This is a genomic window from Arsenophonus nasoniae DSM 15247, from assembly GCF_000429565.1.
Lineage (GTDB): Bacteria > Pseudomonadota > Gammaproteobacteria > Enterobacterales > Enterobacteriaceae > Arsenophonus > Arsenophonus nasoniae.
Genome location: NZ_AUCC01000009.1, coordinates 1 through 57,671, shown reverse-complemented (window position 1 = coordinate 57,671; position 57,671 = coordinate 1). Strand labels below are relative to the sequence as shown.

General features: G+C 36.0%; 47 protein-coding genes, 3 pseudogenes and 1 other annotated feature (1 of these 51 running past the window's edge). Of the genes and pseudogenes, 25 read left to right on the top strand and 25 right to left on the bottom strand.

Annotated elements, in window-relative coordinates; translation table 11 throughout:
* Both G468_RS0103885 and osmB read left to right on the top strand, forming a co-directional pair.
* On the top strand, window positions 1-794 hold the final stretch of the coding sequence (locus G468_RS0103885) for an exoribonuclease II (RefSeq protein ID WP_026822002.1). The gene continues 1,153 nt to the left of window position 1, outside the view; 794 of the gene's 1,947 nt are visible here — the last part of the coding sequence; its start codon lies off the left edge, out of view; it ends in the stop codon at window positions 792-794.
* Between the two features lie 159 nt (window positions 795-953).
* Window positions 954-1,172, top strand: coding sequence for an osmotically-inducible lipoprotein OsmB (osmB, locus tag G468_RS0103880; protein ID WP_026822001.1), 219 nt, complete (start codon window positions 954-956; stop codon window positions 1,170-1,172).
* Between the two features lie 62 nt (window positions 1,173-1,234).
* Here the strand turns inward: osmB and yciH are convergent, their stop codons facing one another.
* From yciH to G468_RS0103860, 4 genes are read right to left on the bottom strand one after another with little or no spacing between them, the layout of a single operon-like run.
* Window positions 1,235-1,555, bottom strand: coding sequence for a stress response translation initiation inhibitor YciH (yciH, locus tag G468_RS0103875; protein WP_026822000.1), 321 nt, complete (start codon window positions 1,553-1,555; stop codon window positions 1,235-1,237).
* The gene (gene pyrF / locus G468_RS0103870) at window positions 1,552-2,289 is read right to left on the bottom strand and encodes an orotidine-5'-phosphate decarboxylase (RefSeq protein ID WP_026821999.1); all 738 of its coding nucleotides are present in this window, start codon (window positions 2,287-2,289) and stop codon (window positions 1,552-1,554) included. Before pyrF ends, yciH begins: the two co-directional genes overlap by 4 nt.
* 44 nt (window positions 2,290-2,333) lie before the next feature.
* A complete protein-coding gene (gene lapB, locus G468_RS0103865; RefSeq protein ID WP_026821998.1) occupies window positions 2,334-3,503 on the bottom strand; it encodes a lipopolysaccharide assembly protein LapB in 1,170 nt (389 codons plus the stop codon).
* Between the two features lie 6 nt (window positions 3,504-3,509).
* The gene (locus G468_RS0103860) at window positions 3,510-3,827 is read right to left on the bottom strand and encodes a LapA family protein (RefSeq protein ID WP_026821997.1); all 318 of its coding nucleotides are present in this window, start codon (window positions 3,825-3,827) and stop codon (window positions 3,510-3,512) included.
* Window positions 3,828-4,373: 546 nt separating this feature from the next.
* Here G468_RS0103860 and ribA point away from each other — a divergent pair.
* Window positions 4,374-4,976: a GTP cyclohydrolase II gene (gene ribA / locus G468_RS0103855; protein ID WP_026821996.1), complete on the top strand. Its 603-nt coding sequence runs from the start codon at window positions 4,374-4,376 to the stop codon at window positions 4,974-4,976.
* Between the two features lie 64 nt (window positions 4,977-5,040).
* Here the strand turns inward: ribA and acnA are convergent, their stop codons facing one another.
* From acnA to sohB, 5 genes are all read right to left on the bottom strand, one after another.
* Window positions 5,041-7,713, bottom strand: coding sequence for an aconitate hydratase AcnA (gene acnA / locus G468_RS0103850; protein ID WP_026821995.1), 2,673 nt, complete (start codon window positions 7,711-7,713; stop codon window positions 5,041-5,043).
* Window positions 7,714-7,950: 237 nt separating this feature from the next.
* Window positions 7,951-8,925: an HTH-type transcriptional regulator CysB gene (gene cysB / locus G468_RS0103845; protein WP_026821994.1), complete on the bottom strand. Its 975-nt coding sequence runs from the start codon at window positions 8,923-8,925 to the stop codon at window positions 7,951-7,953.
* A 333-nt stretch (window positions 8,926-9,258) separates the two neighbouring features.
* Complete coding sequence (gene sodC, locus G468_RS0103840; RefSeq protein WP_026821993.1) at window positions 9,259-9,783, bottom strand: superoxide dismutase family protein; 525 nt, start codon at window positions 9,781-9,783, stop codon at window positions 9,259-9,261.
* A gap of 104 nt (window positions 9,784-9,887) precedes the next feature.
* Window positions 9,888-12,488 carry a type I DNA topoisomerase gene (gene topA, locus G468_RS0103835; RefSeq protein WP_026821992.1) on the bottom strand — a complete coding sequence of 867 codons (2,601 nt, stop codon included), beginning with the start codon at window positions 12,486-12,488 and terminating at the stop codon, window positions 9,888-9,890.
* A gap of 566 nt (window positions 12,489-13,054) precedes the next feature.
* The gene (gene sohB, locus G468_RS0103830; RefSeq protein WP_026821991.1) at window positions 13,055-14,101 is read right to left on the bottom strand and encodes a protease SohB; all 1,047 of its coding nucleotides are present in this window, start codon (window positions 14,099-14,101) and stop codon (window positions 13,055-13,057) included.
* A 113-nt stretch (window positions 14,102-14,214) separates the two neighbouring features.
* On the opposite strand from sohB, the gene G468_RS0103825 reads away from it, so the two are divergent.
* Complete coding sequence (locus G468_RS0103825) at window positions 14,215-15,000, top strand: YciK family oxidoreductase (protein ID WP_026821990.1); 786 nt, start codon at window positions 14,215-14,217, stop codon at window positions 14,998-15,000.
* 65 nt (window positions 15,001-15,065) lie between these two features.
* Here G468_RS0103825 and G468_RS0103820 read toward each other — a convergent pair whose 3' ends face one another.
* The 4 genes from G468_RS0103820 to rnm form a co-directional block, all read right to left on the bottom strand.
* A complete protein-coding gene (locus G468_RS0103820) occupies window positions 15,066-15,998 on the bottom strand; it encodes a hypothetical protein (protein ID WP_026821989.1) in 933 nt (310 codons plus the stop codon).
* A 157-nt stretch (window positions 15,999-16,155) separates the two neighbouring features.
* Window positions 16,156-17,082: a 23S rRNA pseudouridine(2605) synthase RluB gene (gene rluB, locus G468_RS0103815; RefSeq protein ID WP_026821988.1), complete on the bottom strand. Its 927-nt coding sequence runs from the start codon at window positions 17,080-17,082 to the stop codon at window positions 16,156-16,158.
* Between the two features lie 112 nt (window positions 17,083-17,194).
* Window positions 17,195-17,815: an L-threonylcarbamoyladenylate synthase gene (locus G468_RS0103810; RefSeq protein WP_026821987.1), complete on the bottom strand. Its 621-nt coding sequence runs from the start codon at window positions 17,813-17,815 to the stop codon at window positions 17,195-17,197.
* Window positions 17,816-17,912: 97 nt separating this feature from the next.
* Window positions 17,913-18,770, bottom strand: coding sequence for an RNase RNM (gene rnm, locus G468_RS0103805; RefSeq protein WP_026821986.1), 858 nt, complete (start codon window positions 18,768-18,770; stop codon window positions 17,913-17,915).
* Window positions 18,771-18,949: 179 nt separating this feature from the next.
* Window positions 18,950-19,051, top strand: a sequence feature (Trp leader region).
* A 33-nt stretch (window positions 19,052-19,084) separates the two neighbouring features.
* Here rnm and G468_RS0103800 point away from each other — a divergent pair.
* The 10 genes and pseudogenes from G468_RS0103800 (at window position 19,085) to yciA (ending at window position 28,644) form a co-directional block, all read left to right on the top strand.
* Window positions 19,085-20,656 (top strand): anthranilate synthase component 1, encoded by a 1,572-nt coding sequence (locus G468_RS0103800; RefSeq protein WP_026821985.1) that lies wholly within the window; start codon window positions 19,085-19,087, stop codon window positions 20,654-20,656.
* Complete coding sequence (locus G468_RS0103795) at window positions 20,656-21,234, top strand: glutamine amidotransferase-related protein (RefSeq protein WP_026821984.1); 579 nt, start codon at window positions 20,656-20,658, stop codon at window positions 21,232-21,234. Before G468_RS0103800 ends, G468_RS0103795 begins: the two co-directional genes overlap by 1 nt.
* 11 nt (window positions 21,235-21,245) lie before the next feature.
* Window positions 21,246-22,253 (top strand): anthranilate phosphoribosyltransferase, encoded by a 1,008-nt coding sequence (trpD, locus tag G468_RS0103790; RefSeq protein ID WP_026821983.1) that lies wholly within the window; start codon window positions 21,246-21,248, stop codon window positions 22,251-22,253.
* A complete protein-coding gene (gene trpCF / locus G468_RS0103785; RefSeq protein WP_026821982.1) occupies window positions 22,253-23,617 on the top strand; it encodes a bifunctional indole-3-glycerol-phosphate synthase TrpC/phosphoribosylanthranilate isomerase TrpF in 1,365 nt (454 codons plus the stop codon). The genes trpD and trpCF overlap by 1 nt, the downstream gene beginning before the upstream one ends.
* A gap of 37 nt (window positions 23,618-23,654) precedes the next feature.
* Entirely contained in the window at window positions 23,655-24,845 is a 1,191-nt protein-coding gene (trpB, locus tag G468_RS0103780) for a tryptophan synthase subunit beta (RefSeq protein WP_026821981.1), read from the top strand.
* Window positions 24,845-25,651, top strand: coding sequence for a tryptophan synthase subunit alpha (gene trpA / locus G468_RS0103775; protein ID WP_026821980.1), 807 nt, complete (start codon window positions 24,845-24,847; stop codon window positions 25,649-25,651). The genes trpB and trpA overlap by 1 nt, the downstream gene beginning before the upstream one ends.
* 231 nt (window positions 25,652-25,882) lie before the next feature.
* Window positions 25,883-26,204: pseudogene (locus tag G468_RS19605) on the top strand (BON domain-containing protein).
* 329 nt (window positions 26,205-26,533) lie between these two features.
* Window positions 26,534-27,289, top strand: coding sequence for a YciC family protein (locus G468_RS0103765; RefSeq protein WP_026821979.1), 756 nt, complete (start codon window positions 26,534-26,536; stop codon window positions 27,287-27,289).
* Between the two features lie 308 nt (window positions 27,290-27,597).
* Window positions 27,598-28,134 (top strand): septation protein A, encoded by a 537-nt coding sequence (locus G468_RS0103760; protein ID WP_026821978.1) that lies wholly within the window; start codon window positions 27,598-27,600, stop codon window positions 28,132-28,134.
* Window positions 28,135-28,203: 69 nt separating this feature from the next.
* Entirely contained in the window at window positions 28,204-28,644 is a 441-nt protein-coding gene (yciA, locus tag G468_RS0103755) for an acyl-CoA thioester hydrolase YciA (RefSeq protein ID WP_026821977.1), read from the top strand.
* Window positions 28,645-28,702: 58 nt separating this feature from the next.
* Here yciA and G468_RS0103750 read toward each other — a convergent pair whose 3' ends face one another.
* Window positions 28,703-29,407: a TonB family protein gene (locus G468_RS0103750; protein ID WP_026821976.1), complete on the bottom strand. Its 705-nt coding sequence runs from the start codon at window positions 29,405-29,407 to the stop codon at window positions 28,703-28,705.
* A gap of 448 nt (window positions 29,408-29,855) precedes the next feature.
* Between G468_RS0103750 and cls the strand changes: the two genes are divergently transcribed.
* A complete protein-coding gene (cls, locus tag G468_RS0103745; protein ID WP_026821975.1) occupies window positions 29,856-31,316 on the top strand; it encodes a cardiolipin synthase in 1,461 nt (486 codons plus the stop codon).
* A gap of 494 nt (window positions 31,317-31,810) precedes the next feature.
* On the opposite strand, the pseudogene G468_RS19600 reads toward cls, so the two are convergent.
* Window positions 31,811-32,445: pseudogene (locus G468_RS19600) on the bottom strand (YchE family NAAT transporter).
* Between the two features lie 483 nt (window positions 32,446-32,928).
* Between G468_RS19600 and adhE the strand changes: the two are divergent.
* A complete protein-coding gene (gene adhE, locus G468_RS0103735) occupies window positions 32,929-35,595 on the top strand; it encodes a bifunctional acetaldehyde-CoA/alcohol dehydrogenase (RefSeq protein ID WP_026821974.1) in 2,667 nt (888 codons plus the stop codon).
* A gap of 176 nt (window positions 35,596-35,771) precedes the next feature.
* On the opposite strand, the gene G468_RS0103730 is transcribed toward adhE, so the two are convergent.
* On the bottom strand, window positions 35,772-36,401 hold the full coding sequence (locus G468_RS0103730) for a thymidine kinase (RefSeq protein WP_034249270.1): 630 nt from the start codon (window positions 36,399-36,401) through the stop codon (window positions 35,772-35,774).
* A 627-nt stretch (window positions 36,402-37,028) separates the two neighbouring features.
* On the opposite strand from G468_RS0103730, the gene G468_RS0103725 reads away from it, so the two are divergent.
* Window positions 37,029-37,445, top strand: a complete 417-nt coding sequence (locus G468_RS0103725; protein ID WP_026821972.1) for an H-NS family histone-like protein — start codon at window positions 37,029-37,031, stop codon at window positions 37,443-37,445.
* An 859-nt stretch (window positions 37,446-38,304) separates the two neighbouring features.
* On the opposite strand, the gene galU is transcribed toward G468_RS0103725, so the two are convergent.
* Together galU and rssB are read right to left on the bottom strand one after the other, a co-directional pair.
* Window positions 38,305-39,213: a UTP--glucose-1-phosphate uridylyltransferase GalU gene (gene galU / locus G468_RS0103720; RefSeq protein WP_034249268.1), complete on the bottom strand. Its 909-nt coding sequence runs from the start codon at window positions 39,211-39,213 to the stop codon at window positions 38,305-38,307.
* A 155-nt stretch (window positions 39,214-39,368) separates the two neighbouring features.
* Window positions 39,369-40,385 carry a two-component system response regulator RssB gene (gene rssB, locus G468_RS0103715; RefSeq protein WP_026821970.1) on the bottom strand — a complete coding sequence of 339 codons (1,017 nt, stop codon included), beginning with the start codon at window positions 40,383-40,385 and terminating at the stop codon, window positions 39,369-39,371.
* Window positions 40,386-41,091: 706 nt separating this feature from the next.
* Here rssB and purU point away from each other — a divergent pair.
* Entirely contained in the window at window positions 41,092-41,937 is an 846-nt protein-coding gene (gene purU, locus G468_RS0103710; protein WP_034249266.1) for a formyltetrahydrofolate deformylase, read from the top strand.
* A gap of 390 nt (window positions 41,938-42,327) precedes the next feature.
* Here the strand turns inward: purU and G468_RS0103705 are convergent, their stop codons facing one another.
* Window positions 42,328-43,191: a helix-turn-helix domain-containing protein gene (locus G468_RS0103705; RefSeq protein ID WP_026821968.1), complete on the bottom strand. Its 864-nt coding sequence runs from the start codon at window positions 43,189-43,191 to the stop codon at window positions 42,328-42,330.
* A 468-nt stretch (window positions 43,192-43,659) separates the two neighbouring features.
* On the opposite strand from G468_RS0103705, the gene xthA reads away from it, so the two are divergent.
* On the top strand, window positions 43,660-44,469 hold the full coding sequence (gene xthA, locus G468_RS0103700; protein WP_026821967.1) for an exodeoxyribonuclease III: 810 nt from the start codon (window positions 43,660-43,662) through the stop codon (window positions 44,467-44,469).
* A 20-nt stretch (window positions 44,470-44,489) separates the two neighbouring features.
* Here xthA and G468_RS0103695 read toward each other — a convergent pair whose 3' ends face one another.
* Genes G468_RS0103695 through G468_RS0103685 form a run of 3 tightly spaced genes read right to left on the bottom strand, consistent with a single transcriptional unit; the run spans window position 44,490 to window position 48,044 of the window.
* Window positions 44,490-46,436 carry a DNA topoisomerase III gene (locus G468_RS0103695; protein ID WP_026821966.1) on the bottom strand — a complete coding sequence of 649 codons (1,947 nt, stop codon included), beginning with the start codon at window positions 46,434-46,436 and terminating at the stop codon, window positions 44,490-44,492.
* 3 nt (window positions 46,437-46,439) lie between these two features.
* Window positions 46,440-47,483, bottom strand: a complete 1,044-nt coding sequence (gene selD / locus G468_RS0103690; RefSeq protein WP_026821965.1) for a selenide, water dikinase SelD — start codon at window positions 47,481-47,483, stop codon at window positions 46,440-46,442.
* A gap of 9 nt (window positions 47,484-47,492) precedes the next feature.
* On the bottom strand, window positions 47,493-48,044 hold the full coding sequence (locus G468_RS0103685; RefSeq protein ID WP_026821964.1) for an NAD(P)H nitroreductase: 552 nt from the start codon (window positions 48,042-48,044) through the stop codon (window positions 47,493-47,495).
* Between the two features lie 249 nt (window positions 48,045-48,293).
* Here G468_RS0103685 and sppA point away from each other — a divergent pair, with 249 nt between their 5' ends.
* From sppA to pncA, 3 genes are all read left to right on the top strand, one after another.
* Complete coding sequence (gene sppA / locus G468_RS0103680; RefSeq protein WP_026821963.1) at window positions 48,294-50,174, top strand: signal peptide peptidase SppA; 1,881 nt, start codon at window positions 48,294-48,296, stop codon at window positions 50,172-50,174.
* 155 nt (window positions 50,175-50,329) lie between these two features.
* Complete coding sequence (gene ansA / locus G468_RS0103675; RefSeq protein WP_026821962.1) at window positions 50,330-51,352, top strand: asparaginase; 1,023 nt, start codon at window positions 50,330-50,332, stop codon at window positions 51,350-51,352.
* Between the two features lie 21 nt (window positions 51,353-51,373).
* Window positions 51,374-52,042, top strand: coding sequence for a bifunctional nicotinamidase/pyrazinamidase (gene pncA / locus G468_RS0103670; RefSeq protein WP_026821961.1), 669 nt, complete (start codon window positions 51,374-51,376; stop codon window positions 52,040-52,042).
* Window positions 52,043-52,071: 29 nt separating this feature from the next.
* Here the strand turns inward: pncA and G468_RS0103665 are convergent, their stop codons facing one another.
* Together G468_RS0103665 and msrB are read right to left on the bottom strand one after the other, a co-directional pair.
* Window positions 52,072-52,326 carry a YeaC family protein gene (locus G468_RS0103665; RefSeq protein ID WP_026821960.1) on the bottom strand — a complete coding sequence of 85 codons (255 nt, stop codon included), beginning with the start codon at window positions 52,324-52,326 and terminating at the stop codon, window positions 52,072-52,074.
* A gap of 57 nt (window positions 52,327-52,383) precedes the next feature.
* Complete coding sequence (gene msrB / locus G468_RS0103660; protein WP_026821959.1) at window positions 52,384-52,797, bottom strand: peptide-methionine (R)-S-oxide reductase MsrB; 414 nt, start codon at window positions 52,795-52,797, stop codon at window positions 52,384-52,386.
* 336 nt (window positions 52,798-53,133) lie between these two features.
* Between msrB and gapA the strand changes: the two genes are divergently transcribed.
* Together gapA and G468_RS0103645 are read left to right on the top strand one after the other, a co-directional pair.
* Complete coding sequence (gene gapA, locus G468_RS0103650; protein WP_026821958.1) at window positions 53,134-54,129, top strand: glyceraldehyde-3-phosphate dehydrogenase; 996 nt, start codon at window positions 53,134-53,136, stop codon at window positions 54,127-54,129.
* A gap of 121 nt (window positions 54,130-54,250) precedes the next feature.
* Window positions 54,251-55,147 carry a D-hexose-6-phosphate mutarotase gene (locus G468_RS0103645; RefSeq protein ID WP_026821957.1) on the top strand — a complete coding sequence of 299 codons (897 nt, stop codon included), beginning with the start codon at window positions 54,251-54,253 and terminating at the stop codon, window positions 55,145-55,147.
* A gap of 156 nt (window positions 55,148-55,303) precedes the next feature.
* Here the strand turns inward: G468_RS0103645 and fadR are convergent, their stop codons facing one another.
* Window positions 55,304-56,026: a fatty acid metabolism transcriptional regulator FadR gene (gene fadR / locus G468_RS0103640; RefSeq protein ID WP_026821956.1), complete on the bottom strand. Its 723-nt coding sequence runs from the start codon at window positions 56,024-56,026 to the stop codon at window positions 55,304-55,306.
* A 227-nt stretch (window positions 56,027-56,253) separates the two neighbouring features.
* Here fadR and nhaB point away from each other — a divergent pair.
* A pseudogene (gene nhaB / locus G468_RS19595) lies at window positions 56,254-57,671 on the top strand (sodium/proton antiporter NhaB); the annotation flags it as partial.

Here is a 57,671-nt window from a genome sequence, read left to right as displayed (position 1 = left end):
GAATTGCTAATCGTATTGTCGAAGAAGCGATGATTGCCGCCAATCTTTGTGCAACAAAAGTATTAAAAGATAAATTAGGGATTGGTATTTTTAATGTTCATAATGGCTTTGACCCCAGCCAAATTGATAACGTTGTTGCCATTTTGCAAGAAAGTGATATCGAACAAAATGCAGAAACACTGTTAACCCTTGACGGATTTTGCCGTTTACGACGTTTATTAGATGACCAACCCACTAAATTTATAGATAGTAGAATACGCCGTTTTCAAGCTTTTGCTGAAATTAAAACCACACCGGCTGCCCATTATGGTTTAGGATTTGATGCCTATGCCACCTGGACATCTCCAATCCGTAAATATACCGATATCATCAACCATCGTTTATTAAAAGCCATAATAAATAATGAGCAGCATAATGTCACAAAACCTGCTGAAACTTTGATGGCAAAAATTACTGAACGTAAGCGTGCTAATCGTTTAGCTGAACGCGATGTGGGTGATTGGTTGTATGCGCGTTTTCTAAAACCTTTTGCTAAAACTAACACCATTTTTGCTGCTGAAATAACCGATATTACTCGAGGTGGGATCCGCATTCGCTTAACCGATAATGGCGCTAGTGCCTTTATTCCGGCACCTTTTATCCATCCCGTGCGAGAAGAAATACAGTGTAGTCAAGAAGCAGGCGCTATACTTATTAAAGGTATTGCTGTTTATAAACTTAACGATGTGATTAACGTTCAACTTGAAGAAGTTCGAATGGAAACCCGCAATATTATTGCACGACTTGTGGCTTAAGGACATTCGTCAGATAGCTTGTTGATAACGAGCTATCTGTACAGAATAGCGACTTTATTAATTTAGCTATTCCATTAATGGTTTGTCGACAATTCTGATTAAAAAAGTCGCTATCTGGGTTAATTTGAATTTAATATATCATATCAATAGGACAGAAGAATGAAGCGTTCAAAAAAACACGTATTGCTAATATTAATATCGGTCTTTTCCCTCATAACTATTACAGCCTGCTCTAATATGTCAACACGCGATAAAAATACCGCTATCGGTGCAGGCATTGGTGCAGTCGGTGGGGCTATTCTGACTGAAGGAAGTGGATTAGGCACGGTAGGTGGTGCGGCTATTGGTGGTGTAATTGGTCACCAAGTCGGTAAATAATTGTCGCGCTCAACAAACAACAATAAAGCCAGTTAATTATCTGGCTTTATTTATCAATAGGATTAACCACCGGCCAGCTTAACTTTCATTTCCTTAGCTTCTAATAATTGCTTGATAAGCTCCCGTTTGTCACCCTGAATCTCAATATTACCCTCTTTAATTGAGCCACCTGAACCACATTTTTTCTTTAACTCAGCAGCAAGCAAGATTAATTCATCTTTATTCAAACCCAAGCCGGTAATAACACAAACCCCTTTACCCTTTCGCCCTGAGCTTTCACGTCTGATGCGAATAATACCATCGCCTTTTGTCGGTGATAATTTTTTTTCTGTTTCGACGATTCTGCCACTTTCTGTCGAATAAACTAAACGCGAGTCACTCATTTTATCCATCCAATAGAACGATTAATTTGGCTCAGAGTTAACGCTGGATCCGCGCTATGAGTAATTGGACGACCAATAACCATATAATCAACACCAACATTAATAGCCTGCTCTGGTGTCATTATTCGCCGCTGATCACTCGCTTGTGCACCAGTAGGACGGATCCCCGGTGTAACTAATAAAAAATCATTACCGCAAGCGGATTTCAGTGTTAAAGCTTCGTGAGCTGAACAGACAACACCATCTACCCCACACTGGTTGACTAATTTTGCTAGCTGCAAAGCGCGATCAGCCGGTGTTTGTTTAATACCAATCTGTTGGAGATCCATTTGTTCCATACTGGTTAATACAGTCACCGCAATCAATAGAGGTGCATCTTTACCATATTCAATTAATGCTTCTTTAGCGGCCATCATCATTCTAGCACCACCACAAGCATGCACATTAACCATCCAAACACCTATTTCTGCAGCAGCTTTAACGGCCTGTGCAACGGTATTCGGAATATCATGAAATTTCAAATCCAAAAAAACTTGAAACCCTCGGCTATGTAGAGTTTGAATAAATTGTGGTCCATATAAAGTAAACATCTGCATACCCACTTTTAGGCGGCAATCCTGCGGGCTAATATTATCAACAAAAGATAATGCCTTGGTTAGATCATGATAATCTAATGCAACAATAACGGGGGAATTAGTAGAGACGGAAAGTTTATTTTGCGTACGGGCGATCATTTTTAACCTTTTTAAATTTAATAAATGCAATATCAGTTACGTTGTCACTGACCATCAAGGCCTTTTATTGGTTTGATCGTATCCCAAGAGCGGCATGAAGGACAATACCAATATAAAGAATGGGTAGTAAAACCACATTTACGACAACGGTAATCAGGTTTTGAACGAATCTGCTCACCAACCATATTGCGCAATAATTCCAAACTCTCTTTTGCTCTACCTTCTTCTGCGTCTGCTAAATGATAATCGATCAATTTATAAAACAATCGCATCGTTGGATGACGTTCTAGCTGCTGTTTAATAAATATTTGTGCTTTTTCCGTCCCTTTTCTTTTTTCAATTATTTCCGCCAGATAAAGCTGTGCAGTTGCCCCACAATCGCCGGCAACACATTGCTGGATATAAGCTTCCCAATCATTCCAAGTCGCTAAATGATAATAACATTCATAAAGCATGGCTAAAGTGTCACTGACTAAATCTCTATCTTGGTCAAAAACTTGCTTAAGTATTGAAATTGCTTTTTCATATTCACCACGAGCGATATGAATGCGTCCTTTCATAATAGAAACTCGCGCACCATTTTTATTTGCTTGGGCAGCTTTATTGAGTAAAAGAAATGCCCCATCTAAATTGTCACTACTCAATTCCATGAGCGCAAGTTCGCAATAAAAATGAGCAATTTCTTCTTTTAGTTGAGGATTGCCCATTTTGACTAATTTTTCAGCAACATCGATTGCTTTATGCCAATCGCTCGTTGCTTGATAAATGGCAAGTAAAGATTGGAGTGCACTAAAGCGAAAATCTTGCTCATCAACAAGCTGTAAGAAAATATTTCTTGCGCGATCATAAACCCCAGCTGCAAAATAATCACGTCCAAGCTGCTGTGTGGCTAGTAGTTTCTGCTCAAATGATAATGAGTTACTTTCAAATAATGATTGATGAATACGAATCGCACGCTCAATCTCACCTCTTGAACGAAAAAGGTTGCCTAATGTTAGATGAGCTTCAAACGCCGAACTATCTTCTTTAAGCATATCTAAAAACAGATCAACGGCTTTATCTTGTTGATTAGATAGTAAAAAATTGACCCCAGCCACATACTCACGGGATAAACGATCAGCACTTTGCTGTTTATCATGTTGAGCACTTCTGCGTCCCATATACCAACCATAGGCAGCGGCAATAGGCAGTAGCAGAAACAGCAGCTCTAACATAAAAAATTACCTTTTTTCATTTGTAACAAGCGCCACTTTAGTGTCATGTTCACTTAGCGGTGATTCAACTAATTGACTTTCTAGTCGTTTAATTTTACGTCTTGCATTCGATAATGAAATTAATGCCTTAGCGTAAAATACCCCGCAAATAAGCCAACCCAATACGAATCCAACCGCAAAAAGGATTGCTAGTAATGTTGATATTGGATAGTCACCTTTGGCAATCAAATAATTAAATGTTATTATCTGATTATTGCTTGAGCCAAGTGTCACGGAAACAATAAAAATGGCTATAGCAAGTAATAAAATTAAAAAATATTTCACATTTTTTCCTATTATTGCTTAATGATAGAAAAGTGGTTAAATCACTTTTCTTTTGTTAACTTAACATTTGATAACCCAATAAAGAAAGAGAATTATATCAACACTCACCTTTTTATTTAAATAAACATTTCAATGGTAGATAACAGAATGCGTTATCACAAAAAATTATCTAAATCATGTTAATAGTACAAAATTATTTTAATGAAAAATCCCTGCTTGGATTTATCCCGTTCAACGAAATACTAGTGTTGCTGGCTATTTTTTTCAATAAGTGAATAAACATTCAGATCATTGATTGAGATTAGTACCCCATTTCAATCACAAAACTTCAATCTAAATTGATAAGCAAAATGTGCTTATAATTAAAATAGTTAATTTTTTAATAATCATATTGTAGTAATATGAACATAATCTTATCTGCTGATGATATCTACTAGCCTAGTAAAATATATAGGTGAAAAATAAATTGATAACTATATTTAACTATTTTTTAACGCATTTTTCCTTAATTTTAAATCCAGAGTTTTATTCATTATGTATAACACTATGCAGCTAAAACGTATAGCTGAAGCCAAGCTACCCACTCCTTTTGGTGAGTTTCTCCTCGTCGGTTTTGAAGAAATTGTTAATGGTAATAATCATATAGCACTTATTTATGGTGATATTACTGATGGAAAACCCGTTCTTTCCCGTATCCACTCGGAATGTCTAACCGGTGATGCCTTATTTAGTTTACGTTGTGATTGTGGGTTTCAGCTAGAAGCAGCACTTAAACAAATTGCACTAGAGGGACGCGGAGTACTACTTTACCATCGTCAAGAAGGGCGTAATATCGGATTATTGAATAAAATACGCGCCTATTCGCTGCAAGATCAAGGTCTGGATACTGTTGAAGCTAATTTAAAACTCGGCTTTAAACCCGATGAACGTGATTTTACTATCTGTGCAGACATGTATAAATTACTTGCCATTAATGAAGTAAAATTACTAACGAATAATCCTAAAAAACTAGAAATTATGAAAGAAGCCGGAATTAATGTCGTAGAACGCGTTCCGCTTATTGTTGGCCGTAATCCTAAAAATAGCGACTATCTCAATGTAAAAGCCAGCAAATTAGGCCATATTCTATCTGATGATGACAAAAAATAATCAACCAATTATTATCAAAAACTGTCTGTTTTTTACAGAGCAGTTTTTGATGGTTTAAATACATTTATTTTACCATTTGACGAATAACATAATGAAGAATACCGCCATGACGAAAGTATTCTAATTCAGTCATCGTATCAATTCGGCAACGCATAGCCATTGTCATTATCTGACCATTTTTATCAGTAATAGTGACTGTAATCATCTCGCCTAGGGTAATTGATTGCAAGCCGGCAATGTCAATTATCTCATCACCAGTCAATTTTAACGTTTTACGATTTACATTAGCCGGAAATTCTAATGGTAAAACCCCCATCCCAATCAAATTAGAGCGATGGATTCGTTCATAAGATTCAGCAATAACTACCCTTATTCCTAGTAGTAGTGTTCCTTTAGCCGCCCAGTCACGACTGGAGCCGGAGCCATACTCTTTACCAGCAATAATAGCTAACGGTATCTTATTTTGCTGATATTGCATAGCGGCGTCATAGATAGCTAGCTGAGTCTGTGTGGGGATATAGCGAGTAAATCCTCCTTCAACACCAGGCAGCATTTCATTACGAATACGTATATTGGCAAATGTACCTCGCATCATAACTTCATGATTACCTCGTCTTGAACCATACGAATTGAAATCTTTTGCTTGAACGCCATGTGATTGTAAGTAATGACCAGCGGGACTATCCGCTTTAATATTGCCGGCGGGTGAAATATGATCGGTGGTAACAGAATCGCCTAAAATAGCCAAAATATGGGCACCATGAATATCAGTAATCGGCGCTGGTACTAGCTGCATATCATCAAAGAAAGGTGGATTACGAATATAAGTTGAATCAGGCTGCCATGAATAAGTGGCTGAACTTTTTACCTCAAGTGCCTGCCATGCTTCATCGCCATCAAAAACCGCATTATATTCCTTATGGAACATGTCAGATTTTACCAATTGTACAGCATTAGCAATTTCCTGACTCGTTGGCCAAATATCTTTTAGCAATACATCGTTACCATTCTTATCTTGCCCTAACGGCTCATCAGCAAGATTGATTTGCATATTACCTGCCAAAGCATAAGCAACCACTAAAGGTGGTGAAGCTAACCAGTTAGTTTTTACTAATGGATGGATCCGACCTTCAAAATTTCGATTACCTGATAGCACCGCACCGACAGTAAGATCATTTTTCTTGATTGCCTCTTCTATTGGCGACGGTAGTGGGCCTGAATTGCCAATACAAGTGGTACAGCCATAGCCGACTAGGTTGAAACCTAACTGATTTAAGTAATCAGTCAATCCGGCTTTAGCTAAATAATCAGTAACCACTTTTGAGCCTGGCGCTAACGAAGATTTTACCCAAGGCTTACGCTCTAAACCTTTTTCAACCGCTTTTTTGGCTAATAATCCTGCTGCCATTAAAACACTTGGGTTTGAAGTATTAGTACAGGAAGTGATTGCTGCAATAACAACCGCTCCTTCTTGCAATTGAAAATTTTTACCCGCATAACTGACCAAGGGCGCATGCTGTTTGGTTGATTTATTTAATTCAAGATCAACGGAATTTTTAAACGCATGCGGAACCTGACTCAATTCAACCCGATCTTGCGGGCGTTTTGGCCCAGCCAGACTTGCTTCAACCGAGGCTAAATCTAAAGTTAACGTACTGGTAAAAATAGGCTCTTCGCCGGGATGGCGCCATAATCCTTGTGTTTTAGTATAATTTTCAACTAAAGCAATTTCATCTTCCGAACGTCCGGTTAATCGCATATAACTTAACGTGATTTCATCAACGGGGAAAAAAACACATGTAGCACCATATTCAGGTGACATATTGGCAATAGTAGCGCGATCCGCGAGTGGTAAATCGGCCAAACCATCACCATAAAATTCAACAAATTTCCCCACTACACCATGTTTACGCAGCATTTGCGTCACTGTCAAAACTAAGTCGGTAGCAGTGATCCCTTCTTTGAGTTTACCTGTTAATTTGAAACCAACTACATCAGGAATAAGCATCGAAATCGGTTGGCCCAACATCGCGGCTTCAGCTTCAATACCGCCTACCCCCCAACCTAAGACCCCCAAACCATTGATCATCGTGGTATGAGAATCAGTACCAACCAATGTATCTGGATAAGCGAACAATTTCCCGTCTCGTTCTTCATACCACACTGCCTTACCTAAATACTCAAGATTTACCTGATGACAAATACCTGTTCCAGGCGGCACAACCCTAAAACGATTAAATGCTTTTTGTCCCCAACGTAAAAATAGGTAACGTTCATGATTGCGTTGCATTTCAAATTTTACGTTATCAGTAAAGGCTTGTGGGGTAGCAAATTCATCAACCATAACCGAATGGTCAATAATTAAATCGACAGGTGTGAGTGGATTTACCTTATTAACCTCACCCCCTAATCGTTGCACAGCTTCACGCATTGCAGCAAGATCAACAACTGCTGGCACACCGGTAAAATCCTGCATCAAAACTCGGGCCGGTTGATAGGCAATTTCACGCTCAGCATGCCCGATATGCTGCCAATCAACCATCGCCTGTAAATCTTTTAATACGACAGATTTTCCATCAAGATGGCGCAGCAAATTTTCAAACAGTACTTTAAGTGATTTTGGTAGATTCGAAATATCACCTAACTGTTTTGCTGCTTTAGACAAGCTAAAATATTCATAGTGTTTACTTCCAGCGGAGAGTGTGGATGCACAGTCCGTTCTTAGACTTAACGACATAACTCCTCCTTTTTTTATTTTTTATCTAACTAGCAAAGGTGACGCATCTTATAAAGATATTATATTAGAAATATTTTTCGGTTAAGTAACACATAATGATCATTAAATATGATTTTGTTCAAAATAAACAAAAAAATATTAACGATAAATAGCGCTAGCTTGATATAAAATTAATGCATAAGAAAAAATATAAAATAAAAAATGATTAATAGGAATAAATGCCAATTTTTACTAAAATTATATTGTTGGTAATTGAATCTCTTTAAACATCTCTTCGATTTCTTCATTTGAACGCAAAGAAATCGCTTTATCAACAACATCAGGTGTTAAATGTGGTGCAAAACGCCAAATAAAATCATACATATAACTACGTAAAAAACTATTACGATGAAAACCTATTTTTGTGGTGCTATAGCTAAACTTATCCCGCATATCAATAATAACTAAGTCTTGATCCAGACTAGGATCAACTGCCATGCTAGCAATAATTCCTATACCTAATCCTAATCTTACATAAGTTTTAATAACATCAGCATCTGTGGCGGTAAAAATAATCTTCGCCTGTAAACCTGCCTTTAAAAAAGCCTCATCCAACTCAGAACGACCGGTAAAACCATGGGTATAAGTCACAATCGGGTATTGAGCTAGCTCATTAATAGTAATATTTTTCTTGCTCACCAAAGGATGATCTGCTTTAACGACAACCGAACGATTCCAATGATAACAAGGTAACATCACTAAATCTTTGTAAAGATGCAAAGCTTCAGTTGCAATAGCAAAGTCGCTATTTCCTTTACTGACATCTTCCGCAATTTGGATTGGCGAGCCCTGGCTCATATGTAAGGAAACTTGTGGATAGTGTTCGATAAATTGCTTTATCACTGGAGGAAGAGCATATCTTGCTTGAGTATGTGTGGTAGCAATCGCCAATATGCCTCGATCAGGGTAAGTATGCTCACCAACGACTGCTCGAATAGCGTTCATTTTCGTCATCACTTCTCGAGCAATTTTTATCACTTCCTTTCCGGCAGGAGTAACATGCGTTAAATGTTTACCACTACGACCAAAAATTTGCACTCCCAGCTCATCTTCAAGCATACGAACCTGCTTGCTTATACCTGGTTGTGATGTATATAACCCTTCAGCTGTTGATGAAACATTTAAATTATGATTTTCAATCTCTACAATGTAACGTAATTGCTGTAATTTCATCTTATTCAGCGTCCTTATAAATTGAATAAAGGATTAATTATTTAATAACTTATAGTAAGTATATTATAACAAAAAGAAATATAAGTGTTATTTATTATAATCAATAATATATGTGGTTGTGAATATAACAACAAATAAATTACAAATAAAATATTATTTATATAATTAACTTATTTTACCAACAATTAATTATATATTTATTAGTTATAATGAATATAAATTTTGACAAGATTTATTAATTGATTGAATGTTAAAAATAAAAAACCAAACAAAGTCATTCTCTATTACTAAAGATTTCCTAAACTAACTTTGCATGGCTTAAAAATAAATTAATTATTTAATAATACCGCAAACAACCCTTAAACCACCACCACCTAATGTTACTGGATGATCTGAATAATTATCGCCACCTCCATGGATCATTAATGCTCTATTCTTAATTTGACTTATCAATTTTAAACGCGGCGCTAAAATAGCATAATCAGCACTACCATTTGTGTTAACGACTAAACCCGGTAAATCACCTAAATGCCCGCTACTATTATATGGACCTTCATGTTTAGCCGTTTTATTGGGATCAAAATGGCCACCCGCTTTTCCTGCTGCTATTAGCTTTCCCTCTTTTTGCAAAGCATTACAATTAGGATGTTCATGAATATGAAAACCATGTATTCCTGGCACTAATCCTTGTAATTGCGGAGTAAACAATAAACCAAACTTCGTTTCCTTGATGGTAATTTTACCCACGGATTGACCGTTATTGTTTGCAGTAACTATCTGCATTGGGACTGTAATTGTATTGGCTAGCGAAGTTGCAGTAAAAAAAGCGCCCACAACCAGTAACATTTTTAATTTCATAGATATTAATCCTTGTTATGATTTGAAATACCGAGGATAAGTAAACTAAAAATTAGGCTACTGAAATCAGTAGCCTTGTTTAATTATAGGAAGCAGATAACTTTTTATTTGTTTTTTTCTATCCATTTACCATCAATATAAAATGCACTCCAGCCAGTCGCTTTACCATTTTTTTCTGAGGAAATATATTGTTGTTTGGTCTTACGACTAAATCTAACAATTGTTTTATTACCCTCAGGATCTACCAGTGGCGCTAAGGTTAAATAACTAAATTTGACGGGCAAACGATCTTTAAAACGCACCAACTCTTCAACCAATGGTGCGCGAGTCTCTCTTGATTTTGGAAAAGTGTTAGCAGCCAAAAATATTCCCGCCGCTCCGTCTCTTAATACAAAGTAAGCATCCGATTTTTCACAAACTAATTCTGGCAGTGGAATAGGATCTTCTTTAGGCGGAGCCACTTCACCACTCTTTAAAATCTTACGAGTATTTTTACAAGCGTCATTCGTGCATCCCATATATTTGCCAAAGCGTCCCATTTTCAGATGCATTTCTGAGCCACATTTATCGCATTCAATAACTGGTCCATCATAGCCTTTAAGACGAAATTCACCTTCTTCAACTTCATAACCATTACATACTGGATTATTACCACATACATGTAATTTACGTTTATTGTCAATAAGGTAACTATCCATTGCGGTGCCGCATTTAGGACATCTCCGGCGGGCTCGCAAAGCATGTGTTTCTACATCCTCTTCTTCTCCTACCAGAATATTTGATAATTCATCTTCTGGAATTAAATTAATTGTTTTTTTGCAACACTCTTTTGCTGGTAAGCTATAACCAGAACATCCAAGAAAAACACCCGTAGAAGCAGTTCTAATTCCCATTTTTCGGTGACAGTCGGGACATTCAATCGATGTTAATACCATCGGATTGGGTCGCATACCGCCTTCTTCAGGTGCCTTGTTGGCGCTTTCAAGCTGCTTAGTAAAAGCAGCAAAAAATTCATCTAAAACACGCTTCCACTCAATACGATCTTCTGCTATTAAGTCAAGCTGATCTTCCATGCGAGCAGTAAAATCATAGTCCATCAATTCACTAAAATTTTCATCTAATCGATCAGTAACTATTTCACCTATTTTTTCTGCATAAAAACGGCGATTTTCAACTTTTACATAGCCACGATCTTGGATAGTTGAAATTATAACCGGATAGGTTGATGGCCGGCCAATTCCACGCTTTTCTAGTTCTCTAACCAGTGAAGCTTCGCTAAAACGCGCAGGAGGTTTAGTAAAATGTTGGCTGGGAGACAATTTATCCAATTCAAGCTGATTACCAACTTTAACCATTGATAATATTTTATCTTCATCACCTTTGCGTAATGCAGGCATAACTTTGGTCCAGCCATCAAAACGTAAAATACGCCCTTTAGCCTTCAACTCAAAATCTCCAGCTTTAACGGTTAATGTTGTTGAATCAAATTCTGCCGGTGTCATCTGACAAGCAACAAATTGGTTCCAAATTAGCTGATATAATTTTTTAGCATCCGCCTCCATCTCTTTTAGCGCGTCAATATCAATGTCAATATTAGAAGGACGAATAGCTTCATGTGCCTCTTGAGAACTTTTTTGATTGGTATAGACATTTGCCTGTTTAGGTAGATATTTTTTGCCAAATTTATGCTCAATATAATCGCGAGCCATAGTTAACGCATCCTGACTTAAGTTAGTCGAGTCAGTACGCATATAGGTAATATAGCCTGCTTCATAAAGCCGCTGTGCCAACATCATGGTTTTCTTAACACCAAAGCCTAGACGTGTGCTTGCTGCTTGTTGCAACGTTGAGGTAATAAAGGGAGCGCTAGGTTTACTAATTGTGGGTCGATCTTCGCGATCTACTACCTGGTAGTGTGCATCTTTTAATAATGCAACAGCAGCATCAATTTGTGCTTTGGTGACGGGTTTAAACGGCTTACCCTTTTCGTGCGTGACCTCCAGTCGAATTAATGCCGTATCAACGGTAAGTAATTCGGCATGGAGCTGCCAATATTCTTGTGGAACAAATGCTTTAATTTCTCGTTCTCGTTCAACAATCAGACGCACAGCGACTGATTGAACACGACCAGCAGAAAGACCACGAGCAATTTTTTTCCATAATAAAGGTGAAACCATGTAACCAACAACCCGATCTAAAAAACGCCGAGCTTGTTGAGCATTAACACGATCAATATTTAATTCACCGGGTTTATCAAAAGCCTGCTTAATCGCATTTTTAGTAATTTCATTAAAAACTACTCGACTAAAGCGTTGATTATCGCCGCCAATCACTTCTCGCAAATGCCAGGCAATCGCTTCCCCCTCACGATCGAGATCCGTTGCTAGATAGATATGTTCAGCGTCAGAAGCGAGCGATCTTAATTCAGCAACGACTTTTTCTTTGCCAGGTAAAATTTGATAATTAGCTTTCCACCCATGATATGGGTCAACTCCCATTCGATTTACAAGCGCCTCATGTTCATCTTTTTTTACTTTTTTAACCTTATTGGCTGAGTTTGTATTCTTTTGTGAGCTGGAACCACCACTTTTTGGCAAATCACGTATATGCCCTACGCTGCTTTTAACAACGTAGTTGCTACCAAGATATTTATTAATCGTCTTAGCTTTTGCCGGGGACTCCACAATAACAAGAGCTTTACCCATAGTTATCTTTACCTAAAATATTGTCTAAGCGTACTGGCTTTCCAGCCAGATGAAATGAAATCTCTTTTTATATTGCGTCAGATTTACAATATATCAACTTTTTTTTGCTTAAATACTTTGCCATAAAGATAAAAACCTTTGTTAATTCATACTGTAATCAGATTCAATAATACAATTTTGTCAGTAAAAGCATGACAAAAGTAAAGCATAGTAAGTAATAAAAAGCCTACACTCTACCTGATAAAAAATGATGCGCAACCACTTATTTTATTCACTGCTATTCTTATAACACCAAAAATTACTTCAATAAGTTATGAATACATTATAAAAAAAATCAATAAAATTATATAAAAAGTATCAGAAACCTAGTTCAAACAGATAAATAAATAAATTTTTAGAAAGAAATTAATTTCCAAATAAAATAGCTTAATGATGGTATATAAAATTATTTATTATGTTTTTAAGTAATTAATTAATATTTTATTTGCAATAGAATAATTAAATTTTAACCATCATGTTATAAAAATACCGGCTGAAAACGCCGGTATTTATTTCTTATTCTTAATTCAAAATAGTGGTTTCTGTCCTCTTTGCCACCAGCGTATTAACAACTTATCTGCATTTTCTATCATGCTGCCCATTAAGCGATCAACAAAACGTTTTGCAGGCGTATAAGTCACTGCAATAATTTCTCGGGCTTCAATTTGATTAATGATAATGTCATCACTAACGCCTATCTCATCAATTAAGCCTTTTTCCTTCGCTTGGACACCATACCAATGCTCACCGGTTGCCACCGCATTGATATCAAGGGCTGGGCGTTTTTGATGCACAAAATCTTTAAATAATTGATGTGCTTCATTTAAATCTTGTACAAACTTCTTGCGTCCCTGCTCGGTATTTTCACCTAACAACGTTAGTGTGCGTTTATATTCTCCAGCGGTATGCAATTCTACATCAATATCCTTTTTCTTCAGTAATCGATGAAAATTGGGTACTTGAGCAACCACACCGATAGAGCCAATAATGGCAAAAGGAGCCGCCACAATATGATCGGCAACACAAGCCATCATATAACCACCGCTTGCTGCTACTTTATCCACCGAAACAATTAATTTCAGGCCTTTTTCTCGTAAACGGTTTAGTTGAGAGGCAGCTAAACCATAGCCGTGCACAACACCACCTGGACTTTCAAGCCTCAATAAAACCTCATCTTTGTTATCAGCAATTGATAGAATTGCAGTAATTTCCTCACGTAGTGCATTGACTTCCAGGGCATTCATGCTGCCTTTAAAATCAATTACAAAAAGACAAGGTTTTTTTAGCGTTGTTTGACCAACTTTCGCATCCGCTTTCTGCTTTTTTTCTTCAATTTTTCGTTGTTTCTTATAGGTTTTTAACCAAACTTTATATTCGGCATCACTCATCTTAACCTGTTGCATTTCACGCTGACGTTCGCGATAAGCTTCACTTAAATCAATAAGTTTTAAATCACCTTTTTTGTTCTGTTTACGCAGCGCAAAACTAAAAATAACCATTGAAATCAATATAATAGCGATAACAACTGTAACTATTTTAGCAACAAATAATCCATACGATGAAAGAAATTCCACAATTTTATCCTTATTTACAGAATATAAACAATGGGAGTATTGTAACTAAAAACTTGATAAAGTGCTTATAACTCTCATTAATAAATTTGAATAATCAAAAGTAGGAAAATATCATGTTACATTACCAAGCTAAAGCTGATCTACTTAACCAAAAAAACATTCTAATTACAGGCGCAGGCGATGGCATTGGACGTGAAGCAGCATTAACTTATTCATCTTATGGCGCCAATCTTATTTTAGTCGGTAGAACACTGGCAAAACTAGAACACGTTAAACAGGAAATTATTTCTAATAGCAAATTTATACCTTCAGTTTCTATTTATCCCCTTGATTTGTTAACAATAACCGAATCACAATGCCATGAATTAGCAACCGATATTAATCAAAATTATACCTATCTTGATGGTGTATTACATAATGCAAGCATATTAGGAAAAATTGCACCGATTATTGATCAACCCATAAAACTCTGGCACGACGTTATGCAAGTAAACGTTAATGCAACTTTCATGCTAACACAAGCGCTGCTACCACTGCTTTTACAAGCACCAAATAGTTCCTTAATATTTACTACATCAAGCGTTGGCAGACGAGGGCGAGCTAATTGGGGGGCCTACTCGGTTTCCAAATTCGCAACGGAAGGTCTAATGCAGGTATTATCTGATGAATATAAAGAGACTAACTTACGGGTTAATTGCATTAATCCCGGAGGAACAAGAACGCAAATGAGAGCAGACGCGTTTCCCTCAGAGGATCCTATGAAGCTAAAGACCCCGCAAGAAATTATGCCGCTATATCTTTATCTTATGGGAGAAGACAGTATCAAGGAATCAGGCATAAGTTTCGATGCACAGCCAAATCGTAAACCAGGCGTTGCCTATTATAATATTGGCGTATAAAAGCGAAAAGCAAAAAAATTGATAATGAGTAATGTCACTAATTATCAAACAAAGTCATTACTCAATTAGTGAGCTTTGTAGGTATTTGCTGGGCGACGCTTTAATATCCCTGCATTAAAAATCATATTTGTTTGATTAATAAAAGCAGAATATTCATCACGATCATGCTTATTCTGCCCCAAATGAAAAGTGCTATACACTTTCGCCATATTGTAAAGATATTGATAATATTCTTCATAAAGTTGCGCTTTAGACTCTACATTACTGATGTTTTTAAAATTATCAACAATTTCAACAATTTTATTAGCATAAGATTGTAAAGAATAATTATTAAAATGTGCAATTGGAAGTGCATATTCAAATGAATGAGTTACCGTATTTTGTTCGTTTAGGCCTTTATCAACAATTTGAATATTATTAACTTTTGAACCGACTACTGACAAAAAATCAATAAACTCCTCTTTAGTGAAACATTTTGTTTCCACATGACTATATGATTGTTTGCTTTTATTTAAGGCTAAAACATTCAGAAAGGATGCGCCTATAGGGTAATCACATTTAAAAACATTATTATCAATAAGTAAGGCATTACTACTTAATATTGGACCCTTTACTTTTATTCCCTCAACAACAATTTGATTATACTTTAAAGAAAGCAATTGGTTAGAAATGATTTCTTTGAAAACCGAGCTGTAAGCATAATAATATTGTTGGGTAGGATTAATAATTCCACCCTGGTTACCAGGGTAAATGATAAATTCAGTTTTTTCGCCAATAGGATATTCAATCGTATGCTTGCCCGATGCTAAATCAACTTGTTTAATCTCTCCTTGAACAAGTTTAACAGGATGATTATCAATCTTAAAATAAAGTGCATCCTTGTTATTATGACTTATGTAAAATTTCCCATCAGCTGAATTGGTTAATTGTCGTTCATCACAACTTGCTAACAGCAATACAAATAAGCTGTTAGCGATAATTTGCCAAAATCGTGGCATATAAAATTTCAACCCTCTAATCAAGTTAACCTAATGAAAGCAGCTTATTTTGAGGTTCTTCTCAATTAAATTAAAAGTATTTATATAGCACTATTTTTATCTATTAAACAAATATTAGGTAGCTAAATTAGACTCTAATATTACCTTTAATTTTATATTATACTTTACGCGCAGGCTTATTATGCCCCTTAGCCGCTCCAGTAGCTCGTTTATTTGCTACCCGCATCGAAGAAACTTGAGTATGGCGTTTTACAGCACGACGGATCTGATTTGCTTTAATACGACGTCTATCTTGCTCAACTGCTATCTTACTGGCTGTTTCATCACTAAGACCAACCAGTTGACGCAAATAATTAATCTGTACTAAACCTAATTCCGTCCATCCTCCTCTGGGTAATCCTTTTGGTAAATAAATATCACCATAACGAACACGGATCAAACGGCTGACTTGAATACCTACGGCTTCCCATAAACGCCTTACTTCACGATTACGGCCTTCAGTTAAAGTAACATTAAACCATTGATTCATGCCTTCTCCGCCACGAAACTTTAAGGTCTTAAAACTAGCTTCACCATCTTCCAGCTGAACACCTTTGGTCAATTGACGAATTTTAGCATCGTTAATTTCACCAAAAACACGAACCGCATATTCACGTTCAACCTCATGACGTGGATGCATCAAACGATTAGCCAGTTCTCCATCTGTGGTAAATAATAATAAACCACACGTATTGACATCTAAGCGCCCTATCGCAATCCAGCGCGAACCTGTTAATTTTGGTAAGCGATCAAATACGGTTGGACGTCCTTCTGGATCATGATGAGTACATAGCTCACCTTCTGGCTTATAATAAGCTAATATCCGACAAATGCTTTTCTCTGCTTCCTTGATCCGCAACAGATGACCATCTAAGCGAATTTTGGTGTTAGCCTTAACTTCTATTCGGTCACCCAACGTCGCTAATTGACCATCAACACTGATCCTGCCAGATTGAATAAAACTTTCTATTTCCCTGCGCGAACCATAACCACAACGTGCAAGAACTTTTTGTAACTTTTCACTTTTCTGCTTTTTAACGCTCATAGCGTAAACCTCTTGTGTCACCTTCACAGGCGTCATAATCATAAAAATAACTTAAAAAAATAAACTGTGATTATTATACACAGTTTTTCTAATATCCTCACCCGTACTTTTTTTATTCAAACGGCGTTAGGCTGCCCATTCCAACCCGAATAATATTTGGGGTACTCTCCGTTAAATCAACAACCGTGGTTGATTTTTCACTTAAATAACCGCCATTTATAATCAAATCAACTTGTTCACCAATTAAACTTTCGATCTCCTCGGCTGAAGATTGGGCAAAATCATCACCTGGCAATATTAAGCTAGTCGATAGTAAAGGTTCGCCTATTCCGTTAAGCAGATCTTTTGCAATTGGATTACTAGGTAAACGTATCCCTATTGTCTTACGTTTTTTATTCATAATCCGACGTGGAACTTCTTTTGTTGCGCGTAAGATAAAAGTGTAATGACCGGGTGTACTATTTTTAATCATTCGAAATACAGGATTATCAAGATAAGCATATTCAGCTATTTCGGATAAATTACGACACATCAAGGTAAAATTGTGACGAGAATCCAATTGACGTAAGCGACAAATTTGCGTAAGAGCGTTTTTATTATCTAACTTACAGCCAATTGCATAACCAGAATCAGTTGGATAAACAATAATACCGCCTTTGTTTAATATATTTACACATTGGCTAATTAAGCGAGGTTGCGGATTTTGTGGGTGAATTTGCAAAGATTGTCCCATGAATGATCTCTATATAATTAAACTTGAAAATTAAGTTATCAATATAAATAAAGCGCTTACTATATAATATCTAAACTAGTATGATAATTGCCTATTTTCATCGCCACATTTGCCAAACGGGAACAACACCTGCTGGTAGCCAAAGATTTCTACCTAGCTCAGTCCAAGCACAAGGACGATGAAAATCAGAACCAACCGAAGCATATAAACCATGTAGTTTAGCTAATTCAGTTAAATTTTTTCGTTCATCAGGCGACTGCTGGCATTGAGCAATTTCAATTGCATCACCTTGTTGCTGTTTAAAATATAAAACTAACCTTTTTTGCCATTTTGCTGATAGTGAGTAACGACCAGGATGTGCTAAGACGGCAACGCCACCCGCTTGATGAATAACTTCTATTGCCTCATCAAGCTCACACCAATCAGCGGGAACATAACCAGGTTTACCGCGCGTTAAATATTTTTTAAAAACATGACCGATACTTTTTTGTTTAGCATAATCCATGATGTAACGAGCAAAATGGCTACGTGTTACCTGCCCCCCTGCTGCATAGGCTTTAGCATTTAACCAAGCATCAGGAATACCGAATTTTTCTAATTTATCGCCAATTTTTTCCCCACGTTGATTACGTCTTGCCGTTTGCATTGCAAGTAAATGTTTAAGACAGCTTGCATCCAGATTAATATTAAGACCTAAAATATGAATTTCAATCTTTTGCCAAAGCGTGGAAATTTCTACACCAGTAATTAATGTTAGCGGCTTATTTTTTTCATCAATATATTGCCATGCCGGCAAAATTCCATTTACCGTATCATGATCAGTGATCGCTAATACATCAACCCCCATTAATACTGCTCTATCAACTAACTCTACGGGTGTAAGATCACCATCAGAAGCTTTTGTATGACTATGTAGATCATAAATAACAGATAGCGTCTCATTGTTTTGTACCAAAGTTTTACCCTCATTTTACTGCTAACAATTATAGAAAAAATTCATTGTGTGGCATAAATCACTTGACACAACCCTAATGATCTAGTTTACTAGTGCAGTGGATGGCAATATAGCTAATCTATCATGACACATTGCGAGGAAGAACAAAAATGACATTGGTATTTTTTATCATCGCTAAAGTTCGTTGGTGGCGCAATTCCCTTAAATGGGTGGTTTCTTCTTGTGCGTGAATAAATAACGCAACACCAGATCGAAACCCGCCATGAAGCGGGTTTTTTTATAGCCAATGAATATAAATATGAAAGGCAATTAATATGGAAAACATAGCGGTCAATCAAACAACTTTTCGCATATTAGAGAATAGGATTAATTATCAGCCTGAACCTTGTCTGTTGTTTCATCATTTATGCAACAATCGCCCTGGCACTTTATTATTAGAATCTGCTGCCGTTAATAATAAGCAAAATCTACAAAGTATCTTGATTGTTAATAGTACATTACGAATTACCTCCAACCAACAGCAAGTTACTTTTACCTCTCTAAGCACAAATGGAAATGCGCTATTAAGCTATATCGACATCGCATTACCGAGTGAATTAGAAAAGATCGTGTCTGATGGTCAATTAATCGTTAATTATCCGCAAATTGAACCCCATCTTGACGAAGATAGCCGATTAAAAGCAACTTCATCTTTTGATGCCTTACGTTTGATTCATCATTTAGCCAAACAAAACACCATTGATGCAGAAAAAATTCTATTAGCAGGCTTATTCTCCTACGATTTAGTGGCTCATTTTGAAAATTTACCACCTGTAGCAAAATCAAATCGTTGTCCGGATTACTGTCTCTATTTAGCTGAACATTATCTTGTCATCGATCATCAACAACAATCTGCAAAACTCATAAGCTGCCAATTTTCAGCAAAACAATCTATTGCTAATACGCTTTTTAACCGTCATCAAGCAATTATTACCGCAACTCAGCAACCATTATTTTCCTTACCTATTGGCGCTGAGGTATCAACATCTTTAATAGTCAATAAAAACGATAGCGAATATAGCGGGATGGTTGAAAAATTAAAAAAATACATCTATCAAGGTGATATTTTTCAAGTAGTACCTTCACGTAAATTTATGTTGCCATGTACCGCACCATTAAGTGCCTATCAACGCCTTACAATACAAAATCCCAGTCCTTACATGTTTTATATGCAAGATCAGGAATTTACTCTATTTGGCGCATCGCCTGAAAGCGCACTTAAGTATGATGCCAAAAATCGGCAAATTGAACTATATCCAATCGCCGGAACTCGGCCAAGAGGACGCAATGGGTTAGGCGAAATAGATGCTGATCTAGACAGTAAAATTGAACTTGCGCTGCGAACCGATCAGAAAGAACTCGCTGAACATATTATGTTAGTTGATTTGGCTCGTAATGACTTAGCGCGTATTTGTCAGCCTGGTAGTCGATATGTTGCCAAGTTAACTGCTGTTGATCGTTATTCCCATGTTATGCACCTTGTTTCTCGGGTGGTTGGCAAACTAAGGACTGATCTGGATGTATTACATGCTTATCAAGCCTGTATGAATATGGGGACTTTAACCGGCGCGCCTAAAATCAAAGCAATGACACTTATTGCTGACTATGAAAAAGAGAATCGGGGCAGCTATGGTGGCTCAATTGGCTATTTCAAGGGCAATGGGGATTTTGATACCTGTATTGTTATTCGTGCCGCTTATATAGAAGATGGCATTGCCACTGTTCAAGTCGGCGCTGGCGTGGTATTAGATTCGGATCCGCAATCTGAAACGGACGAGACGCGCAATAAAGCTCAGGCGGTTATCAACGCCATTATGCAATCTCATCAAACTCTAGAGGTATGCTAATGGCTAATATTTTACTACTTGATAATATTGATTCTTTTACTTATAACTTGGTCGATCAATTAAGAGTATTAGGTCATAAAGTCACTATCTATCGCAATTCACTGCCTAAATCCATCATTGAACAGCAGCTTAAAAGAATGTCTTCGCCGGTACTGATACTCTCACCCGGCCCCGGTAAACCAGCTGATGCTGGCTGTATGCCTAAACTGCTGCCATCAGTACTTGGTAAAATTCCAGTAATTGGTATTTGCCTTGGCCATCAAGCCATTATTGAAGCTTATGGCGGAAAAGTTTCATCTGCGAAAGAGATCATACATGGCAAATCATCTTTCGCCACGCATGATAACCAATTTATGTTCCGTCATCTAACAAATCCACTACCAATTGCACGGTACCATTCTCTGATTGGTGAAAAAATTCCTACTGATTTGATCATTAATGCTCACTGCCAAGGTGCAGTAATGGCCATACGTCATAGCCAACATAAAGCCTGCGGATTTCAATTCCATCCTGAATCGATTTTAACTCCAGAGGGAACCCCTTTATTAAGCCAAACCCTATTATGGGCATTAAATTAAGGAGCAGCAAAATGCAATTTATCTTGGATAAATTATTTAATGCACAAGTACTTACTCAACAAGAAAGTCATTTACTTTTCAGTATTATGATGCGAGGTGAATTAACGGAGTCTCAACTAGCGGGTGCATTGATTAGCATGAAAATGCGGGGAGAAGAGCCTAATGAAATTGTTGGTGCCGCGTTAGCTTGTTTAGAAAACGCGCAACCTTTTCCTCGACCTAATTACGATTTCTGCGATATCGTGGGTACTGGCGGTGATCACAGTAATAGTATCAATATTTCCACTGCCAGTGCTTTTGTTGCCGCCGAGTGTGGTTTAAAAGTAGCTAAACATGGCAATCGTAGTATATCAAGTCGTACGGGGTCATCTGATTTACTGGCATCTTTTGGCATTCCGCTCGATATGACACCAAGCTCTGCACGACGTGCTTTAGATGAGATTGGTATATGTTTTTTATTCGCGCCACAATATCACCAGGGATTTAGCCATGCCGCCCCGATACGTAGTCAATTAAAAACTCGCACTCTTTTTAATATTCTTGGCCCGCTAATTAATCCGGCTAAACCGCCAATTTCACTTATTGGTGTTTATGACCCTAGGCTTATTATACCTATTGCTAAGACTCTGCAATTAATAGGATATAAACGAGCAGCCGTTGTACACAGCGGTGGAATAGACGAAGTCGCATTACATGGGCCTATTCAAGTCGCCGAATTAAATCAGAATGAAATTTTAACTTACCAACTCACTGCGCAAGATTTTGGTTTACCAAGCTATTGTTTGTCAGAATTGATTGGCGGTTCCGTTGATAAAAATCATCAACTTATTACCACGTTGTTACAGGGTCATGGAAAAGCCGCCCATACCTGCACTGTGGCTGCCAATGTTGCATTACTGATGAAGCTTAATAACCATGAAGATCTAAAAACCAATACCGACTTTGCTCTACAGGTTATTCGTAGCGGCAAAGCCTATCAACGGCTAACCGCGCTAGCAAATAGGAGGAAGTTTCATTAATGCAAGCGACTATTTTACAAAAAATTGTTGCTGATAAAGTGACCTATCTAGCAGCAAGAAAATTAAAGCAACCATTAGCTAGCTTTATTGCGCAAGTTAAATCCAGTGAGCGCAATTTTTTTGCTGCTCTTGCACAAACCAAGTTGGCATTTATTCTAGAATGTAAAAAAGCTTCACCATCGAAAGGCATTATTCGTCATCACTTTGATCCGGTGCAAATTGCTAAAGATTACCAAAATTATGCGACAGCAATATCAGTATTGACGGATGAAAAATATTTTCACGGCAGTTTTGACTATTTACGCTTGGTGAGTAACACTGTGCCACAACCGATTTTGTGCAAAGACTTCATTATTGATCCCTACCAAATCTATTTAGCTCGCTTTTACCAGGCAGACGCTATTTTATTAATGCTATCTATATTAGATAATCAGACCTATTTATCTTTAGCCGCCCTGGCAGATAAGTTAAAGATGGGCATTCTCACTGAAGTGAGTAACGAACAAGAATTAAAGCGGGCGATTAGGTTAAAAGCTAACATTGTCGGTATCAATAATCGTGATCTTCACGATCTGTCAACGGATTTAAATCGCACTAAACAATTTGCGCCACAATTAGCCGCCAAAACATTAGTTATTAGTGAATCAGGTATTCATAACCACCAACAAATCCGTCAATTGAGCAAACAAGTTGATGGTTTTTTGATCGGCAGCGCATTAATGGGTGAGGAAAACTTAATGTTAGCTATCCGGCGGCTAATTATTGGTGACAATAAAGTCTGTGGCCTCACTCGCCCACAAGATGCACAATGTGCTTATCAAGTCGGGGCGATTTATGGTGGTTTGATCTTTGCAGATAAATCACCGCGAAAAGTAACCCTTCAGCAAGCCCAAACCATTATAAAGGCAGCCCCTCTTAACTATGTTGGCGTTTTTCAACATCAAGCTAACTCATTTATTGCTGAAATCAGTCATAAACTGAGCTTATTTGCCGTCCAGCTACATGGTGATAAAACTGCTGCTGATCTTCAACAACTGCGTACCTTATTACCAGCAAATTGTGAAATATGGCAAGCAGTAAATATGAGCAAAACAGCAATTAGTTTCAACTTAAACAATATCGATCGTTATCTACTTGATCACGGTGAAGGTGGCACAGGTAAAACCTTTGATTGGTCAAAACTCCCCTTAGATCATCTTGAGCAAATTATGTTAGCTGGTGGACTGAATGCCAACAACTGCCAACAAGCGGCGGCGTTAGGCTGTAGAGGTCTTGATTTCAATTCTGGTGCTGAACACCAGCCGGGCATAAAAAGTTGCCATAAGTTACAGATTATTTTTGAAAAATTGTTTAATTATTTATAAGCGTAACAATTAATGCTTAGATTAGTGGAATAAATTAATGAAGAAATTCAATCCCTACTTTGGCCAATTTGGTGGCCAATATGTGCCAGAGATTCTTATTCCTGCACTTAACGAACTTGAACAGGCTTTTATCGAAGCACTGGAAGATAATAACTTTCAACAACAGTTTAACGATCTATTACAAAATTACGCTGGCCGCCCCACTGCCTTAACGCTGTGTCGCAATTTAACTCTGGGGACTAAAACTAAACTTTATCTAAAACGAGAAGATCTATTGCATGGTGGTGCCCATAAGACAAATCAAGTATTAGGCCAAGCTTTATTGGCAAAAAGGATGGGCAAAACTGAGATTATTGCTGAAACCGGAGCCGGACAACATGGCGTGGCCACAGCCCTAGCCTGTGCATTATTAGGGCTAAAATGTCGTATTTATATGGGGGAAAAAGATATCCAACGCCAATCACCTAATGTATTTCGTATGAAATTGATGGGAGCAACCGTTATTGCGGTAAATAATGGTTCAGCTAGCTTAAAAGATGCTTGCAATGAAGCATTGAGAGATTGGTCAGGCAGCTATCACCAAGCACACTATTTACTTGGCACCGCTGCCGGGCCTCATCCCTATCCTACGCTGGTACGAGAGTTTCAACGTATGATTGGTGATGAAGCTAAAGCACAAATTTTAGCCAAAGAAGGACGATTACCCGATGCGGTAATCGCTTGTGTCGGTGGTGGCTCTAATGCCATTGGCTTATTCACAGCTTTTAAACCTGAGCAAAATGTGCGTTTAATTGGGGTTGAGCCGGCCGGGTTGGGTATTGACACCGGCTCTCATGGTGCAGCGTTAAAGCATGGACAGCTTGGCATCTTCTTTGGCATGAAATCGCCTATCATCCAAACCGATGAAGGACAAATTAAAGAGTCTTATTCTATCTCAGCTGGACTCGATTTTCCCTCTGTAGGACCTGAGCATGCTTATTTAAATAGTATTGGCCGAGCTGATTATGTCTCGATTACCGATGATGAAGCATTAGCTGCATTTAAAAAATTATCCACTCATGAGGGTATTATTCCAGCCTTGGAATCGTCACACGCCCTGGCTTATGCCTTGAAAATGATCAAGGCAGCCCCAGAAAAAGAACAATTACTAATTGTTAATCTCTCCGGCCGTGGCGACAAAGATATTTATACTGTACATCCTATTTTGCAAGCCAAAGGAGAGATCTAATGGAGCGTTATCAGCAATTATTTAAGCACTTACATGATAAAAATCAGGGAGCATTCGTTCCATTTGTCACCTTAGGCGATCCTAATGCCGAACTATCGCTAAAAATTATTGATACATTAATTGAAGCACAAGCCGATGCGTTAGAGATTGGTATTCCTTTTTCTGATCCTCTAGCTGATGGTCCAACTATTCAAAAGGCGAATTTACGCGCCCTTAATGCCAACATTACGCCAACCCGTTGTTTTGAACTATTATCACAGATTCGTGAAAAGCACCCTTTGGTTCCTATTGGCCTATTAGTTTATGCTAATCTGGTTTTTAGTAATGGCATTGATAACTTTTATGCCAAATGTCAGCATAGCGGCATCGACTCCGTTTTAATCGCTGATGTGCCCATGAATGAGTCCGACCCCTTTCGTATTTCGGCACTGCGACACAATATTGCACCGATATTTATTTGTCCGCCTAATGCAGATGAGCAGCTTTTACGCAAAATTGCTTTATATGGTCGTGGCTATACTTACTTACTCTCGCGTTCAGGTGTAACGGGCACAGAAAAAAAAGCCAATATTCCTGTTAGCCATTTACTCACCAAATTACAAGACTATCATGCCGCCCCGCCCCTCTTGGGTTTTGGTATTGCTGAAGCGAAACAAGTCACTGATGCAATCAAAAATGGTGTAGCTGGTGCAATATCTGGTTCAGCCGTGGTTAAATTAATTGAAACTTATCATCAACAACCTGATGCATTATTGACCAAATTAAAACAGTTTGTTTCACAGATGAAAATGGCTACCCACAAATAGACATTTCAAAACGATTTGAACAAAGACTGGATAGCCTAGTTATTTTTACAATTACTAATTTTCGATTCTAATAAGCAATTGTAACTAACGTGTCGCTACGAGTGCCAGCTATTCATTTGTAATTTATCCCTATTTCATCAATAATCAGTATATTGACTGCAATGAAAATACTCATTTAGCATTCATAAAAGATAAATAAAAATAACCCTCGTATTGATGGAGAATTGAATAATGAAATATCTTAAATCAATGACAGCGCTTTGTACCGTGTTATTTATGGCATTATTCCTTTCTGCTTGTGCTCCAACAGCAAAAACAGAAGGAACTGGTGGATATATCGATGACACCGTTATTACAACTAAAGTGAAGACGGCATTATTGGCAGAAAAAAACCTGAAATCAACCCAAATCAATGTTGAAACTTTTAAAGGACGTGTGCAATTGAGTGGCTTTGTTAGTTCGCGTGCCGACGCACGACGCACAACGTGCAGTGCAAGTAACACAAGGTGTAGCAGGTGTGCAGTCAGTTATCGATTCGATGAAAATACGATGATTGTTTTAGCCTTCAGCCCCTATTGGGGCTGAGATAAATATAATTTGCCATCCTTACCCCCTCTAATTAGATAATAAAACAATCACTTTTCATTACCAAATGATTATAATATATCAATTATTTAACTGAATAATTATATTGCTATATCCAAAATTACTATAATATAAATATAATTCTTTTTTAATATTTTATCCTTACTTATAGAATAACCACAAAATTTACTGATATCGCAATAGCTTTACCATAGAAAAGCTATACGCTCTCGTCACGGTCAGTTACACTATGCAACGAGAATATGATGATAAAAACCAGTTATAGGAGCAGTTTTCATGTCCATTACGGCCAACTCACTTATCAGCGATAGCTTTAATTTTTTTAAAAATCAGCTGAGCGGCCTTTTTATCCTGTCATTCATTTCAGCTACCATCAGTCTAATACTCTATTATTTTCTGGTACCTATCGATGAAATGGTAACTATTGTTAAAACCCTAGGTGGTCAAAATGACTCAACTTCACTTTTAACCTGGGTAAGCCAACTATCCGATGAAGAAAAAGCGATAATGATGAGAGTTTCACTACTCTCATTGACTGCAGTTTTTATCGGATTAATATTATTAATTTCTTCAGTAGTTACTTATTTGTCAGAACTTAGTACTGGCAATAGCATCAGTGCATTGCAGGCTTTTATACTTTCGTTACGTATATTACCTAGCATGTTAATTTTGCTAGTTATATGCACTATTATCATTTATTTTGGTTTTATGCTATCCATACTACCGGGTGTCATTTTAGCTATCGGTTTTTCCTTATCACCCATTATTTTAATCACCAGTAAAAACATCATGCCGCTACGCGCTATTAGTCAAAGTTGGAAAATAGCCTTTCGTCATTGGTGGTTAATTCTATCAATTTTATTACTTTGGTTAGCATTACAAATGTTACTTACTATGCTACTTGGACAATTTCGTTTTTTGCCGGGTATGGTGAATAATATTATTTCTTTTACATTAAATAATTTACTTACCTCTTTTACTTTGATTTATTTTTTCCGTCTCTACATGTTAATCGGAAAAACAACAAATTAAGCAGATAAAAATACCACGGTTATTATTTGCCATTTGATACCGTGGTAAGGTTTTATTATCAACTTAAAAAAATAATCATCTATCGTCGAACTAATATTCTGGCTCAAATTTCATTTAATTCATAATAACCAGCTAATTACTTCAATAGCTTAACTCGTGAATTTCATTGCTCAGAAGATAATTTTATCGATAAAAATTTACGCCTACTAACCGTGTAACATTTTATCAAATAAGGTAATATAATATAAAACAAATTGGCAATATGATATTTTATAATTTATTCGAAAAGGATCAGGACAAGCGCCCTTATGAGACAACTATTAGATTTTATTCCTCTCATTGTTTTCTTTATTGTATATAAAAAAGTAGATATTTTTTACGCATCTGGCGCATTGATGGTTGCAACCGCTTTATCTATGCTGGCCATCTATCTTATCTATAAAAAAATTGAGAAAAGTTCGTTAATTACTTTAGTAATCGTGATAATTTTTGGCGGATTGACGTTGATTTTCCATAGTGATCTTTTTATTAAATGGAAAGTGACGGTTATTTACGCTATTTTTTCATTAGCATTATTAGTCAGCCAGTATTTTACCCAAAAACCATTAATTCAAAGAATGCTGGGTAAAGAGATCCATTTAGCTAATGAAATTTGGTATAAATTAAATCTGTCATGGGCCATCTTTTTTGCCATCTGTGCGCTGGTTAATATTTATGTTGCCTTTTGGCTACCTCAGGACATCTGGGTTAATTTTAAAGTTTTTGGTTTGACTGCAGTCACGCTAATATTTACAATACTTAGTATGGTGTATATCTATAAACATCTTCCTAAAGAACAAAAGTAATCGATATGATAATAAAGTATACCTATTTCCAATAGGTATATTGTGGCAAATAACAGAAGTAAATTTTTCATGACACAACAACAATTACCACAAGGGGAATTAGTTCTCCGTACATTAGCAATGCCTGCCGATACAAATGCTAACGGTGATATATTTGGCGGGTGGCTAATGTCGCAAATGGATATTGGCGGCGCAATTCTAGCTAAAGAAATCGCACTTGGTCGTGTTGTTACGGTGGCCGTCAATGGGATTACGTTCCAAAAACCAGTCTCAGTCGGCGATGTGATATGTTGTTATGCTCATTGCATTAAAACAGGTAACACTTCTATCACCATAAATATTGAAGTTTGGGTCAAAAAAGTTGCTAGTGAACCAGTAGGCCAACATTATCGAGCTACAGAAGCCATTTTTACTTATGTCGCCGTTAATGAGGATAACTCTCCCCGTTGCTTACCTGAAGATAAACGTCATTACCAATTACCTACCTCCGATAACGTAACTTCCTCTTGATCAGTTTTAACAGGCCAATTTATTTTGACCTTCAAGCAAATTTTATAATTAAACCACTCTAAGAAAGATTAATTGAACCATCAATTTTAAAAAGGAATGTCTTTTTTAATCCCTTAGCCGGAATTTTTTCATAGTACCAACGATTCATCGCGCGTTTAACTTCACGTTCGAACATACCTCTAGGTGATGAATCAATCACTTCTAAATTCACGACTCTGCCATTTTCATCAATATCATATTGAACATTTACGTAACCTTCTTTACCGAGTTTACGAGCGCGATCGGGATAATCGGGATGTTGAATTCTCAATGCCTTAGGTCCTTCTATAGCAAATGGTGGCGAAGCCATTTGGCTAGCCTGCTGATTGTTATTAACACCAATATTATCATCGCTTATATTAGCTTGTTGTTGATTTGACTGTTCGACAATGGTTTTTTTAATTTGGCGTTCTACTAACTGCTTAGATTTAGAATTTTGTTTAACAATCGACTTTTTCTGCATGACCTTCTTTTTCACTGGTAATGCCAATTTGGGTTCAACATCAGACTCTATTTTAGGCTTTATAGCCCCTTCTGGTTTATTATCAGCGATCTTTACCGACTGGCTAATACCATCTGGTGCAGCCAAGGTAACCATAGATACTGACATAGATTTAGCTGTCGAAGCCGATAACATAGGCTGCAATAAAAGCCAAGATACTGCTAACGAAGCATGTAGAAATAATGATAAAGCAATAAATGATGCCGAACGGATCCAACGCATGAGAAAATTCTTTCTTAAATTAAGCAAATAAATAAGTTGCATTCTAAATGCAAATAGCAATCATATTCAATAAGGATAGTCTGCTAAGATTAAAAAAGTATCTAGCGGTGGATAAAATTAGGCAGTGATCGAATTTTTAATTAACGACATCAACATAAAAAATCATAAAAATTCACCAATTATTAATGTATTTGTTCATTTAGTAATAACCGAACTTAACATTTGTTGTATAAAATACTAACTGACTCGTTGATTTGACAAATTATTGTCCATGCACGCAGCCAAAAAAATATAAAAATAATTAAAATATTCATAAAATACATTAAATTACTCTCACGTATGCTAAAAATGATACTTTTAATATTCATAACAAATTTTATTTTGCTATAGTGAATAACCAGATAATTAAGAGTATTTAACTAACTCTATGATAGGAACATCTTTGCCTATGGCAACTGTCTATATATTATTGAACTGGGCTTTACTTTTTTTGTACTGGCTAATGATAGCCACGGTTACTATACGCATTTTATTAAAACGACGTCCGGTTACTTCGGCCCTGACCTGGCTATTGATTATTTATATTATTCCACTAGTTGGCGTTATTGCATATCTGGCTTTTGGTGAGTTACACCTTGGCAAACGACGAGTAATGAAAGCAAAGAGGATGTGGCCTTCAGTTGAAACCTGGCTTGAAAAACTCAAACAATCAAAACATATTTTTTGTAAAAGTAACAGCCGAGTGGCTGAACCTTTATTTGAACTCTGCGAAAAAAGACAAGGAATTGGCGGCGTTAAAGGTAATAAAATTCAACTTTTAACCAATTATCAAGACGCTTTGACTACTATCATACGTGATATTAACGCAGCCCATTACAATATCGAGATGGTATTTTATATTTGGCAAGACGGAGGATTAGTTGATGAAGTTACGCAAGCCCTGATTAATGCGGCAAAGCGTGGTGTAAAATGCCGAATTATGATTGATTCTGCCGGTAGCTGGTCTTTTTTTCATAGCCATCAACCGAAAAAAATGCGAGAAGCTGGAATAGAATTAATAGAATCATTAAAAGTAAATTTATTTCGCTTTTTTCTTCGTCGCATGGATCTGCGCCAACATCGAAAAATAATCATTATTGATAATTATATTTCCTATGTTGGTAGTATGAATATGGTTGATCCTCGCTTTTTTAAGCAAAATGCTGGTGTAGGGCAATGGGTAGATATCGTCGTCCGGATGGAAGGACCTGTCTCAACAACACTTGGCATTGTATATGCGTTTGATTGGGAAATTGAAACAGGTCAACGCATTCTTCCTCCCCCTCCCGATACCAATATTATGCCATTTGAACAAGCAAGTGGTCATACGACCCAAGTCATTGCTTCAGGGCCCGGTTTCCCGGAAGAATTAATTCAACAATCTTTAATAACCGCTATTTTTTCTGCACGTAAGCAGTTGATCCTAACCACCCCTTACTTTGTTCCCAGTGATGATCTAATTCATGCTATTTGCACTGCAGCAATGCGGGGTGTAGAAGTATTAATGGTCATCCCTAATCGAAATAATTCTTTTTTAGTTCGGTGGGCAAGCCGGGCATTCTATTCGGAATTATTAGAAGCCGGTGTTAAAATTTATCAATTTAACGATGGGCTTTTACACACTAAAAGCCTATCAATTGATGGTGAGTTAAGCCTAATCGGTTCGGTTAATTTAGACATGAGAAGCCTTTGGCTTAATTTTGAAATTACTGTTGTTATTGATGATAAAAGTTTTGGTAACGATTTAATATTAGTTCAATACGATTACATTGCTCGCTCTACGCCTTTGATACAGAAGAATTGGAATAAACGCCCGTTATGGAACCGTGTTATCGAACGTATTTGCTATTTTTTTAGTCCGTTATTGTAATTTTATTATAAAATGATAAGACACAAAAAATTATTTCTGTTAAAAAGCGAATACCAATAAATCAACCAATAGCATTTTTCATAATAATCCGGTAATGATATTCATATATACATCTTAGTTAGAAAAATAAGGCTAATTTTTCATAAATTATGGTGCACACAGTTAACTGGCTAATTAATTCATTTTGCAAATAGCCAGCATAACTTACATCTACAAGAGTTATAATCAAATTGATTACTAACAAAAAAATGTTTTAATTTTAAAACATTAATCACCAAATTAGACATAAATTAAAATTGATATGGTTATCTTAGCAAACGCGTGTTTTTTTAATCTATCGAAATTAGTTTTATAGTGGATTAATAATCCATAAAATTTACAACCATTAGAGAAATAAAATTATTAATATTTGGTTTTATAACAATATCAAATCAATATCCCAGAATTTAGTGAATAAATCATAAATATCACTGTGTTATCATGTTATTGTGGGTTTAAAGTAATCCGGGAAAAACTGATTTAGTCCCTGTGATGATGAACTCAATTCCAAGTGACATTAATAGTAACCCCATAATACGAGTAATAACATTAATGCCCGTTTGTCCTAAATACTTAACTAGAATTGTTGCTGAGCGAAAAAGATACAAGTTAACGATAGACCAACTAAATTTTGCCATCCCAACCAGCGAGAAGACCAGACAATACATGAACTGATTGCTCCAGGCCCAGCCATTAATGGAAGTGCTAAAGGAACAACACCAATGCTATCACGAATAACACTTTCTGATTTTTCTTGTTTATTCTGCTTATCTTCACCTATTCGACCACTAATCATAGACATAGCAATGGCCGCAATAACTATTCCACCAGCGATACGAAAAGAATCGATAAAAATACCAAATAATTTAAAAAAAACCTCACCCACCAATAACGAAATACATAAAATAATTGCCACAGAAAAATTAGCTACTAAATTAGTTCGATTTCTTTCTGTCACAGATTGATAATTAGTCATACTAATAAATACAGGCAAAATTCCTATCGGATTAACTAACGCAAAAAGCCCCAAAAAAAACTTAATATAATTAGGCAGATCCAGTAAAGTACCAACCACAATTGTATCCCTCACTCAAATATTAATGCTTCGCTAAAAATTAATTATTCATAACAAATAATATTTAGCTTATGCAGGAAAAACACTTTATCTTAGCGTAGCATACTAATCTAGCTAAAATTTAAAAACTAAATCCAATAACAAAATAAGTTTCTAAATTAGATGCTATACGAAATTTTGCTAACTTAACTTTCGCTATTTACTTATATTGCTAATTGAAATTATCCTTATATAACTTATTACTGAATTGATTCAGTATGCACTTTTTTTGATAAAGATCACTTTAGCGCTATTTATAAATGGTAAGCTATATATCTATTGAGTACTCATAAATATAATGAGCGTTTTTATTTATTTTTATAATGGAATTTTTTAAGTCAATTAGCTTACAAAAAACTAATCAGCACTTATATAATATGTCACATCATATTTAATTATATTGCTCCTAATCTAGGCTAATTGACTAAAAAAATTTAACATTTATTAGGAGTAACCATTATGTCTGTAACTAATGTTACTGAACTCAATGAACTTGTTGCGCGTGTCAAAAAAGCGCAACAAGAATTTGCCAATTTTAACCAGGCTCAAGTTGATAAAATTTTTCGTGCCGCTGCTCTTGCAGCTGCTGATTCCCGCATCCCTTTAGCAAAATTAGCAGTTGAAGAATCAGGCATGGGAATTATAGAGGATAAAGTGATTAAAAATCATTTTGCCTCAGAATATATTTACAACGCCTATAAAGATGAGAAAACTTGTGGCGTGCTGTCAGAAGATCTTACTTTTGGAACTATAACAATCGCTGAACCTATTGGTTTAATTTGTGGTATTGTTCCAACAACTAATCCTACTTCAACAGCCATTTTTAAATCTTTAATTAGTCTAAAAACGCGTAACGGTATTATTTTTTCCCCCCACCCTCGTGCAAAAAAAGCCACTAACAAGGCCGCCAAAATTGTTTTACAAGCTGCTGTTGCTGCAGGGGCACCAAAAGATATCATTGGCTGGATTGATGAACCTTCCGTCGAACTTTCAAATGCGTTGATGCATCACCCCGATGTTAATCTTATCTTAGCAACCGGTGGTCCAGGTATGGTGAAAGCAGCCTATAGCTCAGGAAAACCTGCCATCGGTGTAGGCGCGGGGAATACACCTGTAGTTATTGACAGCTCTGCCGACATTAAACGTGCAGTTGCTTCAATTTTAATGTCAAAAACTTTTGATAATGGGGTTATTTGCGCCTCAGAGCAATCTGTTATCATTGTGGACGAAATTTACAATCAAGTACGCGAACGTTTTGTCACTCATGGTGGCTACTTATTAAAAGGTAAAGAGCTTAAAGCAGTACAAAATATTATTTTAAAAAATGGTAATTTAAATGCCGCTATTGTTGGTCAACCTGCGGTAAAAATTGCTGAACTAGCCGGCATAAAAGTGCCCCTAAACACTAAAATTTTAATCGGGGAAGTAAAAGCCACAGATGAGAGTGAACCTTTTGCCCACGAAAAACTCTCACCATTACTTGCCATGTACCATAGTAAAGATTTTGCTGATGCCGTTGGAAAGGCAGAAAAATTGGTTGAGATGGGAGGCATTGGTCATACTTCTTGTCTTTATACCGATCAGGACAATCAAACTGAACGAGTTAATTATTTCGGCGAAAAAATGAAAACCGCACGCATCTTAATTAATACTCCTGCATCTCAAGGTGGGATTGGTGATCTTTATAATTTTAAATTAGCTCCTTCATTAACATTAGGATGCGGCTCCTGGGGTGGAAATTCTATTTCTGAAAACGTGGGACCTAAGCACCTAATTAATACTAAAACGGTAGCGAAAAGAGCAGAAAATATGTTGTGGCATAAACTGCCTAATTCTATCTATTTTCGTCGTGGTTGCCTACCAATCGCGCTGGAAGAAATTGCTACGGACGGGGCTAAGCGAGCTTTTATTGTTACTGACAGTTACTTATTCAATAATGGTTATGTTGATGAAGTCGTTAAAGTATTAAAAGCTTATAATGTAGAAACTGAAGTCTTTTTTGAAGTTGAAGCTGATCCAACGCTGAGCATTGTTCGTAAAGGTGCCGCTTTAATGCATACCTTTAAACCAGACGTGATTATCGCATTAGGTGGCGGGTCTCCTATGGATGCAGCTAAAATCATGTGGGTAATGTATGAACATCCTGAAACCCATTTTGAAGAGCTTGCTTTACGCTTTATGGATATTCGCAAACGGATTCATAAGTTCCCTAAAATGGGTGTTAAAGCCAAAATGGTCGCTATCACCACTACATCAGGTACGGGCTCTGAAGTCACACCGTTTGCTGTTGTTACTGATGATGATACTGGTCAAAAATATCCTTTAGCTGATTATGCAATTACGCCAAATATGGCAATTGTTGATGCAAATCTGGTCATGCATATGCCTAAATCACTTACTGCATTTGGTGGACTCGATGCGATTGTCCATGCATTAGAAGCCTATGTTTCAGTTCTTGCAAGTGAATACTCTGATGGACAAGCTTTGCAAGCTTTAACGCTGTTAAAAGAATATTTGCCAGCAAGTTATCTAAATGGGTCAAAGGATCCGATTGCCCGTGAACGAGTGCATAATGCAGCAACCATCGCTGGTATTGCCTTTGCTAATGCCTTTTTAGGGGTTTGCCACTCAATGGCTCATAAATTAGGCTCCGAATTCCATTTACCCCATGGCTTAGCTAATGCGCTGCTAATTGAAAATATCATTCGCTATAACGCTAATGATATTCCAACGAAACAAACAGCATTCAGCCAATATGATCGCCCTCAAGCTCGTCGTCGCTATGGTGAAATTGCTGATCATTTAGGGCTAACCTCACCGGGTGATCGTACAGCCAATAAAATTGAAAAACTCCTTAATTGGTTAGCAACACTTAAAACTGTGCTCGGCATTCCTAAATCTATTCGTGAAGCTGGGGTAGCAGAAAAGGATTTCTTAGCTAAAGTTGATAAGTTATCTGAAGATGCCTTTGATGATCAATGTACCGGTGCGAACCCTCGCTTTCCTTTGATCGCTGAACTAAAACAAATTATGTTGGATTCTTACTATGGTAATATTTTTACCGAAGAGAAAAATATATTTCTGCCGGCAGAGGAAAAAAGTCATCGAGTAAAAGAATCTATTTAATAGACATTTTATTTGTAACCATTTATTTAATAATTAGCACTGAAAATATATTCGGTGCTTTTTTAATCTCAAAATATTTTATCAATCCTTATTTAAAAATAATTTAAAACCAAAATAGTTATTATAGGTAATTAATTTTCATATAAGAGTAATAAGCGAATAAAGGAAGTTAAAAATTATTTAAATGGAACAACTGAAAAAGGTTTTTCACCCGCCTCAATACTTTTAGTGTGCTTAATTGCATCCATATAATGTCTACGACAAACTGAAATATATTTCTCATTGCCGCCAATTTCAATCTGCTCTCCTTGATAGACAGCAAGTCCATTATCATCTAATCGCAAAACCCTACTTGCTTTGCGCACACAATAACAAATAGTTTTTAGTTCAATAAGCTTATCTGCCCATGCTAACAGATAGTGAGTACCAATAAATAACTCACCACAAAAATCTGTTCTTAATCCATAACACAGAACCGGTATGTTGGTATAATCAACAATTTCACAAAGCTGAGTAACTTGTTCTTTAGTTAAAAACTGACACTCATCAACGAGTACACAATGAATTTTTTGAGAACTATTTTTTTCTTTTATTAATCTCCCCATATCTGTCTGTTGCGAAAATAATATTGCATCTGCAACTAAACCAATTCGGGACGTTACTTTACCTTGAACAAATCGGGTATCAATCTCAGCGGTGAAAATAAGCGTATTCATCCCCCGTTCATTATAATTGTATGAAGACTGAAGTAGTGAAGTTGATTTACCCGCATTCATTGCTGAATAATAGAAATAAAGCTGAGCCATTAGCCCTTTCCTCTTAGCTATTTAGACAAACGTTTTGAAAGTTTACCACATACATTATCAAACATTATCAAACATTATTCTTCATTTCATTTGATTATAAATATTGATAACTAACATAACAGATTTTTTTGTAATGTTTATAGTTATGAAAAAGTCAGTATATTTTAAATGCCATTCTCTACAAACAACAGCTTTATTTTAACAAAGTATGTGATAAGAAAAGATTATTAATAGCTAACATTCATCATAAAACTTAGATACCTAGTAGTAATAACTCAACAAAAGCTTAATAAGCAAACTCTTTTACACATATTAAGTTAAAATTTAGTTTATGTTACATACCATAAAGTTGAATAAAAATAAAAAACATCGTCTTTACATATGAATGAAATTCAAATATAAAAGCATTACTATCATTTTCGTATAGATTTTTAAGTATGCTCGGTATCTAATATAAGATATATAATATTTTCCAGTAAAAGCTTATATTGCTTTTGCAAAGAAGTTTAAGTTTAAAAAAACAATAAATTTAACCTTATTTTGTAACTTCACTATTGCAGAAAATAAAATAGCATTCTATTATTAGTAGACATCAGCCAACATTCATTTTAATTCGAGACCAGGATAATGAGCGATTCATTGAAATATTTTAAATCATTAAATAACATTCGTACCTTACGTGCTATAGCAAGAGAATTGTCGTTAGAAATATTGCAAGAAATATTCGATAAATTCAAGACAGTTGTTGAAGAACGAATCGAATATGAAAAACAAGAGAGAGCACAATTAGAAGTTCATAGTCAAAAAATTGCAAAATATATTAAATTACTTGAAGGAGAAGGACTCAGTCTAGATGATCTAGTAACTGCAAAGGCTCCGGCAAAAACATCTAGCCGTACTAAACGTGCTGCAAGACCAGCTAAATATCAATATAAAGATGAAAATGGTGAAATTAAAACTTGGACCGGTCAAGGTCGTACACCAGCAGTCATTAAAAAAGCAATGGAACAAAAAGGTAAAAAATTAGACGATTTTTTAATCTAAATGTTCTTTCTCTACTTTAAAAATACCCTTTATATAAAGGGTATTTTTATTACACATATTATTAACATTTCTCATACAATAAATAAGCGTCTTTAATAAACACTAATAAATATCAAAGAGTAAAAATCCCTGCTCGATAAGATAACATTAATAATACTTAAATACATTTACCTACAAGCCACTTTTCACAAATAGCTACCTATATTTTCTCTTAATAAAGATACCAATATCAAAATGTAAAACTTCGATTAATATAAATATTTTGTTATCAACGATACATCATGTTATGTAAATTTTTGTCATCTAAACATTCCAAATTATTCCTACAAGAAATAGTATCGTTGATTTTTATTGTCATAAACTCATGCATTCAATGTTCATTATTAGACTACTCTATATTTATTTTGTTAGCTAGGTTGTTAAATTTCATTCTATTCATTATGAAAAAATTTACTATAGAAATAATAAACAGATTACCTTATAAACAAAAAAATAAACAGCTAATCTGATGCATGCTAAATCAATTAAATATAATTACTATACTTTTTTATCATAATTATGATAAGTGTTAGTGTAAATATTAATGATAAAAATGCGCTCACTTACGTAAGAAAATTTAACCAGTTGCCAAAACAATATATTAACAGCCAAAATCAAACTATTATTATTTGAAATAGTATGTAATATCTCGATTTATACAACATGCTACCCTGCTTATAAAATCAATAAATCTCATTTTAATTTCATGCATAAATAAAACTTGTTAAAATAAACTTAAAATAACAAACAAGCAATATTTTATAAAAAAATCATATAGACTTTTTATTGATTTAATCCAAATTTATTGATGATTAGCAATCTAAGATATTTTTTTTATCCATGCAGAAAATTCGGCGCCTAAGGATTCATGCCGCATACTATATTCAACAAATGCTTTTATATAACCCAATTTATTACCGCAATCATGACTCTTACCGTGTAAATGATAAGCCTCAACCGGTTCACCTTCTATTAACATTTCAATCGCATCAGTTAACTGGATTTCATCACCTGCACCTGCTGGTGTTTTTTCTAATAAAGCCCAAATTTTCTCTGACAATACATAACGACCAACAATCGATAGATTGGATGGCGCCTCTTCAGTTTTAGGTTTTTCAACAACACCTTTAATCATTTTGCTTTCACCGGGTTTTAATTCGTAACTATTACAATCCACAACACCATAATTAGATACAGATTCTTTTGGTACCGGCTCAACTAGAATTTGGCTGGCTGACGTTTCATGATAACGTTTCAGCATTGCAGTCAAATTATACTGTTTCAAATCAGAGGAATATTGATCAATAATTACGTCAGGTAAAACTACAGCAAAAGGCCCCTCTCCTACCAATGGTTTTGCACATAAAATGGCATGCCCAAGCCCTTTAGCAATACCTTGCCTCGTTTGCATAATTGTGACATGACTTGGGCATATGGATTGCACATCATTTAATAATTGCCGTTTAACACGCTTTTCCAAAATCGCTTCTAATTCAAAACTAGTATCAAAATGGTTTTCTATTGAATTCTTTGAAGAATGAGTGACTAAAATAATTTCATTAATACCGGCAGATATACACTCATTCACGACATACTGAATAAGTGGTTTATCTGCCAAAGGCAACATTTCTTTAGGGATTGCTTTCGTTGCTGGTAACATACGAGTTCCTAATCCAGCAACAGGAATAACTGCTTTGCTAACTTTTTTTTCCGCTTTTTTTAGTTGCATTTTTTCTTCCAAGTTACCTATATACAATATGCTATGGAAATGAGACAAATAGATTTTCAACAACTTATGTGGCGAGTATAGCAGTAAAATGTACCAAATAAATAGCTAACTAGAGAAAATTGGCCTAGGTTAACAATCCAGTGAAAAGTAACTAATTATAATATTTCTACCAATGAGTTAAACATTAAGGTCATTCGATGTCTATGATTCCATATTTTACATTGCCAATCTGTGCCCTTTTCCATTATTTGTTGATAAGTCATTGGTTGTAAACTACCTAATGATGTACTTGATGATAATTTAACTTCTTTATTCTCTGTTTTTAATTTTACATTAAGTCCTGCCGAAGCCAACACAATTGTTTTGCTTTCTGTATGAAAATAACCTAATAAAAGTGGGAATTGTCCTTTAATACCTAAATCCTTTAATAAAGTATTTATTTGCCCAAGCATTTCACTAATATTAAATAATCTGTTTGCTTGGCTATTAAGATAGGTTTGCAATAATTCATTAAATGCAACTCTAAGTAATAATGCAGCCATAACTCCATCGCCCGAAGAATACTCAATATCAAGGCAATAAAAACCTATCTGTTTATCAGAAAGTTCTGCTAAATCAAATAATAATCCAATTTTATTAATATCTTTTAGTTGCCGATAATTAATTTTATAATTTGCCAATGTTTGATTTACTTTTGGCTGCAGCTCAAGTAAAACTGGCAAAATATCATGTTTTTCGTGCTGTATCATTTGCTGAATATGAGAAAGCTCAGCAGATAAACGGGTAGTTGTTTCTACAATATCTGGATACAAATTACGAGTGATCGTTTCTTTAACGTCATCAAAATCAACAATTGGTTTTAATAACGCATCTTTTACACCGAGTCGAAGCATTCTATCCAAATCACTGATTCTATTTGTTCCTGAAATAACAATAACTGGAATTTCACACTTCATTTCTACCAGTTTCTGCATTAAAGTCTCACCACTCATCACAGGCATACTTAAATCACATAAAATCAAATCAAGATGCTCAACAGCATTAATAATATCTAACGCCTCCTGCCCATTACTGGCTGTATAAGTAATCACATCAAATGATTTAAGGTAATTTCTCAGTACGGAACGAAAAACCACCTCATCTTCTACAATTAATATTTTCTTCCCTTTCATATGCCAGCCTTACATTACATAAAATGCCATTGACGATATTATCTTTTTAGAAAATAGTACTTATGATAGAACAAATATTTTACGGATTTACACTTAAAGTTATATATTTTTTTGTATTGAAATATATAATTATTTTTTCACTTATTGGAATCAATTGGTTACTTTTATACAGTTATTATAATTAGAAATTACTTTCTTAATTTTGTTCCTTTTTTCTTTAATGAAAATAATCTCTATTGTAAATCAAAATTATCTTATGTTTTTTCATCCTGTTTCTGGCAACTAAAAAATTATTTATTACTTTATTATCAATATCAGAAATTCATATCAGCAAAAAAAATAGATGAATTATCAAAAGCATTGAGGATAATTTAGTCACTGGTAAGTAACATTATTTACTCAATTAAAAGTGAATATAAAGATAAAAATGAATCTTTGTTAAAGTTTTCAGATTAAATAATCATAAATAACTGATAATTATCTATTATAGCGCCTGTTTGCTCTTAATTAATCAATATCCGAAATGATAAAAATGTGAGTAACGATAATACAAACCCTTTTTTTAAATAAATTTAATGAAATTTTGAAAAAAACATTGCCATAACTGGTCCAAAAGCGTCAAAATTACCACATTTTATCGTATTAAGATTAAAGTTTGCTATTTTGCGATATTTGTAACAAAAAATTTTTAAGGAAAATACTATTCATGCACCAGAACTCTCAAAAAAAAATTCTTCGTACTATCTGCCCTGACGCAAAAGGCTTAATCGCTAAAATCACAAATATTTGTTATAAACATCAATTAAATATTATTCAAAATAATGAATTTGTTGATCACCATACGAACTGTTTTTTTATGCGCACTGAACTTGAAGGTATTTTTAACGATAATACATTATTAGCCGATCTCGACGATGCTTTACCAACAGGGTCTAAACGGGAATTAAGTATTTCAAATCAAAGACATATAGTTATTATGGTAACCAAAGAAGCACACTGTTTAGGTGATCTATTAATGAAAAGCGTCTATGGTGGTCTTGATGTTGAAATTGCCGCAGTAATTGGTAACCACGAGACACTAAGATCACTCGTTGAACAATTTCATATCCCTTTTCACTGCATTAGCCATGAAAATTTAACGCGTGAACAACATGATCATTTATTAAAACAGCAAATTGATCACTATAACCCTGATTATGTGGTTTTAGCGAAATATATGCGCGTACTTACTCCTGATTTTGTTCAACATTATCCCAATAAAATTATCAATATCCATCACTCTTTTTTACCCGCTTTTATCGGTGCAAAACCTTATCATCAAGCTTATCAACGTGGGGTCAAGATCATTGGTGCAACGGCTCATTTTGTCAATAATGATCTCGATGAAGGCCCAATTATCACCCAAAATGTGATTAACGTTGATCATAGTTACACTGCCGAGGATATGATGCGAGCAGGTAGAGACGTTGAAAAAAATGTCTTAAGTCACGCTTTATATTGGGTATTGGCACAACGTGTTTTTGTTCATGGCAATCGCACTATTATTCTTTAATTTATCCTCTATTTAATAAAAACTGACTTATTTTTTAAAGGTAACTATTATACAAAGCACATAATATTACCTTTACACCATCATAATTATTTTATTAAATTTCATATTCCATTAAATAATTTATTTAATTATTTTTTATGATAAATGATTATTTATTATTAACTATATTTAAAAAATGGATACCTTTATTGCATTCAAAATTTACCTAAAGCACAAATGGTCAGGATAAAACATCTAAATAATAATTTAGATATCAAATAGTTAGATTATCAAGATAGTTAAAGTCAATGCGCTATCTATTTATGGTTATAAACTTGCATGCTACAAACCTTGCTGTTACTAACATTTGGTCAAGAAAAATTTTAGCCAAGCAAATATTTCACCTATTGATTAATTTATTTTTTCAATCGCATCAATAAACCGATTCAAAATACTACCGTGGGCCTTAGATTTATAAAAATAACAACTATTTGTCATGCTGAGCTCGTCTAGCGGTAAAAAAATAATGTCAGGTGTTAGTTGGCAGGTTTCAGGCAATTTATCGGTTAAACCGATATAGTCACCATTTTGTATTAATCCATCACAAAAACCACTATTTTCCATCCACCTAATATTGATTCTATTTGTCCCTAGCGTCGCTTTTGATTCTATATCTCGAATAAATTGACTCTTATATAAAACAGGATCACATAGCCAAGGAAATTGATTCAATAACTTTAATAGATTTTTTTCGGCGTGTTCGTAAAGTTGTTTACGACAACAAATACCAATGGCTTCTTTTTGTGATTTTTTTAACAAAATAAAACGTTCACTTACAATTTTTTCTGAACTTAAAATTAAAATATTGCCATCATAATCTGATATTTCATTTACTTTATCATAATCAAATTTTAAAACATTTATGGGTATTTTATTAATACCCGCTGTTTGATAAAGTTTTATCAAGTGATGATCTTTACCCCAATCATAATAAATATTAACTATATTACGAAACTCATTACTAACATATCTTTTAGTAATTTCTTTTTCCTGCAAATATAAATTTTTTAAATCATTATAAAGCTCTTGCCCCTCTTTTGTTAAAGTCATGCCGGATTTTTTTCTTTTAAACAATGTCTTACCTAATACAGCTTCAAAGTCTTTAATTGATTTTGCTACAGGCGGTGCCGTGCGGTTCAATATTCTTGCCGCTTTACATAATGAACCTTGTTCTACAACCGCCATAAAAGCTTCTAATTTTCTTGAGAAAAACATAATGATTACTCCACTTCAATCTTAAATATCAAATAGAAATAATTTAAAATTCTATTTAATAATTTATCGCTGACCCAGAAATTCAAAAGAATACCTTTTTACAGCTCGTTAAGATAAAAGCACTTAGGCAAATAATTTAAAGAAAATAATTAAACCTCGATAATTAATTTCATAAATTGATTTTTAGCAAACGACATCATTACATCTGACTATTATTTCCGGACAAAAAACAAATTTTCATATAGTGCATTTTTAATTATAGTTTATTAATTTGAATAAAATTAATTATTTTTTTAAAAATATATATTTTTTTTAATTTTTTTAATTGTCAATTACACTAGATAATATAAATATAAAAAATAACTCATTAATAAATAAAAGAAAATGTTTTATATAATGGGTTACATTTATATATTCAATCTGATAAAATATTTAGATAAATATATTTAAATTAGGTAACCGATTAGAATGAAATTTGTCTCATTTAACATTAATAGCCTAAGAGCGCGCATCCACCAACTTGAAGCTATCATCGAAAAACACCAACCTGATGTTATTGGCTTACAGGAGACCAAAGTTGATGATAACGCATTCCCTTTAGAGCAACTTAATCAATTAGGCTATCATATCTGCTATCATGGACAAAAAGCACATTATGGTGTCGCACTATTTTGCAAACAAAAACCAATCACTATTCAAAAAGGATTTCCTGGCGACGATATTGATGCCCAGCGACGTATTATTATGGCCGATATTGAGACAGAACAAGGAATAATTACCATAATAAACGGTTATTTTCCACAAGGTGAATGCCGTGATCATCCAACAAAATTTGCAGCAAAAGCAAAATTTTACCAAGACTTGCAACTTTATCTACAAAGTAATCTTTCACCCCAATCCCATATTATTATTATGGGAGATATGAATATTAGCCCAACGGATCATGATATTGGCATTGGCGAAATTAATAGAAAACGTTGGTTAAGTGCGGGCAAATGCTCTTTTTTACCTGAAGAACGCGAATGGATGGATAAATTAAAATCCTGGGGATTAATCGATACTTATCGTCAACAAAATCCAGAAATTACTGATCAATTTTCTTGGTTTGATTACCGTTCAAAGGGTTTTGTTGATAACCGCGGTTTGCGTATTGATTTGATTTTAGCATCAAGTTCATTGTTTGCCTGCTGTGGTGAAACAGGCATTGACTATGACATCCGAAGTATGGAAAAACCTTCAGATCATGCCCCCATTTGGGCAAAATTTGAGTTAAATTAAGTTAAGATCAAATGATAACACTATTTTAAGTTATCATTTGATTTCACTTTTTGACGATTTCTCTTCTTTTTTTCTGATAATTTTTTCTCAGTTTTATCTTCGATAACCGATAAGTTACGAAATATCGTTAAATCGGTTTGTTGTTTTGCTTGTTGAATTAACATTTTCAGTGTCTCAGCTAATGGTGACATAAAATCCTGATATCGAAACTGTTTTTCACTTATTTGGGTTAATTTAGACTCCCAATGAGCAGTCATATCAGGTAATACTGCCACCGCTGGCAGAACCTTAAATAAGGCTATCCCTGCTGGCGCAGCATGGATATAACGGCCTTTTTTAACTAAAAATTTTCGTTTAAATAATAGATCAATAATACCCGCTCGAGTTGCTTCTGTACCTAAACCATCCGTTGCTCTTAATACCTTTTTCAGCGCTTTATCTTGTACAAAACGGGCAATCCCTGTCATAGCAGCCAACAAAGTGGCATCAGTAAAAGGTTTTGGTGGCTGGGTTTGCTTTTCTATTACCTCACCCTGTTCACAAAATAGTTCATCTTTTACCTTTACTTCTGGTAGTGGCATACCATCATTATCAGCATCCCGTTCCTTGGTACTCAAAATTGCTCGCCAACCAGGCTCGACTAAAAAGCGAGCTTTAGCAATAAATTTTCCACCTGCGATCTCCAGTTCAATAACTCGCTTATGAAATTTTGCGATGGCCATAAATTGGATAATATATTGACTAGCAACCAAGGCATAAATTCTGCTTTCATTTTGGTTAAGCTGTACTGCTGTTGCGCGGGCGGTTGGAATAATGGCATGATGTGCATCAACTTTTTTATCATCCCAGCAGCGATTTTGCTTATCTAATTCAGTCAGCTCAAATTTTGTCAGGCTGGGCTGATGAACAGCAATCGCCTTTAATACCCCATGACGACCAGCAAAGTGCTCTTGTGGTAAGTAACGACAATCGGAACGAGGATAAGTAATCACTTTATGTTTTTCATATAATTGTTGGCAAATATCAAGCACTTCCTTGGTACTTAAGCCATATTTTTTGGCTGCTTCAATTTGTAGCGCCGATAATGAATAAGGCAAGGGGGCAATTTCTGCTTCTTGTTTATTTTGATATACAACAACCAAAGCCGGTTGATGAGTAATCCTTGTCGCTACATGCTCGGCTAAAGGGCGATGAATAAGACGTCCTTCTTCATCCTGATAATCAATACACGCCTCACTCGGTTGCCAGATAGCGGTAAAACGTTCTTCATTTGGGGTAATTATATGTGCTTTTACTTCAAAAAAATTTTTGGCAACAAAATGTTCAATATCTTCATCTCTCCTAACGACTAATCCTAATACTGGCGTTTGAACTCGGCCTACGGATAATACCCCTTGATAACCCCCTTGCTGCCCAAGCAAAGTATAAGCCCGCGTCATATTTATGCCATACAACCAATCTGCTCTGGCTCGAGCTAATGCAGATACACAAAGGGGAATAAAATCACGATTATTTCTTAACCGTCCGATGGCTTTAAGCACCGCTTGCGGATTGAGATCGCTAATTAAACAACGCTGAACAGTCTGTTTTTTATCATTAGGCAAAGCTAAAAAATCTAATACTTCATCCACCAGCAATTGTCCCTCTCGATCAGGATCGCCCGCATGCACAATCTCATCAGCCTGAGCCAATAGTGTTTTAATCGTATTAAGTTGCTTTATAACCGCGCCTCGAGGCTTTAATTGCCATTTTTCAGGTATGATCGGCAAATCAGTTAATGACCAACGTGCGAAACGGGGATCATAAGCTTCAGGTTCAGCTTGCTCTAATAGATGACCAATGCACCAAGTCACATATTGCGAATCCCCACACACAATAAAGCCGTCTTGTCGTTTATGTGGCTTTGGCAAAACATCAGCAATAGCACGCGCCAAACTGGGCTTTTCTGCAATAAATAGACGGCGCATAACTTATTCAACTACCTCAATCATCGCTCTGCCCGATTTAGCTTTTTCTAGTTGTCCAATCGCACTAAACGATAAATTATTTTGCCAAGCAATTTGTTTAACTTCAGTAATTGCTGTTGGTAAAACAGCCATTAATAATCCTCCTGATGTCTGTGGATCACATAACACATCGCGCTGTAATGGTGTTATCTGGCCTAAATGATGGCCATAACTAGCAAAATTACGTAGGGTTCCACCTGGTACACACCCTTGTTCAATATAACTTTCAATATGCGGTAACTTAGCGATTTGTGAAAAAGCCACCGTCGCCTGTAAATCAGCCGCCCGGCAAATTTCCATTAAATGACCTAGCAGACCAAAACCTGTTACATCCGTCATGGCAGTAACACCCTCAATATTTGCCAACTCTGCGCCTGATCTATTTAATTGACACATAATCTCAGTTGCTAACCCTTGATGTTCAGGTAATAATAATTTTTTCTTTTCTGCTGTTGTATGAATCCCAATTCCTAACGGTTTAGTTAAAAATAATTGACTACCTGCTAAAGCAGTACTATTTTTTTTTACTTTAGCGGTATTAATAACACCTGTCACAGCGAGGCCAAATATAGGCTCTGGCGCATCAATTGAATGACCTCCAGCAAGTGATATACCGGCATCCTGACAAATCATTCGCCCCCCTTCAATCACTTGCTGTGCGATCTCTGCGGGAATTTTATTAATCGGCCAACCTAATATCGCAATCGCCATAATGGGTTTACCACCCATCGCGTAAATATCACTAATTGCATTAGTAGCAGCAATACGCCCAAAATCAATGGGCTTATCGACTATTGGCATAAAAAAATCCGTTGTACTGATAATCCCTACGCCATTGCCAAGATCATAAACAGCAGCAGCATCATTGGTCTCATTGCCCACCAGCAAATGGGGATCATTAAATTTTTTACGTTCACTATATAAAATGGTCTCCAATATATTTGGAGCGATTTTACAACCACAACCGGCTCCATGACTGAATTGGGTTAATTTGATTTCTGATGGCATATTTTTTCCTTAATAATAAGTCACAAAATCCTTTATATCTTGCGCAGTTCCTTTTATAGGAAGGTTGAATTTTGGCGTTCCTAAATAGAGAAAGCCAACAATTTTATCATGTTCTTGACATGCTAAACCTGATCTGACAACCGGATCCGTCGTCCAAGAGCCGGTACGCCAGATACCATCAAATCCTTGAGCAACGGCGGCCATCTGCATAGCATGAACACAACAACCCGCAGTAACAACCTGCTCCCAAGCGGGAATTTTTGCATCGACGACAATTTTGGCAATGACAGCAATGATTAAAGGGGCGCGCAAAGGTGCTTTTTTCGCTTTTTCTTCCACTCCTTTTCCCAAATTAGCGTTAATTGCCGCTTTTTCCAGTAACTGGCCAAACTTATACAGCCCTTCATTTTGGATAACCACAAAATGCCAAGGCCGTAACGCACCATGATCAGGTGCTCGCATTCCGGCCGCCAAAATATTATCCAGTGATTGACCTTCAGGTGCTGGTGTTGTCAGATGGCTCATGGAACGACGGGTTAATAATAGCGTTAAAGCATCCATAGACTCCTCCTTGTTGATATTAACTTTCATTGCCACTCATTAAATAGCTACAAATAGCGTAGAAATGACGGTTTTATAAGTATGTTTCTCAAAAATAGAATATTATCATCAGCATTAGTATAGTAAGGTAACATTTTCAATCAGCTTGAATAGCAATAAAATAATATTTTAATTATTCTATGAGTTATGGCTGACAATTATCTTATCTACTTTTAAGATAAATATGTTAATCATATAATTGGAGATCACATGCGAAACCCATGGAATTTAATCGCAGCCTTTTTTAAATTTAGTTGGCGATTACTTAATTTTATCAGACGATTTATTACCAGTTTTATCTGTCTTTTTTTGATTTTTATTGCAGCAAGCAGCTATTTTGCCTATAAAAGTGAAAAAAAATCGACTAGCCAATATCATGGAGCGCTACTTATTGACCTACAAGGAGTGATTGTAGATCAAGTCTCTATCCCTAACCCCCTTGGCAAAATGAGCCGCGAATTATTAGGCTCATCAAGCAACCGCATGCAAGAAAACTCCTTATTTGATATTGTGAATATTATTCGCCGGGCAACTTATGATGACAAAATTACCGGTATCGTTTTACAACTGGATAATCTGATTGGATCTGATCAGCCATCCTTACAATATATTGGTAAGGCATTGACCGAGTTTAAACAGGCGGGAAAACCCATTTACGCGGTGGGTAATGGCTATAATCAATCGCAATATTATTTAGCCAGTTTTGCCAATAATATCTATATGTCACAACAAGGTAATGTCGGAATTTACGGTTTTTCAACCAATAAACTCTATTACAAAACGCTACTAGATAACCTAAAAGTCAATAGTCATATCTTCCGCATTGGTACCTATAAATCAGCGGTAGAGCCATTTATTCGCGATAATATGTCAGCTGAAGCACGTGAAGCAGATAAAGTCTGGATCGGTTCACTATGGCAACATTATCTATCAACCATTGCGCAGAACCGACAAACAACAGCAGGAAATATTTTCCCAGGTGCCGATAAATTGATCGAAGAAATGAAAAGCGTCAATGGTGACAGTGCGCAATATGCAATTAAACAAAAACTTATTGATCATATTTTTACCGGCGCAGTGATGGAGAAAGAATTAAGCAAAAAATTTGGTTGGAATGATAAAGAGCAACATTTTAATTACATTAGTATCTATGATTATGCCAATGAACAACCACAGCAAAGTCAACTAATGCAACAAAAACAATCTGATGACCAACCTAGCAATATTGCTGTGATAATTGCCCAAGGCGCTATTATTGATGGACCGCAAGAGCCGGGCATGGTGGGCAGCGAAACAACCGTGGCGCAAATACGTAAAGCAAGACTTAATCCAGATATCAAAGCGATTGTTTTACGTGTGAATAGTCCTGGTGGCAGTGTTACCGCTTCAGAAGCGATACGTAATGAACTGGTTGCTGCCCGTGACGCTAATAAACCTATTGTGGTTTCGATGGGAGGAATGGCCGCCTCAGGTGGCTATTGGATTTCGACACCAGCCAATTATATTTTTGCCAGTCCAACAACCTTGACTGGCTCAATTGGTATTTTTGGTGTGATAAATACCTTTGAAAAAAGCTTAGATACAATTGGTGTTTATACTGATGGTGTCTCCACCACGCCATTAGCGGATATCTCAGCGACTAAAGGGATTAATAAACAATTTTCTGACATGATGCAAATCATTATTGAAAATGGCTATCATACCTTCCTAAAATATGTTGCACAGGCGCGCCATAAGACACCAGCAGAGATAGACAAAATTGCTCAAGGTAGAGTATGGGTAGGTTCAGATGCGCTACAAAATGGCCTGATTGATAAACTGGGTGATTTTGACGATGCCGTAAATAAAGCGGCTGAATTAGCTAAAATTACCGCCCCTTCACTTGACTGGATGCAGCCTGAACGTTCTTTGATTGATCAATTAATACTTGAATTAACTTCAAACGCTGAAGCAATGATGCCCGATACGCTACAATTGTTACTTCCGCAAAAAACGGCTAATCACCTTCAGCAACAAATTCAATTTTACCGCCATATGAATGATCCACAAAATCGCTACGCATTTTGTTTGAATTGTGGTGAGATTTATTAATAAAAAGGTATTACATTGTTACAACGCTAGCGCCCCGTATATGGGCGCTTTATTTTTATATTAATATTTAACATGCCACAGATTTTATTAATTAACTACTTTATAATTCTTTAAATTTATTTATTACCACTTATTCATATCCTTAGGTAGCAAGAATGGAAAAAAAATCCATCTATGTTGTTTACACAGGCGGCACCATTGGCATGAAGTATTCCCTACATGGATATGTGCCAGCTTCTGGACACCTGCAAAAACAACTCACTAACATGCTAGAATTTCATCGGGCTGAAATGCCACATTTCACTATCCGAGAACATAATCCTTTAATAGATTCCGCTAATATGACGCCACTAGATTGGCAATGCATTGCTGATGATATTAGGGATAATTATGAGAACTATGATGGTTTTGTTATTCTACATGGTACTGATACCATGGCATTTACTGCCTCTGCACTCTCATTTATGTTTGACAACCTAAGCAAACCCATTATCGTGACAGGGTCACAAATACCTCTGGAAGCGTTAAGATCCGATGGACAAACCAATCTTCTTAATTCCTTGTACTTGGCGGCAAATTACCCTATCAATGAAGTGACGCTGTTTTTTAATAACAAATTATTTAGGGGTAACCGTACCGTTAAATCACATGCTGATGGTTTTAATGCCTTTACTTCACCTAATTGTCCACCGTTGATTGATGCGGGTATTCATATCCGTTGTTTACAAAGCTGTCCATTGCCAAAAAACGATGGTAATTTTAGTAGCCATAAAATTACCCCTCAAGCCATTGGTGTTGTTACCATTTATCCTGGCATTTCAGTACAATGTATTGAAAATATCTTATTGCAACCAACCAAAGCCCTTATTCTCCGTTCTTACGGGGTTGGTAATGCGCCTTCACAAACCGCGTTGTTAAAATGCCTTGAAAAAGCTTGTCAACAAGATATTATCGTCGTTAATCTAACACAATGCCTATCTGGGCGAGTTAACATGAATGGGTATGCAACCGGGCACGCATTAGCCAAAGTGGGTGTTATTAGCGGTTATGATATGACTTTTGAGGCAACACTTACCAAACTTCATTATTTACTCAGTCAATCTTTATCAGTAGATGATATTCGTACACTGATGCAAAAAAATTTGCGCGGTGAATTAAGTTATAACGACAATTTTTAAGCAATTTTTAAGGATAACATGATGAGTGATAGCGCATTATTACTGGTCGATCTGCAAAATGACTTTTGTAATGGGGGCGCCTTAGCAGTATTAGACAGTGAAAGTGTTATTAATACAGCCAATGAAGTTATCACCTATTGCCAGCAACACGATATTGCTATTATCGCCAGCCAAGACTGGCATCCTGCTGATCATTTAAGCTTTGCCGTCAACTCAGCAACTAAGGTAGGCACCGAGGGTAAACTTAATGGTTTACGCCAAATTTGGTGGCCAGTTCATTGTGTGCAACATCAGAAAGGAGCGGAATTTCATCCAGCACTCAATCAGTCAGCAATCCAAGCTATTTTTCAAAAAGGTGTTAATGCCATAATTGATAGTTATAGTGCTTTTTTTGACAATGACCATCAGCATGCAACCCAGTTAGATTATTGGCTCACACAAAATCAAATCAAACATTTATATATTATGGGCTTAGCAACAGATTACTGCGTAAAATTTACCGTCCTTGATGCATTGCAATTAGGTTATCAAGTAACGGTTATTCAAGATGGTTGTCGGGGAGTTAACCTCGATCCAGAAGACAGCCATAACGCATTACAAGAAATGGCATTAGCGGGTGCCAAACTAATAACATCTTCTGATTTGCCCATTCATTTTTTTGACCGTGCTAATGATTTTCGCCAAAAGTGATTAATCTATTAACATTTAGTCAATTTTAGTTAGTGTTGTTGACTATCAAATAATTTCTTTAATTCATTTTTTGTTTTCATAATAATTTTCCCATCCGTACCTACTGTCATATGCTGCGCATTATGATTATGCCTTGCCTGCCAAAGCATAACAGCCTGCAGACTATTTTCTTTTTGCTCTGGGGTTAACGCAACACCATCTGGCCATTTACCCAATTCAACGGCGCTTAGCAATCGTTGATAAATCTCAACTGTCATTAAATCAACCAGTTCATTAAGCTCCATATTTCATTCCTTATTTTTGTTTTGGATTTATCGTTAATTGCATCCAATGAGTCTTACTTAACCCTCAGTTACCTCACCAGATTGTTGATCAGTAAAACTTAATGCGACTGAATTAATGCAATAACGTTGCCCAGTCGGTTGTGGGCCATCGGCAAAAACATGGCCTAAATGCGCATTACAGTGACGGCAACGTACTTCGATCCGTTGCATACCATGAGAAAAATCATCAATATAGGTGACGGCTTGATCATCTATCGGTTGGTAAAAGCTTGGCCAGCCACAACCCGTATCAAATTTTGTTTGCGATAAAAAAAGCGGCGCCTGGCAACATAGACAGTAATAAATACCTTCTCGTTGATTATGCAATAATTTACCTGAAAAAGGCGGCTCGGTTCCGGCTTCTTGAGTGACATGATGTTGCATTTCATTAAGTTTATTCGACTTAATGGGTTTATGTTCTTTTTCTGTCATAAGAAAGCTTTCCTTATCATTAGTAAACATAATTATATTTATCGGTTGAGAAAAGGTAAATTTAAACCTTTTATCCTAGCAAAAAGGCCCTTTCTGATGTGATTTGTGATATAATTCACATATATTATTAATATTCACTTAAAATCTCCCTATCCAGACCGATAATAGTGAATCAAAACATTCACCTTAAGCTTGTTTGCTAAACATACAAAAGGTGCTTTATATGTCAATTTTTATGGTAATTGACACGATTCCGCTTGACGGATGGCAAGGTTTTGGTAACGTTAGAAACAATATTGAATTCTTTTAAATTAAAATATAGCTGGTGGAAATACTATGACTATCAAAGTAGGTATTAATGGTTTCGGTCGTATTGGCCGTATTGTTTTTCGTGCTGCACAAGAGCGTAAAGATATCGAAATCGTGGCAATCAATGATTTATTAGATGCCAATTATATGGCCTATATGCTGAAATATGACTCAACACATGGTCGTTTCAACGGTACTGTCGAAGTTAAGGATGGTCACCTAGTGGTTAACGGTAAAACTATTCGCTGTACAGCAGAAAAAGACCCTGCTAACTTGAAATGGAATGAAGTTGGTGTTGATGTCGTTGCCGAAGCAACAGGTATTTTCTTAACTGATGAAACAGCACGCAAACATATTGCAGCGGGAGCAAAAAAAGTCGTTTTAACCGGTCCATCTAAAGATGAAACCCCAATGTTTGTTATGGGTGTTAATCATAACACCTATAGTGGTCAAGATATTGTTTCTAATGCCTCTTGTACTACTAATTGCTTAGCCCCGTTAGCGAAAGTTATTAATGACAAATTTGGTATCATTGAAGGTCTGATGACAACTGTTCATGCAACGACCGCAACTCAAAAAACCGTTGACGGACCTTCAGCTAAGGATTGGCGTGGTGGACGTGGTGCTTCACAAAACATCATTCCTTCATCAACCGGTGCAGCTAAAGCTGTTGGTAAAGTCATTCCTGAACTCAATGGCAAATTAACGGGTATGGCGTTCCGTGTTCCAACACCGAATGTTTCAGTTGTCGATCTAACTGTTCGTTTAAATAACCCTGCCACTTATAAAGAAATTTGCCAGGCAATCCAACATGCTGCAAATGGTGAATTAAAAGGCATTCTTGGTTACACCGAAGATGACGTTGTTTCCACTGACTTTAATGGCGACAAATTAACATCCATTTTTGATGCCAAAGCGGGTATTGCCTTAAATGATAGTTTTGTAAAATTAGTCGCCTGGTACGATAATGAAACCGGTTATTCAAATAAAGTTTTAGATCTAATTGCGCATATTGCTAAATAATTAGCGTAATTTCCCACTGCAAGCCGTCATTAATGGCGGCTTTTTTCATTCTGACATATAATCCAACGGTATTTTTAAACTGGCTAGTTTGCAATCATAAAAAGACAAAAAGGTTGAAATTATGAATGACACGACACTGTTTAACTTACCTGTAAGAGAAAAAATTTCATCCTATATCACGCTTTGCCAGCTCGATGAATTGCCCGTCATTATTGTTTCTCATCCTAATGTGAATGCCGCAGTCAGCCTTCAGGGAGCACAACTACTTAGCTGGCAGCCAGATGGGGAAAAAGACTGTTTGTGGGTAAGTAAAAATAGTCTATTTAAAAAAAATACCGCTATACGCGGTGGAATTCCTATTTGTTGGCCATGGTTTGGTCTGGCCGCGCAACCCAGTCATGGTTTTGCCCGTTTACAAGAATCGCAATTGACAGCACATAGTGAGCATAGGGATTGTGTGATCCTTACGTTAACACTTGCAGATAATGAAAAGACAAAAAAGATATGGCCACATGAATTTACCTTAATAATGCGCTTAAAACTCGCTGCTACCTGTGAAATTGAATTTGAATATTTTGGTACTGAGCCTGCCACTGGTGCATTACATACTTATTTGCAAGTCAGTGACATAAACAAGATATACATTGAAGGATTAGGCAAACATTATTTTGATAAAGTCGCTGATCGAGAGGTTTACACTAAAGAGACAAAAACTTATATAACCGCACGGACTGATCGTATTTATACCGAATCCGATGATTGCAATTTAGTATACGACAAAAATTGGCAACGTATTTTAGAAATACATCACTGCCATCATACTGATATAGTCTGTTGGAATCCTGGCGCTGAATTATCCAGTACAATAAAAGATATGACCCGCGATGGGTACAAAAAAATGCTATGTCTGGAAACCGCTCATATTAGCCAACCTATGCAACCAGCAGGTGAAAATCCTGCCCGAATGTCATTAATTTTAGGGGTTCGTAGTATTAAAATGCAAGACGTAATGCGATAACTTCGCGATTTTTAAGCTAAAAATAATAATAAAGATTGATAAAGTTTACGCGCATCTTACACGAATAACTGTTCTCTTAAACAACACCCTCACTTTTGATGAGGGAATAGAAAAATAGTCTCATAGCACATCTAGTCATTTTCCAGCAACACGGGGTTAACGTGATTCAGACAAATTATTTATCATATTGTCTTTATCTTTCATTTCACGCCAAATATTGCCACTCTCTTTACCATAGCTACGAACCCGCTCTAACACCTGCTCACACTTTTCTTGTTCACAGATTTTAGCTAAATCATGGTAAAAATCGTAAGCAAGTTGACGCGCTTTAGGATCAGAAAAAAAGTAACGACCAACGCGGGTATATAATCCTTTTAACCCATTTAGGATTAAGCCATAAATAGGATTACCAGAAACAAATGCCAGTCCACGAAAAATATTATAATCAACTCTACTAAATGCTTCGGAACAATCTTCTATATTCTCTCTTATTGATAATATCTCTAATGATTTTTGTTTATTTTTACGAAAAGCTGTTCGAATAAAAATAGCGGAAATATTGGTTCTAACAGATAATAAATCCTCAATCAATTTTGGTGCCCCACTGTGATCTAACCGAGCCAGCGTCTCTAAAATATTAAGTCCTGAAGTTTCCCAAAAATTGTTTACTTTAGTCGGTTTTCCATGCTGAATTGTTAACCAACCATCCCTTGCAAGCCGCTGTAAAACTTCTCGTAAAGTTGTTCTCGTTACACCGATCAACTCAGACAACTCACGTTCTGCAGGTAAAATTGAACCCGGAGGAAAATGGTTATTCCAAATACTTTCAACAATATACTCTTCAGCAAAATTAGCGGGACTTTGCGCTCTAATAATCATATTTTTCTCTACCTAAAACAAATTTTTTGTCATTATAAAACGAGATAATATCAGAATGAAAAACTTTGAGGTAGCCGAGTTATAAAGAAATACTAATCTGATCATAAAGACTTAATACAATTTGCCGTTAATTAGGCATTCGTTCTTTTAATTTCTAGCCTAGAAAAAACGTAGTATGCTACGTTAGTCAATTTTACTTACATACTAGTGAAGGAAAGCATGTAATAATGAATATAAATACCAGACAAATTATGTTGAAAAATTTCCTGGGTAATTCCCCTGAATGGTACAAATTGACCATTATTTTCTTTTTGATAATCAATCCACTGTGCTTTTTTTTCGTTAACCCTTTTATTGCCGGTTGGTTACTAATTGCCGAATTTATTTTTACCCTTGGCATGGCACTAAAATGCTACCCGCTACAGCCTGGCGGATTACTTGCTATTGAAGCAATAATAATTGGTATGACTTCACCGAAACAAGTCAGTCATGAAATCGCCAATAACATTGAAGTGATATTGCTATTGATTTTTATGGTAGCAGGCATTTATTTCATGAAACAATTGTTGTTATTTGCTTTCACAAAATTACTACTGTCTATTCATTCTAAACGAATCCTGTCACTGGCTTTCTGTTTAGCAAGCGCTTTACTTTCCGCCTTTTTAGACGCGCTAACGGTAATTGCTGTCGTGATCAGTGTAGCCGTTGGTTTTTATTCTATTTATCATAACTATGTATCCAGTCAGAAAGAGCCTCTCCAGCCAGGAGATAACATGGATACCAGGGGAAAAAACCAGATCCTTGAACAATTTCGCGCTTTTTTACGTAGTCTAATGATGCATGCTGGCATTGGAACTGCATTAGGTGGTGTAATGACAATGGTTGGTGAGCCACAAAATTTAATTATTGCTAAATATGTTGGCTGGAATTTTAGTGCTTTTTTTTTACATATGATCCCAGTAACATTACCGGTATTTTTATGTGGCTTAATTATCTGTTATTGCGTCGAACATTTTAAACTATTCGGCTACGGTGCAGAATTACCTGAAAGCGTCCGCCATATTTTGCAAATGCACGATAAAAATGCGAGCAGAAAACGAGATCGACGGGAAAAATTGCAACTAATAACTCAAGCATTAGTCGGTGTTTGGTTAATTATTGCTCTAGCTTTTCATCTTGCTGAAGTCGGCTTAATTGGTTTATCGGTTATCATATTAATCACCTCATTTTGTGGCATCACTGATGAACACACTATTGCAAAGCATTTGAAGAAGCTTTACCCTTTACCGCCTTATTAACCGTATTTTTCTCGATTGTTGCAGTTATTATTGATCAACATCTTTTTACGCCATTTATTCAATTTGTATTACAGTCCTCTGAATCATCGCAACTATTTTTATTTTACTTATTTAATGGGTTACTTTCTGCTATTTCAGACAATGTCTTTGTGGGTACTGTCTATATAAATGAAGCAATAAGTGCGTTAAAAGAAGGATTAATATCACGCCAACAATTTGAATATCTGGCGGTTGTAATGGTCAACAAATTCTGTAGAAGATCTAAGCGGCATTTTTTAGTTCATGATATTTTTGATGTGGCGTTAAATAACCAATCGTTGAATGGCGTCGATAATAATTGTAAAACT

Coding starts and splice junctions, on each gene's coding strand:
- trpB (WP_026821981.1), top strand. CDS start 23,655: ATGAAGAAATTCAATCCCTACTTTGGCCAATTTGGTGGCCAATATGTG.
- msrB (WP_026821959.1), bottom strand. CDS start 52,797: ATGACAGAAAAAGAACATAAACCCATTAAGTCGAATAAACTTAATGAA.
- acnA (WP_026821995.1), bottom strand. CDS start 7,713: ATGTCGTTAAGTCTAAGAACGGACTGTGCATCCACACTCTCCGCTGGA.
- G468_RS0103820 (WP_026821989.1), bottom strand. CDS start 15,998: ATGCCACGATTTTGGCAAATTATCGCTAACAGCTTATTTGTATTGCTG.
- pyrF (WP_026821999.1), bottom strand. CDS start 2,289: ATGATCGCCCGTACGCAAAATAAACTTTCCGTCTCTACTAATTCCCCC.
- G468_RS0103645 (WP_026821957.1), top strand. CDS start 54,251: ATGAATGACACGACACTGTTTAACTTACCTGTAAGAGAAAAAATTTCA.
- G468_RS0103695 (WP_026821966.1), bottom strand. CDS start 46,436: ATGCGCCGTCTATTTATTGCAGAAAAGCCCAGTTTGGCGCGTGCTATT.
- cls (WP_026821975.1), top strand. CDS start 29,856: ATGGCAACTGTCTATATATTATTGAACTGGGCTTTACTTTTTTTGTAC.
- galU (WP_034249268.1), bottom strand. CDS start 39,213: ATGCAACTAAAAAAAGCGGAAAAAAAAGTTAGCAAAGCAGTTATTCCT.
- G468_RS0103725 (WP_026821972.1), top strand. CDS start 37,029: ATGAGCGATTCATTGAAATATTTTAAATCATTAAATAACATTCGTACC.
- pncA (WP_026821961.1), top strand. CDS start 51,374: ATGAGTGATAGCGCATTATTACTGGTCGATCTGCAAAATGACTTTTGT.
- yciH (WP_026822000.1), bottom strand. CDS start 1,555: ATGAGTGACTCGCGTTTAGTTTATTCGACAGAAAGTGGCAGAATCGTC.
- ribA (WP_026821996.1), top strand. CDS start 4,374: ATGCAGCTAAAACGTATAGCTGAAGCCAAGCTACCCACTCCTTTTGGT.
- xthA (WP_026821967.1), top strand. CDS start 43,660: ATGAAATTTGTCTCATTTAACATTAATAGCCTAAGAGCGCGCATCCAC.
- osmB (WP_026822001.1), top strand. CDS start 954: ATGAAGCGTTCAAAAAAACACGTATTGCTAATATTAATATCGGTCTTT.
- G468_RS0103665 (WP_026821960.1), bottom strand. CDS start 52,326: ATGGAGCTTAATGAACTGGTTGATTTAATGACAGTTGAGATTTATCAA.
- G468_RS0103800 (WP_026821985.1), top strand. CDS start 19,085: ATGGAAAACATAGCGGTCAATCAAACAACTTTTCGCATATTAGAGAAT.
- purU (WP_034249266.1), top strand. CDS start 41,092: ATGCACCAGAACTCTCAAAAAAAAATTCTTCGTACTATCTGCCCTGAC.
- G468_RS0103730 (WP_034249270.1), bottom strand. CDS start 36,401: ATGGCTCAGCTTTATTTCTATTATTCAGCAATGAATGCGGGTAAATCA.
- G468_RS0103795 (WP_026821984.1), top strand. CDS start 20,656: ATGGCTAATATTTTACTACTTGATAATATTGATTCTTTTACTTATAAC.
- G468_RS0103685 (WP_026821964.1), bottom strand. CDS start 48,044: ATGGATGCTTTAACGCTATTATTAACCCGTCGTTCCATGAGCCATCTG.
- rssB (WP_026821970.1), bottom strand. CDS start 40,385: ATGAAAGGGAAGAAAATATTAATTGTAGAAGATGAGGTGGTTTTTCGT.
- cysB (WP_026821994.1), bottom strand. CDS start 8,925: ATGAAATTACAGCAATTACGTTACATTGTAGAGATTGAAAATCATAAT.
- gapA (WP_026821958.1), top strand. CDS start 53,134: ATGACTATCAAAGTAGGTATTAATGGTTTCGGTCGTATTGGCCGTATT.
- ansA (WP_026821962.1), top strand. CDS start 50,330: ATGGAAAAAAAATCCATCTATGTTGTTTACACAGGCGGCACCATTGGC.
- topA (WP_026821992.1), bottom strand. CDS start 12,488: ATGGGTAAAGCTCTTGTTATTGTGGAGTCCCCGGCAAAAGCTAAGACG.
- rluB (WP_026821988.1), bottom strand. CDS start 17,082: ATGAGCGTTAAAAAGCAGAAAAGTGAAAAGTTACAAAAAGTTCTTGCA.
- G468_RS0103760 (WP_026821978.1), top strand. CDS start 27,598: ATGAGACAACTATTAGATTTTATTCCTCTCATTGTTTTCTTTATTGTA.
- trpCF (WP_026821982.1), top strand. CDS start 22,253: ATGCAAGCGACTATTTTACAAAAAATTGTTGCTGATAAAGTGACCTAT.
- trpA (WP_026821980.1), top strand. CDS start 24,845: ATGGAGCGTTATCAGCAATTATTTAAGCACTTACATGATAAAAATCAG.
- yciA (WP_026821977.1), top strand. CDS start 28,204: ATGACACAACAACAATTACCACAAGGGGAATTAGTTCTCCGTACATTA.
- G468_RS0103705 (WP_026821968.1), bottom strand. CDS start 43,191: ATGTTTTTCTCAAGAAAATTAGAAGCTTTTATGGCGGTTGTAGAACAA.
- fadR (WP_026821956.1), bottom strand. CDS start 56,026: ATGATTATTAGAGCGCAAAGTCCCGCTAATTTTGCTGAAGAGTATATT.
- trpD (WP_026821983.1), top strand. CDS start 21,246: ATGCAATTTATCTTGGATAAATTATTTAATGCACAAGTACTTACTCAA.
- lapB (WP_026821998.1), bottom strand. CDS start 3,503: ATGTTAGAGCTGCTGTTTCTGCTACTGCCTATTGCCGCTGCCTATGGT.
- G468_RS0103825 (WP_026821990.1), top strand. CDS start 14,215: ATGTTACATTACCAAGCTAAAGCTGATCTACTTAACCAAAAAAACATT.
- sppA (WP_026821963.1), top strand. CDS start 48,294: ATGCGAAACCCATGGAATTTAATCGCAGCCTTTTTTAAATTTAGTTGG.
- G468_RS0103810 (WP_026821987.1), bottom strand. CDS start 17,815: ATGGGACAATCTTTGCAAATTCACCCACAAAATCCGCAACCTCGCTTA.
- sodC (WP_026821993.1), bottom strand. CDS start 9,783: ATGAAATTAAAAATGTTACTGGTTGTGGGCGCTTTTTTTACTGCAACT.
- G468_RS0103750 (WP_026821976.1), bottom strand. CDS start 29,407: ATGCGTTGGATCCGTTCGGCATCATTTATTGCTTTATCATTATTTCTA.
- adhE (WP_026821974.1), top strand. CDS start 32,929: ATGTCTGTAACTAATGTTACTGAACTCAATGAACTTGTTGCGCGTGTC.
- G468_RS0103765 (WP_026821979.1), top strand. CDS start 26,534: ATGTCCATTACGGCCAACTCACTTATCAGCGATAGCTTTAATTTTTTT.
- selD (WP_026821965.1), bottom strand. CDS start 47,483: ATGCCATCAGAAATCAAATTAACCCAATTCAGTCATGGAGCCGGTTGT.